This is a genomic window from Mesorhizobium sp. IMUNJ 23232, assembly GCF_044326205.1.
Lineage (GTDB): Bacteria > Pseudomonadota > Alphaproteobacteria > Rhizobiales > Rhizobiaceae > Kumtagia.
In genome coordinates this window covers 1-56420 of the sequence record NZ_JBIRCY010000032.1, presented here as the reverse complement: position 1 = coordinate 56420, position 56420 = coordinate 1, and the positions used below count along the sequence as shown (strand labels likewise).

The following is a 56420-nucleotide window of genomic DNA, read 5'->3' as shown; positions in this document are numbered from 1 at the left end:
CGTCACGCGATTCCAGCGCTGGAACTCGACCAAAAAATCTTGGAGAACAGAAAATGTTTCACGTGAAACAGGGCCAGCGATCTTGACAAGCTCGTCAAAAGTACCGTCGTTCACGCTGCAGGATTCCTCGCAAGCCGCTCATGCTCTCGGACACGAGCGACGATGATAGCCATCGCTGCCGGCGTCATCCCTTCCATCCGCTCGGCGGCAGCCACGGACGTGGGGCGGTGCCTTATCATTTTCTGCTTCAACTCGTTGGAAAGGCCAGGAAGGTCGGAATAGTCCAAATCCACTGGTAATGAGCGGTTTTCTTCCCGCCTCATCTGCTGGATGTCCGATGCCTGCCGATCAAGATAGACGGCATAGTTGGCTTCGATCTCCAGTCCTTCCGCAGCTCGCTCACTCAACCTTCCCAGCTCCGGCCAAATATCAACCAAAGCCGCTAACCCTTTATCGGGATAGGACAACAGCTCGTAAGCAGTCCTGCGCCGACCGTCCATGTTAACGTTAAGGCCATGCCTTTGGGCCTCATTGGGCGTTAACGACAGCGACTTGGCGAGTTCAACGGCGGCAGCCAACTCGCAAGACGCGCTTTCAAACGCTTTGACGCGAGCAGCAGAGGCTGCCCCGAGCTTGATCGCCAGGGGCGTCAATCGAATATCCGCATTGTCGGAACGCAACGAAAGCCTGAACTCGGCCCGAGACGTGAACATCCTGTATGGCTCGGTGACCCCCCTGCTTGTCAGGTCATCGACAAGGACACCGATGTAGGCATCGGAACGACCGATGGTGATACCGTCCATACCACCAGATAGTCGGGCCGCGTTCACACCTGCAAGCAAGCCTTGGGCTGCTGCTTCTTCATAGCCAGTGGTTCCGTTGATCTGGCCGGCTAGAAACAATCCCTCGACCTTGCGCGTCTCCAAAGTGGTCTTCAGTTCACGCGGATCGATATGGTCGTACTCGATGGCATAACCGGGCTGAAGCATCTTCGCATGCTCAAGCCCCGAGATCGTCTTCAAGATTTCGAGCTGAACGTCTTCCGGCAGAGAGGTCGAGATTCCATTCGGGTAGACGACAGGATCGTCCAAGCCTTCGGGCTCGAGAAAAATCTGGTGACCGTCACGGTCGCCGAACTTTACGATCTTATCTTCGATCGAAGGACAGTAGCGCGGGCCGACCCCCTCGATCGAGCCGGAATACATGGCGGACCGATGCAGGTTCTCCTTTATCACCGCATGAGTCTCCGGCGTCGTTCGAGTGATGCCACAGTCGATCTGGGGATTCTTGATATCACTGGTAAGCAATGAGAACGGCACAGGCTTTTCGTCGGCGACTTGCCGATCAAGCCCCGACCAGTCGATCGTAGCCGTATCCAGGCGTGGAGGCGTTCCGGTCTTCAGTCGCCTCAACTCGAAACCGGATTTCATGATGGAGTGCGATAGTTTTTCGGCGGCCTGCTCATTCATTCGACCTGCAGGAAATCGCCTTTCCCCGATATGGATAAGTCCCCGAAGAAACGTGCCGGTGGTAAGCACGACTGCCGCGCAGCGAATTTCCCTTCCAGCGACCAGACGAACGCCTTGAACACGTCCGCTCACCGCCAGAAGCTCCGCAATCTCGCCCTCAATCACCGTCAAGCCGGTTTGAGCGGCGATAAGCTCCTGCATTGCCTGCCGATACAATTTGCGATCCGCTTGAGTGCGCGGACCTCTGACAGCCGGACCCTTGCGCCTGTTGAGCAACCGGAACTGGATGCCTGCAGCGTCGGCGGCAACGCCCATCAGCCCGTCCAGCGCATCGATCTCGCGTACAAGCTGTCCTTTACCAATGCCGCCAATAGCCGGATTGCAGGACATAGTTCCAATCGCGTCGGCACGCATGGTCACGAGGGCAGTCTTCGCGCCGATGCGGGCAGAAGCTGCTGCGGCTTCGCAACCAGCATGCCCGCCGCCGACCACAACCACGTCATAGCCCATAGGAATCGTACTCATGATGGAACTGCATTAGGCGTCTGCCAAACCCTGTCAAGCATTGGAACGCTGTTTCACGTGAAACTGCCCTCACGACCATGTTTCACGTGAATCATTTGCCGATACAGAACTGTCCGAAAATCACATTCAGCAGATCTTCGACATCGACTGCTCCACCGATCCGGCCTAGCGCGTTTGACGCAAGCCGAAGCTCCTCAGAGCGCAATTCAAGCCCGGCGTCGGTGTTGTTCAACGCCGCGGTCAGATGCCTCCCGCACTGCGCCAGGAGTTCGACGTGGCGCAGCCGCCAGGGAATCAGTTCTCCCGTCCGCGGTGCAGCGGATTGTGCCTTGCCAGAAATGGTGTTGAGCAATTCCTGCAAGCCTTCACCCGAAACGCAGGAGATTGTGTGGTCATACCTTGAAGACACCGGCCGACCGTCCAGAAGGTCGGCCTTCGTTCCGATCAAAAGCTGCTGCTTCGCCACACCGCCGTCAATTGGAAGTGGTGCCGTCAAATCCTCCAGGACCAAAACCAGTCCAGCCTCGCGCGCGCGGTCAAGAGCTCTTTCGATACCCAGGCGCTCGACCAGTCCTTCCGTTGGACGAATTCCGGCGGTATCCGTCACACGAACTTTCAGGCCGTCGATATCCAGCAGAATTTCGATCAGATCCCGTGTCGTGCCCGGCTCGGGCGTGACAATAGCCGCCTCGCGCCGGGCCAATGCATTAAGAAGACTGGATTTTCCGGCATTCGGCGCTCCTAGCAGGACGACATCAAAGCCGTCCCGCAGTATCTCCGCCTTGCTGTAGCCGGATATATGCGCCTCGACTTCTTCCCGGAGCGACGCAACTTCTGCCCAGACCTGCTGTGAGACCGAACCCGGGACATCAGCCTCATCGGAAAAGTCCAGTTCGGCCTCGATAAACGCGCGTGCATGGATCAGCCTGCTTCGCCAGTCGGCATAGAGCGCAGCGTGTCCGCCGCCACTATTTTGAGCCGCAAAGCGCCTCTGTGCCTCAGTCTCGGCGGTGACGATATCGGCTGTCGCTTCCGCTGAAAGGAGATCCATTTTGCCGTTTTCAAATGCCCGGCGGGAGAACTCACCGGCTAGCGCCAGGCGGCATCCTTCGATCTTGCAGATGGCCCGCAACAATGCCTCAACGACGGCGCGACCACCATGAATATGAAATTCCGCACAATCTTCGCCCGTAAAGCTACGGGGCGCAGGAAAGAAAAGAGTCAGGCCTTCATCAAGCGGGGAGCCGTCCGCCAGCCGCAACACTCCGAAACGCGCCACCCTCGGCGCCGGAAGTGAACCAGCGAAAACAGCTATAACTTCTTGGACTCTCGGTCCACTGAGCCGGACGACAGCTATTCCGGAGGGTAGTTGCCCGCTTGAAAGCGCGACAATCGTATCCCTGGACACTCCCCTGTGCATTATCCCAAACCGTACCAGTGTGTGCCGTTCAACTGCGGTGGCCAGCCCTCACACCAAAGTGCCATCGGACGGTTCGATCATTTCGGAACCGAATCGAAAATCAAACTCATCGAATAAGCGCATCTGCTCACGACTCGTTACGGACCCGAATCGATTGCGGATAACCCGCCTAGCCTTGGCGCCGACCTACCAATCAATTGCCCAAACCTGACACGAGAGATCGATTGGACGTCCCAAACGGCGGATGCGCCAGTGCCTTATTAAGCGGCACTGGCCAATGGATCAGGTGTTCATCGAATCGAAGAAATCGGAGTTCGTCTTCGTCTGCTTCAATTTGTCGATAAGGAACTCGATCGCGTCGGTCGTTCCCATCGGCGCGAGGATACGGCGCAGAACGAATACCTTTTGCAAGTCCTGGCGCGACACCAGAAGGTCTTCCTTGCGTGTTCCCGACTTGAGGATATCCATCGCCGGGAAGATACGCTTGTCAGCGACCTTGCGATCAAGCACGATTTCCGAATTGCCCGTGCCCTTGAACTCCTCGAAGATCACTTCGTCCATGCGGCTGCCGGTATCGATGAGCGCAGTCGCAATAATGGTTAGTGACCCGCCTTCTTCGATGTTGCGTGCCGCGCCGAAGAACCGCTTCGGCCGCTGCAGGGCGTTGGCATCGACACCACCGGTCAGCACCTTGCCGGATGACGGCACGACGGTGTTGTAGGCGCGACCGAGGCGGGTGATCGAATCGAGCAGGATGACCACGTCACGGCCATGCTCGACGAGGCGCTTGGCCTTCTCGATGACCATCTCGGCCACCTGCACGTGGCGCACGGCAGGTTCGTCGAAGGTCGAGGATACAACCTCGCCCTTCACCGAGCGCTGCATGTCGGTGACTTCCTCGGGCCGCTCGTCGATCAGCAGGACGATCAGGTAGCATTCCGGATGATTGGTGGTGATCGAATGCGCTATGTTCTGCAGAAGCACCGTCTTGCCGGTGCGCGGCTGCGCCACGATCAGCGCGCGCTGGCCCTTGCCGATCGGCGCCACCAGATCGATGACGCGTGGAGAGATGTCCTTCGTGGTCGGATTCTCCACCTCCATCTTCAGCCGGGAGGTCGGATAGAGCGGCGTCAGATTGTCGAAATGGATCTTGTGCCGGATCTTCTCCGGATCATCGAAATTGATTGAGTTGACCTTGAGCAGCGCGAAATAACGCTCGCCTTCCTTGGGACTGCGGATCGGCCCTTCAACGGTATCGCCGGTCTTCAGCGAAAAGCGCCTGATCTGCGACGGCGAGATATAGATGTCGTCCGGACCGGGCAGATAGTTGGCATTGGCCGAGCGGAGGAAGCCGAAGCCGTCCTGAAGCACTTCCACCACGCCGTCCCCGATGATCTCGACATCCTGCGCCGCCAGCTTCTTCAGAATCGCGAACATCAGTTCCTGCTTGCGCATGACACTGGCATTCTCGACATCGAGCGATTCGGCGAAGGCGATCAGGTCGATCGGCTTCTTGTTCTTGAAATCCTGTAGTTTCATTTCCTGCATGAAGAGGCCTTGGCGGAGGTGGGAAAGCTATCGGCGAATGCGATGAGCGTGCATGGCGCGACCGACTGCAAAACGAAGAAGGGCTGGCGCGTAGCGGAGAGGAAGACCCTGCTTTTATCGCCAACCCAGGCAAAGAGCAAGGCGCGTTTTCTGATCGCTGGTCAGAACGGCTTCACGATGACGAGGATGACGATGACGATCATCAGGACGGTCGGGACTTCATTGATCATCCGCCAATGCTGGGCCGGCTTCTCGTTGCGGTCCTCGGCGAAGCGGCGAACCGCGCCGCCGAGATAGCCGTGCACGGCCGACAGCGCCAGCACGGCGGCGATCTTGGCGTGCAACCAGCCGCCCTGGAACGAAAAACCCTTCCAGGCAAGCCATAGCCCAAACACCCACGTTGCGATCATCGCCGGGTTGATGATCAGCCGGTAGAGCCTCCGTTCCATGACCTTGAACGTCTCCGACTGCACGGAGCCGCGTTCGGCTCCGGTATGATAGACGAAGAGCCGCGGCAGATAGAGCATGCCTGCCATCCACGAGATGACGGCGATAACATGCGCCGCCTTGATCCAGAGATAGAGGTTTTCGGGGTCGAGCATGAAGAGCAGGATCGCGGCAAGGGCGAAGACGGCCAACCCGATTGCCGCGCGTTTTGCCGCCTTGCGGCCGCTCGATGCATCGGCCCGGCTGTCGTTCATTTCAATTGCTCATCTCTCGGCCTGTCTGACATTTCATAAGCCTCTTGGAGTCCTACGCGACGGCTTGGACCTTCGCCCACAGGCTTCCTTAAATCTTAAACTTTTATAAATGAATCTCCTGATTCTATGACTCTGTTGGAATCGATGATTCCGATTTGTCCCCTCATTGGCCGCCAAAGCGACGTGGCTGCTTGTCGCACAACTGCGGTCCGGCGGAGGAAAACAATGGGGATAACTCAAAAATGATCTTTGTTTTCAGGCACTAGGCACGCAGCCGTTCTTCGAACGGTTGTGCCCCGGTGCGTTGCCATCCGACTTTCCCCAGAGTTCTGCAAACCACGGAAACCGTTTCGACAGCACCGCGAATTGTGGACAAGGTGGCATCTGATACAGTCGCCCGAAGGGCTGGTGGGAAAGCGACCTGGTTTTCCACACCTGCCCACAGGACGGGGCGCGATCCGTGAACAAACCGCAAAGCTTCTTTCATCTCCACCTGATCTCGGATGCCACCGGCGAGACGCTGCTCGCGGCCGGCCGTGCTGCGTCCGCGCAATACAAGGACGCGCGCGCCATCGAGCATATCTATCCGCTGATCCGTACCGAGAAGCAGCTCAGCAAGGTGTTCGAGGATATCGATGAAGAGCCCGGCATCGTGCTTTATACGATTGTCGACCAGCAGCTCGCGGGAATCATCGATTCGCGCTGCACCGAGATGGGGCTGCCTTGCGTCTCGGTGCTGGAGCCGGTGCTGGCCGTTTTCCAGTCCTACCTCGGAACGCCTGCCGGCCGTCGCGTCGGAGCCCAGCATGTACTCGATGCGGATTATTTCCGGCGCATCGATGCGCTGAACTTTACGATGGAGCATGACGACGGGCAGTTGCCGGACGATACCGATGCAGCCGACGTGGTGCTGATCGGCATTTCGCGGACGTCCAAGACGCCGACCAGCATCTATCTCGCCAATCGCGGCATCAAGACGGCCAACATTCCGATCGTGCTCGGCGTGCCGATACCTGACAGCCTGATCCAGGCAACGCGGCCGCTGATCGTCGGGCTGGTCGCCAGTGCCGAGCGGGTTTCCCAGGTCCGCCAGAACCGGATGCTCGGCGTTGCTGGCGGATTTGACGTCCAGTCCTATGTCGACCGCGCCACCATTTCCGAGGAACTGGCCTATGCCCGGCAGATCTGTACGCGCCACAACTGGCCGATGATCGACGTCAGCCGCCGCTCGATCGAGGAGACCGCAGCGGCGATCGTTGCCCTGCGCGGCAAGACGCGATAGGCGAGGGCCGACAGCAACAACGCCATCCCGATGACCAAGCCCTTTGTCCTCGCCTCCTCAAGCCCGTTTCGCAAAACCATGCTGGCGAATGCCGGCCTCGACTTCACTGCCATTGCCGCCGAAATTGACGAACGTGCGGTTGAGGCACCGTTGGCCGGTTCAGGAGCGACGCCGGAAGAGGTGGCGGAAATTCTGGCCGTGGCAAAGGCTACGGAGGTCAGCGAACGTCATCCCGGCGCGCTCGTATTGGGATGCGACCAGACGCTGTCGCTGGGCGACCGCCTTTTTCACAAGCCTAGGGATATGGAGGACGCCCGCCGCCATCTGCTGGCGCTTTCCGGCAAGACCCATCATCTCAACAGCGCAGCCGTGCTACTTCGTGACGGCGATGTTGTGTGGCGCACCGTTTCGGTGGCAAGACTGACCATGAGGACGCTTGACCCCGCTTACATCGGCCAGCATCTGGCGCGTGTGGGCCAGAAAGCGCTGCAGAGTGTCGGCGCCTACCAGATCGAGGGCGAAGGCATTCAACTGTTCGACAAGATCGAAGGCGATTATTTCACCATCGTGGGCTTGCCTCTGCTGCCCGTGCTGGCAGCGCTTCGCGACCTGGGCGCCATCGATGGCTGAGGCAGCACGGAAGGCGTTCGTCTGCGGGCACCCGATCGCGCATTCGCGTTCGCCAAAAATCCATGGCTATTGGCTGAAGCACTATGGTCTTGTCGGCAATTACGAGGCGATCGACGTCACGCCTGATGATTTTGGGGATTTCGCGGCATCGCTTCGGAAGGGTCGATATGTCGGCGGCAATGTCACTATTCCGCACAAGGAGGCGGCTTTCCGGGCTGTCGATCGCCGTGATGCGGCCGCCGAAGAGATCGGTGCAGTCAATACGCTATGGGTCGAGGATGGCAGGCTCTGCGGTTCGAACACGGACGCTTATGGCTTTGCGGCCAATCTGGACGACTTCGCTCCCGGCTGGGCCGCATCTTCCGGCGCGGCGGTGGTGCTGGGCGCCGGCGGCGCAGCGAGAGCGGTGCTTTGCGCGCTAAAGCAGCGCGGTTTTTCCGACATCCGTATCATCAACCGGACTCTTGCGCGCGCGCAGGCGCTAGCGGAGGAATTCGGTCCGGTCTTCTCGGCGCATGGAGTTGGCGCAGCCAACGCCCTGCTTGGCGACGCGGCGTTGCTGGTCAACACAACGTCGCTCGGTATGCATGGCGAACCGGAACTTCCGGTAGATCTCGACCGGCTGCCCGGCCATGCGCTGGTGACCGACATCGTCTATGTACCGCTGGAGACGCCGCTGCTGGCAGCCGCCCGCAAGCGTGGGCTGAAGGCGGTCGATGGTCTTGGTATGCTGCTCCACCAGGCAGTGCCCGGGTTCGAAAAATGGTTCGGCATCCGGCCGAAGGTGACGCCGGCACTGCGTGACTTGATCGTCGGCGATCTCGTGGCGAAGGCAGCGTGATTATCCTCGGCCTCACCGGGTCGATCGGCATGGGTAAGTCGACCACGGCCCAGATGTTTCGCGAAGCCGGCGTGCCGGTTCACGATTCCGACGAAGCGGTGCATCGACTTTATGCGGGGAAGGCCGCTCCGCTCGTGGAGGAAGCGTTTCCCGGCACGCTGAAGGATGGGACAATAGACCGCGCCGAACTCTCAAAACGCGTGCTGGGGAAGCCCGAAGCGTTGAAAAGACTCGAATCGATCGTCCATCCCCTGGTTCGCGCCGACGCCGATGCGTTTCTGGTGCGTCATCGCGCTGCCGGCGCGCCGCTGGTTGTCCTCGATATTCCTCTGCTGTTCGAGACCGGCGGGCGCAACCGGGTGGACAAGGTTGTGGTCGTTAGCGCCGATCCGGACATCCAGCGGCAACGCGTGCTTGCGCGGCCTGGAATGACCGAGGACAAGTTCGAGGCTATCCTGGCCAAGCAGGTTCCGGACGCCGAAAAACGGCGGCAGGCCGACTATGTCATCGACACGGGCCTTGGCATGGAAAGCGCGAGCCGCGCGGTTTCGGAGATTGTCGCCAAACTCGGTGGGAAACCCCTGGCCTGACCAACCCCGGTGCTTGCCTGTAAGATGCTCCTGCGCGAGAATCGCACCAGCTCTTTTCGAAAGACCTGACCTATGCGCGAAATCATCTTCGACACCGAAACCACCGGCCTCGATTCCCGCGAGGACCGTGTGATCGAGATCGGCGGTGTCGAACTGGACAACCGATTCCCGACAGGCCGAACGTTTCACGTCTATATCAACGCGCAGGGTCGGCCGGTCCACCCGGATGCGCTCGCGGTCCATGGCATCAGCGATGCCGAACTTGCCGACAAGCCGACCTTTCCGCAAATCGCCGAGCAGTTCTGCGCCTTCATAGAGGGCGCGCGCCTTGTCGCCCACAATGCCGGCTTCGACATGGGTTTCATCAACGCCGAGTTTGCCAGGCTCGGCCTGCCGCCGATCGGCCCGGAGCGGGTGACCGACACGCTGGCGTTGGCGCGCCGCAAGCATCCGATGGGGCCGAATTCGCTCGACGCGCTCTGCCGGCGTTACGGGATCGACAACAGCCGCCGCACCAAGCACGGCGCGCTTCTCGACTCCGAACTGCTCGCCGAGGTCTATATCGAACTCATCGGCGGCAAGCAGGCTGCGTTGGTTCTTGAGACTGTCGAAGTCACGACCGTCGAAGTTTCGGTCGAATTCGCCGAGCCGCAGCAGCGGGAACGGCCGCGTCCGCTTGCCGCAAGGCTGACTTCAGCCGAACGCGAGGCGCATGCGCGCCTCGCGGCTCAACTTGGTGAAAAAGCGATCTGGCTGGAAACCGCCAGCGCGTTGCAGCCGGCGGAAGCGCTTAGCTGACCTTGACCTTGGAAGCGGCCTGATCCTCGGCCAGCTTCTGCTGGAACATCTGCGCGAAATCGATCGGGTCGAGCATCAGCGGCGGGAAGCCGCCATTGCGTGTCGCCTCGGCTATGATCTGTCGCGCGAATGGGAACAGCAGCCGCGGACATTCGATGAACAGCAGCGGCAGCATATGCTCCTGCGGAAAACCCTCGATGCGGAACACGCCGCCATAGACCAGCTCGACATTGAACAGCACGTCCTTCTCGAAGGAAGCCTTGGCGTTCAGGGTCAGGTTGACGTCGAATTCCTTGTCCGAGAGAGGATTGGCGGCAACATTGACATTGATGTTGATGCCGGGAGCCTTCTCGCGGCCGCGCAGCGAATTCGGCGCGCCGGGGCTCTCGAAGGAGAGATCCTTCACATACTGGGCAAGCACATTGAGCGTAGCTTTGGTGGTCTGGGCGTTTCCGTTGGTCGCCGTCCCCGCCGGCGCATTCTCGTTGATGGCCATCGGCCGTAGTCCTTTCGCTTCAGCCGCGCTGCGGCCCGGTCAAAATCGCGGCTTCGCTAGCATGGCGGGCAAGGCAACACAAGTTTGCCTATTTTTCTCCGTCGATACGCCGCCAGGGCGAGTCCGCATTGGGCGTCGGCTTGTAGTCGTCTTCATCGAGATCGATAATTGGGCCGCGCGGCTTTCCGCGGCCCGCTTCAAAGCCGCCGCGGAACATGCCGAAATCGCCAACGACCTGCACCCGGTCACGCACAAAGCGCCAGCCAAGGTCACGAACCGGCGGCAGGAACAGCAGCAGCCCGACGATGTCGGTGATGAAGCCGGGGAGCATCAGCAGGATACCGGCGATCACGATCATCACGCCATGCGCCATCTGCCGGCTGGGATCGCGCCCCGCCGCGACGTCGTTCCGCAGCCGGGAAAGCGCGCCGAACCCCTGCCATTTCAGCAGGATCGCGCCGACGATGGCACTGGCAAGCACGAGGCCGATCGTAGCCAATGCGCCGATCTCGCGCCCGACGATGACGAAGCCGGCGATTTCGGCCAGCGGCAGCACGAAAAGGAGAAAAAGTGGAATCAAGCGATACACGACGTGTCCAGGCTGGTGTTTTTCCACGCAGACAATTGCTGCTGGCGCATTTCTTCTTACATAGGTATGCAGGCGTTTGATTTGAATGATCGCACCCTGCGGTCTATATGGATTGCTTGCAACCCATGCTGCTGTGCCCGGCAAGGGACCGGGAGCCGCTTCAGAGGATCGGTTGGCGGAAGAAATGGAATTTTTCGACTTCGGGACGATTTTTTTCTTGGTCGCGGCGGTCGTGATCTTCTTCCAGCTGCGCAATGTGCTCGGCCGGCGTACCGGCAATGAACGCCCGCCTTTCGATCCCTACACTGCCGGCCGTACCCGCGAAAAAGATCCGACCAAGACCGACAATGTCGTATCGCTGCCTAAAAAGCGTGTGCCCGGGGAGCCGGACGAAACTTATGCGGCGATCGACGCCGCTGCTCCCCCGCCGAGCGACCTCAACAAGGGCCTGCGCGCTATCCGCGATGCTGATCCGTCCTTTGAACCCAAGACCTTCGTCGATGGCGCCAAAATGGCCTACGAGATGATTGTCATGGCTTATGCCGATGGCGACCGCAAGACGCTGAAGAATCTCCTGTCTCGCGAAGTCTTTGACGGTTTCGTCGCCGCGATCGGCGAGCGTGAGACCCGTTCCGAAAAGATCCAGTCGTCCTTCGTCGGTATCGACAAGGCGGACATCGTGTCGGCCGAGATGAAGGGCGGTGAGGCGCATATCACGCTGCGCATCGTCAGCGAACTGATCTCCGCGACCCGCAACAAGGCCGGCGAGGTGATCGACGGCGATCCGGAGACAGTCGCCGAGGTCAAGGACGTCTGGACCTTCGCGCGCGATACGCGATCCAAGGACCCCAACTGGAAGCTGGTCGCCACCGAAGAAGAAGAGTGAGTTCTCACTCCAGGGCGCGCCGCCATGCCGCCGCTTTCCCCAGCCTTCGCGCCTGTCGACTTCGGTGATTTGCCCGGATGGGCCGAGGACGATCAAACCCTCGCCTTCGAAGCCTTCCGCCGGTCCGCCTTCCACATCCTGGCCAAACCCTATCGTACCGGCAGCCTGGGCGTGGATTTTGCCGCTTTTGCGCCCGCCTATGCGGAGGCCCGCTCGGCCGAGGGGCTGGACAGGTCGCAGGCGCGCGCCTTTTTCGAACGCCATTTTATTCCTGCCCGCGTGTCGCCGGGCGAGGGGACTGGCGGCCTGGTCACCGGCTTCTACGAGCCTGAAGTCCGGGCATCTCGTGTCCGGACCGATGATTTCACCGTGCCGCTGCTGGCGCGGCCAGCCGACCTTATCGACATCGACGACACCAACCGGCCCCAAAACTTCGATCCGTATTTGGCTTTCGGCCGGAATACGGCGGACGGCATCGTCGAGTATTTCGATCGCGGCCAGATCGAGCGTGGTGCGCTGGCCGGCAGGGGGCTGGAGATCGCCTGGCTGGCCGAAAAGGTCGACGCCTTCTTCATCCATGTACAAGGCGCGGCCCGTCTCGTCATGCCGGACGGCTCGATGCGCCGCGTCACCTATGCCGCCAAGACCGGACATCGTTTCAGCGGGCCGGGAAAGATTTTGGCCGACCTGGATGAGATCCCGCTGGCGCAGGTCACCATGCAGTCGATTCGCGCCTGGCTTGCCGCCAATCCGCGGCGCAGCGACGAGATTCTCTGGCGGAACCTATCCTACATCTTCTTCCGCGAGGCCGAGGTCGACGATCCGGCGCTTGGGCCCGTGGCGGCGGCGAAGGTGCCACTCACTGCCGGGCGATCGGTCGCCGTCGACCGGCTGCTGCACACATTCGGCACGCCGTTTTTCATCCATGCGCCCGCTTTGACGGCTTTCGACACAAAACCGTTCCGCAGGCTGATGATCGCGCAGGACACGGGTTCGGCGATCGTCGGTTCGGCGCGCGGCGATCTGTTCGCCGGGTCGGGCGATGCCGCGGGCGAGATCGCCGGCGTGGTGCGCAACGAGGCTGATTTCTTCGCGCTGCTGCCGCGTCCGCTCGTCGAGGGTGGCAGTCGGTGAGCCGGCGCACTGACAAGGCGCTCACGGACGAGGACCGGGTCCTGTGGAGCCTTGTCGCGCGCTCAGCAACGCCGCTGAAGGGCCGCAAGCACCCGGCAGCCCCGGAACAGAAGCCGCTGTCGATGGCGGAGGCGCTGTCGGAGACAGTGCCTGATCCGACGAAGTCGGCCCCGGCACCTGTGCCCGCCCGCCGAAACCCGCTGGGCCAGAGCGCGCTCGACCGCCCCACACACGACAAGATCGCAGCCGGCCGCCTGCCGATCGAAGGCCGCGTCGACCTGCACGGCCTGACCCAGGATCAGGCCTATGGCCTGCTGCTTTCCTTCCTGGGCCGTGCCTATTCGAATGGCGTGCGCTACGTCCTCGTCATCACCGGCAAGGGCTCGTCTTCCGGCGGCGACGGCGTATTACGCCGTGCCGTGCCGGGCTGGTTGGCGACCGCGCCCTTCCGACCCCTGGTCAGCAGCCACGACCATGCCGCGCGCCACCATGGCGGCGCCGGAGCGCTTTATGTCCGTTTGCGCCGAAAGGCCGGACGGTGACACCGTTTGGCGCGAAATTGCGGGCCTTGCGGGCGGAGCGCGGCATCAGCCAGAAGCAGATGGCCGCCGCGCTCGGCGTCAGCGCCGCTTATCTCTCGGCGCTGGAACATGGACGCCGTGGCGTGCCGGGCTGGCCGATGGTGCAGAAGATCATCGGCTACTTCAACGTTATCTGGGACGATGCCGAGGAGCTGGAAAAGCTTGCTTGGGAATCGCATCCACGCATTGTGGTCGATACGGCCGGTCTCAGCCCGGAAGCAACGCGGCTCGCGAACCTTCTCGCCGACAGGATCGGAAGCCTCGACAAGGCGACGATCGATTCGCTCATAGAAATCATCCGCTCTGCTGGTCCGTCCGTGTCGGAATAGGTCACGGTCGTTCGTCCTCGCCGTATTCTGGCAATTCGAGGGAATTGAAATGAGCGAACGTTCGATGACCATGACCGGCTGGGTGTTGACCGGCCTCTATGCGCTTTTCATGCTGGGCGCGTCGGTGACACCGAAGCTGGCCGGCATGGCGGTGGCCGACGAAACCATGGCGCAGCTTGGTTGGCCTGCGGGTTATGTGATGATGATCGGTGTGATCGAACTCGCTTGCGTGCTGCTTTATCTCTATCCGCGTACCAGTGTTTTCGGCGCGGTGCTGACCATGGGCTTGCTCGGTGGGGCGATGGCGACGCAGATCCGCGCCGGCAGCCCGTTGTTCAGCCACATATTGTTTTCGATCTATCTCGGCCTGTTCATGTGGGGCGGCCTTTGGTTGCGCGACCCGGCACTGCGCGCCATCTTCCCGTGGCGGCGCGGCTGATCAGAACAGCGCCTGCAATTCCGGCAGCTTGTCGTTGACCAGCCAGCCGTAATAATTGACTTCGGGCATGCGCGGCTCCTTGCCTTCGGCGGCGCGGGTCTTGTTCTCGGCGCGCAGCGCGTAGGCGCGGCCTTCGGGGTCGCCGACATTGTAGAGCGTGGCGGTGATGCCGGGGTTCTGGGAAATGTCGAAGCCGGCGATCTTGCGGTAGCTGTCGATCGACATTTTCAGCGTCGCCGCGACATAGGCGATCGTCAGGTCCGGGTCCATGATCGTCTCATAGACCTTGTTCGGATCGGACGTGTCGAGTGGCGGGAAGCCGGAGACGCGGCTGACGAGATCACTCATCTGTAAGGCGGTCAGCGGATTGAGCTGACCGATGCCAAAAGTCTGGCCGGCGTAGAAGGGCTGGAAGAACACGGCACTGAAGCGGTTGTTCGGGAAGGACTGGCTGCCGACCGTCTTGCCGCGGAACTCGCTGTTCCAGACACGCTCGCGGCAGGTCCACAGCGCATAGCTGCCGCTCTGGTCGGCGCAGACCTGGAACTGCGGCCGCTGGATGAAATCCGTCACGTCCTCGCCGTCATAGGCGAAATGCAGCTTGCTGGAGAGGTAGGAGACCGCCTTGACGTAGTAGGTCTGGAGCCGGTCGTAGGCGTCGACATTGTAGGTGTGCTCGCCGACGATGGCGCCAACGATATGCATCGGATCGATGCCGTAGGCGGCGGCCTGCTGCTTGATCTTGGCGCGCAGTTTCGCGTCGTTCTTCAGCAGGCCGTAGACCTTTCGATATTTGCGCTCAAAGGTCGTGCCACTCGATTTGGTGCGCTTGGTGGAAGCGCCCGGAATAGGCGGCTGTTCGGCCTGGCTGTTGCCGGGCGGGACGACGGTCTGGGCAGAGGCATGGCCGGGAGCAAGGACGGCGACTGCCATCATCGCCGTAAAGGCCGCAGCCAAAAATACCTTTGCTTTCATTGACCAACTCCCCGCCCGAGGTTTTAGCTGCTTACAGAATAAACCGCGACAAATCTGTGTTTTTCGACAGATCGCCGACGTGTTTCTGCACATAGGCCGCGTCGATCGTCACCTTTGTGCCGTTCTGGTCGGGCGCCGTATAGGAGATTTCATCCAGAACCCGCTCCATCACCGTCTGCAGCCGGCGCGCTCCGATGTTCTCGACGCTGGCGTTGAGATCGACAGCGATGCCGGCGAGGGAGTCGATGGCATCCTCGGTGAAGTCGAGTTCGACGCCTTCGGTCTTCATCAGCGCGATATACTGCTTGATCAGGCTGGCTTCCGTCTCGGTCAGGATGCGGACGAAGTCGTCCTTCTCCAGCGCACGAAGCTCGACTCGGATCGGCAGGCGGCCCTGCAATTCCGGCAGCAGGTCCGACGGCTTGGAGACGTGGAAGGCGCCCGAGGCGATGAACAATATGTGGTCGGTCTTGATCGGTCCGTATTTCGTCGCGACAGTCGTGCCCTCGACCAGCGGCAGCAGGTCGCGCTGCACGCCCTCGCGCGACGGTCCGCCCGAAAGGCCATCCTGGCGCGCCGCCACCTTGTCGATCTCGTCGAGGAAGACAATGCCGTCATTCTCCGCCGATTCCAGAGCGCGTCGCACCACCTCGTCCTGGTCGAGCAGCTTGTCGGACTCGTCGTTGATCAGCAGGTCGTAGGATTCCTTGACGGTGGTCTTGCGCGTCTTGGTGCGTTTGCCGCCCATCGCCTTCGACAGCATGTCGTTGATGTTCATCACGCCGATATTGGCGCCGGGCATGCCGGGGATCTCGAAGCTCGGCATACCGCCGCTGCCGGTGTCGGACACCTCGACCTCGATCTCCTTGTCATCCATCTCGCCATCGCGCAGCTTCTTGCGGAAACTATCGCGGGTTGCCGGCGAAGCCGTCTTGCCGACGAGGGCTTCCAGCACGCGTTCCTCGGCGTTGATGTGGGCGCGTGCCTTGACGTCCTCGCGCATCTTGTCGCGCGTCAGCCCGATGGCCGTCTCGACCAGGTCGCGCACGATCTGCTCGACATCGCGGCCGACATAGCCGACTTCGGTGAATTTGGTCGCCTCGACCTTGATGAAGGGCGCGCCGGCCAGCTTGGCGAGGCGGCGGGAAATCTCGGTCTTGCCGACGCCGGTTGGGCCGATCATCAGAATGTTCTTCGGCATCACCTCTTCGCGCATCTGGCCTTCCAGTTGCTGGCGCCGCCAGCGGTTGCGCAGCGCGATTGCCACAGCGCGCTTGGCGTCCTTCTGGCCGATGATGTAGCGGTCAAGTTCGGAGACGATTTCGCGGGGGGAGAAGGTGGTCATTACGGGTACTCGATTTCCTTCGATCTAATATCTTGGTGTCAGGTATGAATGGGAAAGCGCCGCGCCAAGCCATCCGGCAGGAAGCTGAGCAACGTATGGCGCAATGCATGCCAGCCGGCGCTGAGCATCAGCACCAGAGCACCGAGCGCCAGCATGGTAAGCGGAACGACGCTGTCTACCAGCCCTGCTCCGCCGGCGAGCGTGCCAAAGGCGATACCGGCATAAGTCAGCCCAGACACCAGAATGGCACGACGGTCGACCAGCACGGCGACAATGCTTAATAGGGCGAAAACGGCGAGGATGCTCCAAGCGGACGCCTCGTTCGGCCCGTTGCCGGAGTCCAGTACAAAACCGTTGATCAGTGGATGCACAATCAAGGGAGCGGCCAGCATATGTAACCAAAAGGCAATGTCGATGCGCCGGGTCTCGCGCCTCGGATCGCTTAGGTCGAAACGCATCGCCAGGGCGAAGACCGCCAAACCACAGACGAACAGGACCGCCGTAAGGCCAGTTTCCGAGAAATCTGGCGCTATCAGGATCAGGATGCCGACGACTGCAGCAACCAGGGCCGCGACACCAGCTGCGATGGTAATCGGTACGCGGAATCGCCAATAGTGTGCTACCGCTGCCAGTGCTGTCGCTAGGCCGGCACCAATCGTGGCCATCGAATACCTTTCCAGGCTCCAGGCCATCAGGTCTGGGTCAGGCCCGAAAAGGAACTCGGCAGCATAAAAGACCATGCTCGCGTAAACCAACAGCAGCACGATGCTGGGCAGCGCCATGCGCCTAACACGGGTAAAATATTCAGCCAGCAGCCAGCTCGCAGCGGCAACCAAAGTGGCGCCGCCCATGCCGAGACGCTCGATAGTGAAATAGCCCAGCGCCCCAAGAAACAGGCCGAGTCCGATGGTGACAAAGATATCGCCGAAACCGCTGATGAAGCGAAATTGCTCGTCGTCGCGAGATGCGGGGGCTGCCTGCACTGTCCGCTCGCCTTCCAGGTCGAACAGGGCTTGCGCTTGTTCGGCCGAGAGCACGCCGGTCCCGACGGCTGCGAGCAGCGTGTCTGCGGATATAGAGGATGTCTCCAACGGCGAAGGAAAGCTGCGCACTAGGTTACGTCCCTCCCGATTGCCACTGCTTGATCCCTTCCACCGGGTACAGCAGCATGATGATGTTGAGGGTAAGGTTGTCTCGGATGATGTAGCCGACGACCAGTTCGAACAGGACGGCCAGTGCTATCGTCATCCATATAGGGAGCCGGGCGGCCAACGCAAAACCGAGCACCATCCACAGCGTGTCGAACACGGAATTGATGACGCTGTCGCCGAAATAGTCGAGCGAGATCGTGGCTTCGCGGTAGCGGTTGATGATGAAGTCGGAGTTTTCGAGGATCTCCCAGCCGGCTTCGATGATCACTGCGCCGACGAGGCGCAAGCCGACATTGACGCGCGGCATCACCAGCCGGAACAGGCCGTAGAACAGGAAGCCATGGATGATGTGCGAGAAGGTATACCAGTCCGATAGATGCTGGCTGTTCTCGCTGCTCTGCACGATGCCGTGCCAGAGTTTCACCGTTCCGCATTTGCAGATGAGCGGCTGGCCCATCAGGTAGAGCGTGATGCCTTGCGCGGCGATCAGCCCGGCCGCGATCAGCAGCCCCGCCAGGAAGACGCGCCTGTGCGCCGCAATCTGCGGATCGGCCGCCGGAGCCATCGTCATTCCGACAATTCCTCGTTGTCGCGCGCCATCAAAAGCACGTCACCATAGATCGAGCTGCGCTCGTCGACCCGCGCGAAGCCGGCCTTCTCGTAGGCACGGATCGCGCGGGCGTTGGTGGGGTGCGGATCGATGACAACGCGCGGCGTGCCTTCGGCGAAGAGTTCGTCGATGAACTGGCTGAGCAGCGCCGAGCCGTGGCCGACGCCGACCAGCTCCGCCACGCCGATCGACAGGTCGAGGCCAAGCGTGCCGAACGGCTGGTCGTTGTACGGATGATCGTCCTCCAGATGCGGATCGTATGTCTGGAGATAGCCGATTGGCTTGCCGTCGAGCTCGACGATCAGCGGCTCGACCGAGACCGAGTCCATATGCTCGCGGATTCCTGCAAGCTCCTCATCTGGGTCGTCCCACCATTCCGCCACATGTGGTTCGCGCAGCCAGCGGCCGAGCAGGGGAAAATCCTTCTCGGTCACCGGCCGAAAGCCGTAGCGGGGTTTCGCCTCACGCGGCATCGAGCGTTTCGACGACAAAATTGTTGTTGGTGTAAACGCAGATGTCAGACGCGATCTGCATCGCCTTGCGGGCGATCTCTTCAGCGTCCTTGTCGGTGTCCATCAGCGCGCGGGCGGCGGCGAGCGCATAATTGCCGCCGGAGCCGATCGCCATCACGCCATGCTCCGGCTCCAGCACGTCGCCGGTACCTGTGAGCGCCAGCGACACATTCTTGTCGGCCACCAGCATCATCGCTTCAAGGCGGCGCAGATAGCGATCGGTGCGCCAGTCCTTGGCGAGCTCGACGCAAGCGCGGGTAAGCTGGTCGGGGTATTGCTCGAGCTTGGCCTCCAGCCGCTCCAGCAGGGTGAAGGCGTCGGCGGTCGCCCCGGCGAAACCGGCGATGACGCTGCCGCCCTTGCCGATGCGGCGGACCTTTTTGGCGTTGCCCTTCATGATCGTCTGGCCGAGGCTCACCTGGCCGTCACCAGCGATCACGACTTTTCCCCCCTTGCGCACCGTCACGATGGTGGTGGCGTGCATGGTCAGTTCATTCGACATCGATTGCTCCGATTGCGCGCGGTCCCAGAAGCGGCGATCCGCGCGATACGAGGGTATGAAGGGCCATATGTATGCAGGCGCAAATGGAATGCAAATTGCGGTCGAGAAGGAATGGGCGCCCGGGGACAGTTTACTTTTGTCCCCTCGCGCCAACCCATCCAAGGCTGAGCCTTTCCGGGGATAAAAGTAAACTGTCCCCTGCATGTCGTGTCAGAACCTGGCATCGCGAAGCTTTTTCTCGGCTTCGAGGATCGCTCCCCAGGACGGCCCGCGCTTCGCCCAGAAGTCGCTTGCGTACTTGATCATGAGCGCGGCCTCGCGGACCATCGGCTCGGTGATGCCGCCAAGGCAGATGCCGTCGCCGTGCTTGTCCAGCTTGAAGCTGCATCGATGCGTCTGCTTGCACTCCTTGCGCCGGCAGCGTGCCGGCGAGCCGCCCGCGGTGGCGGCCAGGCGTAGCGCATCCGCCATCGCATCGCGCATGGAAGGCGGCAGCGTGTCCCAGGTCCAGGGCAGGCGCTCGTACTTTGGACGGTCATTTTCGCTATCGTCGTGCATGGTAAATCCTTTCCTGTTCGGGACGTGTTTGATCGTTGCCACGCCCTGCTTTCGCGTCTGGCCATTGATGGAAGGTGGGAAGCGGGGCGCGAGGCCGAGCCTCTCAAAGTTAGATACGTGGCGCGAACCTTGCGCCCCGCCGGCGTGCTTGCCCGATCGCTGATACCGCCCCGGCTCAATCCGAGGCTTGTCGTCGCGGTCTGGGGCCCGGGTCTGAAGGCTCTTGCCAAGCCGCGCACCGTTACGCGGCCACCCCGGCGCCGATGCTCTCCCCTGATACCCGGTGCGCACCAGGTTTCCCGCGAGAGCGATCACGAGGATTATGAGGCAGGATCAGCCGGCGGGGATGAAATCCGGCAAAAACCCGGAAAAAACTTTTACCCCGGAGCCGGCCTGTCGGGGTAAGTGACGGAGACCGTTCACTTTTCCTGCCGGCGAAAGCCCCCGAAGCATCTCTGCCTTTTTGAAAAAATTCCATAAGTTGTCCCCCTGCGCCGTACCTGTGATATGGGCGGCTTTGATTCCCCCGGACCATGCTGTTACAAGGCTCGCGTTTTTGCCAAACACGGGACTTTCCATGGCCGCCCGCACCGCCGAAATAAGCCGTTCGACCAAGGAGACGCGTATCGCCGTGTCGATCGATGTCGATGGGACGGGCAAGGGTGAGATCGCCACCGGTGTCGGTTTCTTCGACCACATGCTGGACCAGCTCTGCCGCCATTCGCTGATCGATATGAAGGTGCGCGCCGAGGGCGACCTGCACATCGACGATCATCATACGGTCGAAGACACCGGCATCGCGCTCGGCCAGGCGCTGTCGAAGGCTCTGGGCGAGCGGCGTGGCATCATGCGTTATGCGTCGCTCGACCTCGCCATGGACGAGACTCTTACGCGCGCCGCCGTCGATGTCTCCGGCCGGCCGTATCTGGTCTGGGCCGTGCCGTTCTCGTCGCCGAAGATCGGTACTTTCGATACCGAACTGGTGCGCGAATTCTTTCATGCATTCGCCCAGAACGCCGGCATCACGCTGCATGTCACCAATCTCTACGGCGCCAACAACCACCATATTGCCGAGACCTGCTTCAAATCGGTGGCGCGCGTGTTGCGGGCGGCGCTGGAGCGCGACCCGCGCCAGCCGGACGCGGTGCCGTCCACCAAGGGCAGCCTGAAGGGGTAGAGGATGGCGCGCTTCGTCGTCATGGAACCGGAGACAGCGCTCGGGACCGACGCGGTCAGCCAGGCGCGGATCGTGCGCGACGGCTTTTCCTTGCTTGGATTTGTCTTTCCTCCGCTATGGCTGCTCTGGCACGGCCTCGTGATCGAGGCGGTGCTAACTTTCGCCGCTATGTTTGGCGTCGGGGCGATCGGCGAAGCGCTAGGCCTCGGCTTGGCGGGGTCGTTGCTGTCGCTGCTGCTTTCCTTCTATGTCGGCCTGGAGGGTTCGGCCTTGTGGCTCGCCGCGCTGCGCCGGCGCGGCTGGCGGGAGTGGGGCGTGCTCGATGCCGACAGTGTCGCGGACGCCGAGACCCGCTATGCGGCGGTCGTGCTTGGCGGCGATGAAATAGAGGACGACAAGGCCGTCCTTTCAGCCGCCGACGCACCATGGGCGGCGAGGCGGCAGCGTTTGTCCGCCGGCCCGGCGCTCGGCCTGTTCAATTATCCGGGACGAAGCTGATGCGCGTCGCCATCATCGACTACGGGTCGGGCAATTTGCGCTCGGCGACCAAGGCTTTCGAGCGTGCCGCGCGCGAGGCCGGCGTTGCCGCCGAGATCGACCTGACCGCCGATGCCGAACGGGTCCGCACCGCCGACCGTATCGTATTGCCGGGCGTCGGCGCCTATGCCGACTGCGCCGCCGGTTTGCGGGCGGTCGACGGAATGTGGGAGGCGGTAGAGGAGGTGGCGATTGCCAGGGCAAGACCGTTTCTCGGCATCTGCGTCGGCATGCAATTGATGTCCAAGCGCGGCCTGGAGAAGACGGTCACCCAAGGCTTCGGCTGGGTCGCGGGAGACGTCAAGGAGATCGAACCGGCTGACCCGTCGCTGAAGATTCCGCAGATCGGCTGGAATACGATTCACGTGAAACATTCGCATCCGCTGTTCGACGGAATCCGGACCGGCGACCACGGCCTGCACGCCTATTTCGTGCATTCCTACCATCTTGAATCTCTGCGTGAAGATGAGGTTCTGGCCGTAACCGACTATGGCGGGCCGGTGACCGCAGCCGTCGGCCGCGAAAATTTTGCCGGCACGCAGTTCCATCCGGAAAAGAGCCAGGCGCTCGGCCTGGCCCTTATCGCCAATTTTTTGAGGTGGAGACCATGAAGAAAGGCTATTGGATGGCCATGGTTTCGGTTCTCGACGAGGAGAACTATCCGCAATACATCGCCGCCAACAAGGCCGCGTTCGACAAATACGGCGCGAAGTTTCTGGTGCGCGGCGGGCAGGCGTCGAGCCCGGAAGGTTTCGCCGCCAACCGCCATGTCATCATCGAGTTCGATTCCTACGAGACGGCGCTCGCCTGCTACCACTCGCCCGAATACCAGGCGGCGCTGAAACTGCGCCGCGCCTTTTCGGCCTCGCATTTCGCCATCGTCGAAGGCGCGTGACAAAATGATCCTTTTCCCGGCCATCGACCTGAAGGGCGGCCAGTGCGTGCGCCTGAAGCTCGGTGACATGAACCAGGCCACCGTCTACAATCCCGATCCGGCGGCACAGGCTAAAGCCTTCGAGGATCAGGGATTCGAATGGCTGCACGTCGTCGACCTCGATGGCGCCTTTGCCGGCGAAAGCCGCAACGGCGCGGCGGTCGAGGCGATCCTCAAGGCGACCAGAAACCCGGTGCAACTCGGCGGTGGTATTCGCACGCACGCCCACATCGATGCCTGGCTGGCCAAGGGCCTGGCCCGCGTCATCCTCGGCACGGTCGCGGTGCGCGACCCCGCGCTGGTCAAGGAAGCCTGCCGGCTGCATCCCGGAAAAATCGCGGTCGGCATCGACGCCAAGGGCGGCAAGGTGGCGGTCGAGGGCTGGGCGGAAGCCTCGTCGCTCGGCGTCGTCGAGCTGGCGAAGAAATTCGAAGGCGCCGGCGTGGCGGCCATCATCTATACGGACATCGACCGCGACGGCGTGCTGGCCGGCATCAATTGGGATGCGACCATCGCGCTCGCGGAAGCGGTGTCCATCCCGGTGATTGCCTCGGGCGGCCTGGCCTCGCTGGCGGATATCAGGCGCATGACCATGCCCGACGCGCAGAAACTCGAAGGCGCGATTTCCGGCCGCGCGCTGTATGATGGCCGCATCGATCCGGCCGAAGCCCTGTCCCTGCTCAGGGCAGCTTAATTCGTCACGACGATTTCGGAGATCGCGATGAAACTATCGATCATCCTCGCGCCCTATGACAGCGGTCAATACCATGGCGGTTTCGGCCAGGGTCCGGAAGCGCTGATCAGCGGCGGCATCGTCGAGGCGCTGACCTTCAATGGCCACGACGTCGTCGTCGAGGATATCGGGGAGGTCGGCGAAACGCCGCGGCGCGAGATTGCGACCGGGTTCGCGGTGTGCAAGGCGGTCGCCGCGAAGGTCGACGCCAGCGTTTCCGAAGGAAGGTTCCCGATCGTGCTCGCCGGCAATTGCCTGTCGGCGCTCGGCGCCGTTGCCGGCGAGGCGGCGGATTCGGTCGTCTGGGTGGATCAGCACGGCGACCTCAACACGCCGGAAACCTCGATCCACGGTTTCCTCGATGGCATGGCACTCGGCACGATGCTCGGCCTGTGCTGGAAGCCGATGGCCGCAAGCATTTCGGGCTTTCGCGCCATCGACCCGTCGCGCTGCATGCTGGTCGACGCGCGCGACCTCGACCCCGACGAAAAGCGGCTGCTGGAAAGCCTGCCGATCGTCAGGGCCGCCGTCCGCGATGCGCCGGGCGAAGTTGCAAAACTCAAGGCGGCGGGCGTGGCCCGCACCCATTTGCATCTCGATCTCGACGTCCACGATCCGCGCACGCTGCGGGTCAACCGTTACACGGCGCCGGGAGGCCCGAACCCCGATGAACTCAGGCAGATGGCCTGTGGCATCGCGCGGTCCATTCCGGTCGTTGGCGTGACGCTGACCGCCTACGATCCGGCGTTCGACGCCGAGGCGGAGGTTCCGCCAGTCGTCGGCCGGCTGCTGATCGATTTTCTGGCGGCGCTGGAGCGGATTTGATAGATTGACGTCATGAACATCCAGTCGAGACATCCAACCACGGCGGACGAGTTCCTGCGCTGGAATGAGGGGCGTGAGGGCAAGCGCGAGTTCGTGCAGGGGAGGGTTGTCGAGATGATGATCAATGTCACGAGGCGCCATTGGCAACTGGCTTCCCGCCTGATGTTGCAACTCGCATCCCAGCTTGGGGTCGAGCAATACAACGTGGGTTCGGCCGAGTTCGGGGTCCGCGCCGGGGAGGGCGTCCGTTTTCCCGACGTTATGGTCGAGGCGTTTTCGGGAGACGGGAAAGCGCTCGCAACGAATTCGCCATTGCTTCTGGCCGAAGTGCTTTCACCATCCACAATGGCTGACGATTTCGGGCAGAAGGCGCGGGACTATCGGGCTCTGGAGACGTTGCAGCACTATTTGACTTTGTCGCAGGACGAAGTCCGCGTCTGGCTCTGGTCCCGCGATGACCGCAGGCAATGGATAGGCCCCGAGATTATCGAGAGCGGCCAGATCGCGCTACGTATCGACGCTAGGCACATTCTCATTGACGTCGATGGCCTGTATCGCGGAGTTGTCGGCAATTGAGATCGGCTTAGGATGGCATGCATCAGATGGCCGACCGAAATTGATCGCTGATGATATTTTCACGATCTGGACGAACACGATGAACATCCAGTCGAGACATCCAACCACGGCGGACGAGTTCCTGCGCTGGAATGAGGGGCGCGAAGGCAAGCGGGAATTTGTCCGGGGGAGGGTGATCGAGATGATGGTCGGCGTTTCTGAAAGCCACTGGTGGATTGTTTCCCGGCTTCAACTGATCATAGCTCGCCAGATTGGTTTGAAAGATTTCATCGTCGGTGCGTCGGATTTCGGCGCGAGAACGCCGGACGGCATCCGATATCCTGATCTGCTTGTTGTTCGCCCCTCTGGACAACCGCGAAATCTGGCCGCCAAGGAACCGCTATTCATCGCGGAAGTTCTTTCGCCATCTTCACTGGCACGTGATCTGGTCGAGAAGCAGGAAGATTACAGAAGTCTGCCCTCGCTTCGTGAGTATCTCGTTCTTTCTCAGGAAGAGGCCAGAGTATGGTTGTGGTCGCGCGATCAGGACCAGTGGACTGGCCCGAGGGAGGTTTCCGGCATGGAGGAGACGGTCGAACTGCCAGGCCTTGAAGTCACCATAGAACTCTCCGAACTCTATGAAGGCATAGGCCGCTAACCAACCATGACCCTCAAATCCCGTGTCATTCCCTGCCTCGACGTCAAGGACGGCCGCGTCGTCAAGGGCGTCAATTTTGTCGACCTGATCGACGCCGGAGACCCGGTCGAGGCGGCGCGCGCTTATGATGCGGCCGGGGCCGATGAACTCTGCTTCCTCGACATCACCGCTTCGTCCGACAATCGCGAGACGATCTTCGATGTCGTGGCCCGTACCGCGGAGCAGTGTTTCATGCCGCTGACCGTCGGTGGCGGAGTGCGACAGGTTGCCGACATACGAAGACTGCTGCTCGCCGGCGCCGACAAGGTGTCGATCAACACGGCGGCCGTGAACAATCCGGACTTTGTCGCCGATGCCGCCGACAAGTTCGGCAACCAGTGCATCGTCGTGGCCATCGATGCAAAGAAGGTGTCCAGTGCCGGGGAAACCGATCGTTGGGAGATTTTCACCCATGGTGGCCGCAAGCCGACGGGCATCGACGCTGTGGCGTTCGCCCGGAAAGTGGTCGATCTCGGCGCCGGCGAAATCCTGCTGACCTCGATGGACCGTGACGGCACCAAGGCCGGCTACGACATCGCGCTGACACGCGCGGTCGCCGACGCGGTGCGCGTGCCGGTCATCGCCTCGGGCGGCGTCGGTACGCTTGACCATCTGGTCGAGGGCATCCGCGACGGCCACGCGACGGCGGTGCTAGCGGCATCCATTTTCCATTTCGGCACCTATTCGATCTCGCAAGCCAAGGCGCATATGGCGGCGGCAGGGCTCGCCATGCGACTCGACTTCGCACCGCAACACGCTTAAACGGCGGCCAATGACCGCATTTTCCCTTTCCGATCTGGAAAAGATCGTCGCTGAGCGCGCGAAGTCGGGCGATGCGTCCTCGTCCTGGACGGCCAAGCTGTTTGCCGCCGGCATGGATCGGGCCGCCAAGAAAATGGGGGAGGAGGCGGTCGAGACCGTGATCGCGGCGGTGCGGGGCGAGCCGGCCGAGCTCGTCGCCGAAAGTGCCGATCTCCTCTACCATTTGATGGTCGTGCTGGCAGTTGCCGGCGTGCCGCTGGCCGATGTGCTGGCCGAACTGGAGCGCAGGACCGGGCAATCCGGACTCGCGGAAAAGGCGTCGCGTGCCGGCTGACGCATCGGTATCGAGAGGACAGATGGATCAGTTCGCCCCGACCGAGAAATATTCCCCGTACCGTTTCTTCACCGCCGAGCGCTGGGCCGAGTTTCGAGCCGACACGCCTCTGACGCTGTCAGCCGAGGAGGTAGAGCGCCTGCGCTCGCTGCAGGACCGCGTCGATCTCGATGAAGTGCGCCGCATCTATCTCTCGCTGTCGCGACTGCTCTCAGCGCATGTCGAGACCAGCCAGGCGCTGTTTCGCCAACGCAAGCTCTTTTTCAATGCCGCCAACGCCCGCAAGACGCCCTTCATCATCGGCATGGCGGGTTCGGTCGCCGTCGGCAAGTCGACGACCGCACGACTGCTCAAGGAACTGATGCGCCGCTGGCCGTCCAGCCCGAAGGTCGATCTCATTACCACGGACGGGTTCCTTCTGCCCAACGAGGCCTTGCGTCGCCAGGGGCTGATGGAGCGCAAGGGCTTTCCGGAAAGCTACGACGTTGGCGCGCTGCTGCGTTTCCTTTCGGCGATCAAGTCGGGCGAGGCCGACGTGCGTGCGCCCCTCTATTCGCACCTGACTTATGACGTTGTCCCAGGCGAATTCGTCACCATCGACCGGCCGGACATATTGATCTTCGAAGGGCTCAACGTTCTGCAGCCGCGCGATCTGCCGAAGGACGGCAAATACGTGCCGTTCCTGTCGGATTTCTTCGACTTCTCGATCTTCATCGATGCCGACGAAGACCTGATCCACCAATGGTACATTTCACGGTTCATGCGGCTGCGCGAGACGGCGTTCCGCAATCCCGACTCCTTCTTCCACCGCTATTCGCAACTGTCCGAGGATGCGGCGCGCGCCATCGGCGAGGGTCTCTGGCAAAACATCAATCTGAAAAACCTGCGCGAGAACATCCTGCCGACCCGCCCGCGCGCCGACCTGATCCTGCGCAAGGGTGAGGACCATTTCGTCGAGGAAGTGGCGCTCAGGAAGTTGTAAGTGCCGACGCTATAATGGGACGGCTCGGTAGTCTCCTGGCCACCGTTGTTCCGGTATCAGGCAGCCATTTCTTCAAGGCTAAGAAGATCAGTCCTGCGGCCGCTGCCGCCACATATCCGTCGATTGCGTAGTGCCAGGCGAGATAAACCGAACTCAGCTCCACGAAGGCGACGTACACAAAGGCGAGCACGCCGAATTTACGGCTGAACGCGTACAGGAAAAACGCATTGAGGCTGATCAACCCGACATGGACGCTGGGGAATGCGGATATTCCGGTGGCCAAACCTGCCGTGCCGTTGATGTAAGTGTGCCACAGATATTTCTGATAGCTGACGGAGTTGCCGGATATTTCGCCTCCCTGCGCCAGAAACTGGAGTTGTTCGGCAAATCGTTGGCTATCGCCGGTGACCAGGCCGTAGAAAGCGGGTCCGGCTGAAAGAAACAGGCCGGCTAGCACATTGCCGACGATGATCCACACAAGCATGAAGGCGAACAGGTAGCGGGTTCTCAGCTTCCGGGCGAGCGGCGATGTTGCCGCAAAGAACAACGCCCCGTAGCAGATCGTCGCCCAACCCAGATGGTAGTTCCATTCCACCAGGCGCCGGACGGAGTCGGTCCCCCATGCGACCTGGATCAGCCGCCACGGATCGACGCCGCCATGCAATGCGGCGTCGATGTCGGCGTGCAGGGGATCATAGGGAAATCCGTCATGAAGCAGAGGCAGGACGTTCTTGATCGAGGTGAATGTCCCGAAGAAGACCGTCATGGCCTGCATGAGAACAAGGCCTGAGACGAGGTACGCAAGGCGCTGCGGAGAAAGCATTCGACTGAATGCCAGGTTGCGGTGCCGGCCATACCGAAGAAAACACCAGCAAAGATCGAAAACAAGCACGATGGCCGGCATGACGAGGCCGTACATGAACAGGCCGCTGCCGACATAAATCCCATAGGCGGCGCGCCCGCTCGCCTGGAACATGTTGAGCAGCAAGATCCCGGCCAGCGCATAGATCGCGATGAAAAGGTAGATTCCAGCGTCGGCGCGTATCTGCGCCGCAGTTTCGCGAAGAAAGATTTCGAACTTGCCGTCCGACGCCATCGAAGCCGCCTTGATACCGCAGGCGCATACCTTGCGCCTGGGCAAATGCTCGACCCAAAAACCCGAGCGCAGACTGCCGTAGACAAAATAACTGTAGATTCCGTTACGGCGCAGGCCCAGTTCACTCGTCGCGAGACGAGATTGATGCGTCCGCTTTCCGGCAGCAGGGTTCGGCTTTCCGGATAGGTCCGGCCGGTCGTGGAAACACTGCCGGCCAGCGCCGCGAAACGATCGCGCGTTAGGCCGAGGATCATTTTGTCGAGGAAATGGCGCTCAGGAAGCTCTTATGGGAAGTCTGTCGGGGAGCAGGCGGCGCATCAGCAGATACAACGCGATCACCACGACGATCGCGGCATAACCGTCTATCGCATAGTGCCAGGCGAGATAAACCGAACTCGCGGTGACGAAAGCGACATAACAGAAGACCAGCGTACCCCAGCGGCGACTTCTTTCCCACACGAACAGCGCGTTCAACGTTATCAGCCCGACATGCACGCTGGGGAAGGCGGCGATTCCCGAGCCGAATCCGGGCTGCCCGGAGCTGTGCAGCAGCCACAGATAGTTCTGATAGGAGGCGGCAGAGTTTGGCGAGGCAGCACTTCGGGCGAGAAAGGCGATCTGCTCGGCAAAGCGCCCCGTGTCGCCGGTCACGCTGCCGTAAAAGGCCGGGCCGGCTGACAGGAACAGGCCGGCCAGCACGTTGCCGAGCACGATCCAGACCGCGATGAAGGTGACGAGGTAGCGAGCCCGGATCGCGTCGGTCTTCGGTGATGTGAGCACGAAGAACAGCGCGCCGAAGCAGATGACGAACCACAGGACGTTGTAGTTGAATTCGATCACGGTGCGGGCAAAGTCGCTGCCGGCGACAGCCTGGAGAAGGCGCCAGGGATCGATGCCGAAATGCAGGGCGGCGTCGATGTCGGCTTGTGCGCGGTCGTAGGGAAAGGAGCCCTGCCAGACGAAGACTGCGTTCTTCACCGAGGTGATGGTTCCCTGGAAGAACACCATGGCCATGACCAGAACCAGGCCTGCCGCGAAATGGCCGAGCCTGTGCGGCGAGAAGGCGCGGCGGAGCGCCAACCCTCGCCGGCGGTCGAAGCGGTGGAGCACCAGCCCCAACTCGATGAGAAGCGACACCGCCGGAAGCGTGAAGCCGAAGAGCAGCAGCCAGCGCAGGAAATAGGGTTCGTAGGCTGCCCGGTCCGTCGCCCCGACGAGACGGAGGAACAGCAGGCCAAGGACCGTGTAAAGCGCTATGATAGCGTAAAGCCACCGGTCGGCGCTCATGCGTGCGGCCGTCTCCGTCACAAAGCGGGGAACGCCGCGCGACGGAGCCGCAGTGTCGATGCCGGAGGCGAGGCTCATGCCGAGCCCATAGCCCGAAAAGCTGTAGACTGGGTTAAGAGGGCGACGTCACCCGCCGCAGCGTCAGATTGATCCGTCCGCCCTTCGGCAGCAGCACGGAGGTCGCGGGATAGATCCGGTCGACGCCGTGGAAACACAGTCGGCCCGCTCCGCCCAGCACGACGACGTCGCCGCTTTCGAGCCGGAAGGAAACAGTCGGTCCATCGCGAAAAGTCTGGCCGACGCGGAACAGGCAGGCGTCGCCGAGCGATATGGAGACGACCGGGGCTTGGAGATCGGCCTCGTCGCGATCCTGGTGCAGGCCCATCCTCGCCATTTCCGAATAGAAATTGACCAGGCAGGCTTCCGGCGGATGCGGATAGCCCGACACTTCGCGCCACAGTGAAAGCAGCAGGTCGGGGATCGGTGGCCAGGGCTCGCCGTTCACCGGATGGGTGGATTGATAGCGGTAGCCGCGCTCCTTGTCGGTGACCCAGCCGAGCGAACCGCAATTGGTCATGCGTACGCTCATCTCCTTGCCGCTCTTCGGCATGGCCGGCGTGTACAAAGGTGCGGCGCGCACCACATTGCGGATCGCTTCGACGATCTCTTTCTGCGCCGCGTGGCTGAGATAGCCCGGCATATGCCGGACGCCTTTCGGCAGCACGAGCATGGTTAATTCCCGTTACGGACGTCGCCTCGAAATATGCGGTTTGCAAACGACATCATGCAAATGACAACGGCCGCGCTCTTCGCACGGCCGTCAATCGTAGCAGACCCGCATTTGGAAACGACCCGAAACCTGCTTCGGGAGGGAACGGCCTTCTGCCGGATCAGGCCGTCTCGATGTCTGGAATGCGCAGCACCTGGCCGGGATAGATTTTGTCCGGATGCGTCAGCATCGGCTTGTTGGCCTCGAAGATCACGGTGTTCCTGGCACCCTTGCCCTTGCCATACTTCGCCTCGGCGATCTTCCAGAGATTGTCGCCCTTCTTGACGGTGTAGAAGACCGGCGCCTTGGCCGGTGTCGAAGCCCTCACTAGATCGGTCAGGTCCGTGGTTTCGAGCTTCAGGCCCGATTCGGGTGCCACGACCTTCAGCTCTTCCGCCTCGACCGAGGAAACGCCCAGCGTGTTGCCGACGGCGATGACGGCCTTCTCGAAGATCGACTGGTCCTTGACCACGCCCTTCAGCACGACCGTGTCACCCTTGACCGAGACGTCGACCTTTTCGGTGCCGAGCTTGTGCGAATCGAGTTCCTTCTTCAGCGCCTCTGCCTTTGCCGCCGCATCGTCGTCGTCGCCGAAGCCCAGCTTCTTGCCGACACTTTTCACGAAGTCGAACATTCCCATCGTGGTGGCACTCCATGGCTATTACGTCGCGCCGACCTTTGCACCGAAAAGGCAGGATGAAAAGCGTTGCGCGCGCCGACACCCCGTGAAGCGTCCGGAGACGGTTTACCCGGTCCTCCAGAAATCTGCCCGCCGCTCAGTCGTCCCCGACCTTGCCGCGCAGTTTTTTCACGGTCGAGCGGCCGGCCTTTGACTTCAGCCGGCGTTCCACCGCGCCCTTCGACGGTTTTGTCTTCTTGCGCGGCGGCGGTGGTGGTTCGGCCGCCTTGGCGACCAGCGCGGCGAGCCGCTGGCGGGCGTCCGCGCGGTTGCGCTCCTGGGTGCGAAAACGGTCCGCCTCGATGACGATCACGCCGTCCTTGGTGGCGCGCTGGCCGGCCAAAAGAATCACCCGGTCGCGCACACGCTCCGGCAGGCCGCGCGCGTTCGCCGCGTCGAAACGCAATTGCACGGCGGTGGCCACCTTGTTGACGTTCTGTCCGCCGGGGCCGGAGGAGCGGATAAAACTCTCCTGCAGGTCGTCGGGATGGATGGCCACGCCATCGGCTATGCTGATGATCTCGTCCGGGTTCATGCGCCCAGACATGGCGCGCCTGCGCCAAAAAGAAAAGGCCCGGCGCGGCGGCCGGGCCAAATGTGTCGACGTAAGAGTGCTTATTCCGCCGCCTCACGATAACGCGGCGCCGCGTCAGCCACATGGGCGTCGACATGCGCCTCGAACTTTTCGAAATTGCCGATGAACATCCCGACCATGCGTCTCGCCTGCCGGTCGTAGGCGGCGGTGTCGGCCCAGGTCGAGCGCGGATCGAGGATCTGCGGATCGACGCCCGGCACGGCCACCGGCACGGCGAAGCCGAAATTCGGATCGGTACGGAATTCGGCCTTGTTCAGGCTGCCGTCGAGCGCGGCGGCGAGCAGGGCGCGCGTCGCCTTGATCGGCATGCGTTTTCCCGTGCCGAAGGCGCCGCCCGTCCATCCGGTGTTGACCAGCCAGCAATGGGCGCCGTGCCGGGCGATGAGCTCGCGCAGCAGATTGCCGTATTCGGAGGGATGGCGCGGCATGAAGGGGGCGCCGAAGCAAGTGGAGAACGTCGCTTCAGGCTCCTTCACGCCTTTTTCCGTGCCGGCGACCTTGGCGGTGTAGCCGGAGAGGAAGTGGTACATTGCCTGTTCCGGCGTCAGCTTTGCGATCGGCGGCATCACGCCGAAGGCGTCGGCCGTCAGCATCACGATGTTTTTGGGGTGGCCGGCGCGCCCGGTGGGGCTGGCGTTCGGGATGAAATCGAGCGGATAGGCGCAGCGCGTGTTTTCGGTCAGCGAGCCATCATCGAAGTTGGGCACGCGGTTGCCGCCCAGCACGACGTTTTCCAGTACGGTGCCGAAGCGGCTTGTGGTGGCGAAGATTTCCGGCTCGGCCTCGGCCGACAGCCTGATCGTCTTGGCGTAGCAGCCGCCCTCGAAGTTGAAGATACCGTCCGGCCCCCAGCCGTGTTCGTCATCGCCGATCAGCGTGCGCGAGGCGTCGGCCGAAAGCGTCGTCTTGCCGGTGCCGGACAGGCCGAAGAACACCGCTGCGTCGCCCGCCGGGCCTTCATTGGCAGAGCAGTGCATCGGCATGACGCCGCGCGCGGGCAGCAGGTAGTTCAATGCTGTAAACACCGACTTCTTCATCTCGCCGGCATAGGACGTGCCGCCGATCAGCACGATCATGCGCGTCAGGTCGACCGCGATCACCGTCTCGGAGCGCGTGCCGTGGCGCGCCGGATCGGCGCGGAACGACGGCAGGTCGATGATCGTCATCTTCGGCAGGAAATCCGCCAGCGCCTCTGCTTCGGGTCGGATCAAAAGGTTGCGGATGAACAGCGAGTGCCAGGCATATTCGGTGATCACCCGCGTCGGCAGCTTTTGATGCTCGTCAGCGCCGCCGACGAGATCCTGCACGAACAGGTCCTTTGCCCCGGCATGCGCCTGGAAATCGGTGAGCAGGGTTTCGAACTGCGCAGGCTGCATCGCGCCGTTGTTGTCCCACCAGACATACGGCTCCGTCGCCGCGTCCCGGACGACGAACTTGTCCTTCGGCGAACGCCCGGTGTGCTGGCCGGTATAGGCGACCAGCGCCCCATCGGCTGACAGCGTCGCCTCGCCACGGCGGATTGCCTCTTCGTAGAGGGCGGCGGCCCGCAGATTGTAATGAACGGTGCCGGTCATCTCTATGCCGAAAGTCTCGATCCCGCAGGCGGGATTGCGCATGCCTGTTTCGCCCATCTTTCCCTCGAACTGGTGGGTGTGCGCCGTCCCGGCAAATCGCCGGGATATGAGATTGCTGCCGCTCGATCCTGTCGAGCCGACGGTTCTCGAAATCAGAAAAGCATAGTCATATCAAATGATTAATCGATTTAAAGATTTTGAAATCGTTTAAATCGTTTAAAAAATCCTTGCGCCTGCCACGGCTGCACAAGCCGTGGGCACGTCGTTTGGGCAGATGCCGATGAAAGCGCCAGGGTGCCGGTAGACAGGTTTACATGACGCGGCGCAGCGCATCGATGACGATGTCGACTTCTGCGGCCGTGTTGTAGTGCGCCAAGCCGAGCCGCAGCACGCCGCCTTTTTCCGCCAATCCCAGCCGGCCGATCGCTTCAACGGCATAATTGTGGCCGCTCCAGGCAAACACGTTCTCTGCGGCAAGTGCCTCGGCCAGTGCGCGGGGCGCATGGCGCGGCGTGGTGAAGGATATGGTCGGCACGCGGCGGCCCATCGCCTCCGGCGCGGTGATGCCCTGTATGGTCACGTCGGGCAGGGCAGTCAGGCCATCGATCAGCCGTTCCGCAAGCGTCTTCTCATAGGCGAAAAGCACGTCCATTGCCGCCCGCACATCGCGCCGACGCCCGGAGAAGCCAGCATGGCGGGCGTGCTGGTCCGCCCCCATCGTTGCACCGATGCCGGCGAAATAATCGACCGCCGCGGTCACGCCGGCCAGCCCCTCATGGCTCTGCGTGCCGGTTTCGAATTTTTCCGGGCCGGTGCTGGCAGCCGGCCGCACCTTGTAGGCTTCCAGTTCCGCCAGCAGCTCGGCACGGCCCCACAAGATGCTCTGGTGCGGGCCAAAGAACTTGTAGGCGGAGCACACCAGGAAATCGCAGCCGATGTCCTGCACGTCGTTGCTGCCATGCGGCGCGTATTGGACGGAATCGACATAGACCAGCGCGCCGGCCTCCTTGGCCATCCGGCTGATCGCCTTGACATCGTTGATCGTGCCGGTGGCGTTGCTGGCGTGGTTGACGGCGACCAGCCGCGTCCTGGGACCGAGCACCGCTGCGAAATCCGCAAGGTCGAACTCGAACGTCTCGGGATTGAAATCAAGCCACTTCACCGTCAACCCGAGATCGCGCGCCAGCAGAAGCCAGGGCGATACGTTGCCGTCATGGTCCATGCGGGTCAGCACGATCTCGTCGCCGGCCGTGAACCGACGGCCGAGCGAGCGCGACATGGAAAAAGTCAGCGTCGTCATGTTCTGGCCGAACACGATTTCGTCCGGCGAGGTGGCATTGACGAAATCGGCCATCGCCGCGCGTGCGCCGTCGATGATTGCCCCGGCGCCGATAGAGCTGGCGAAGGCGCCGCCCAGATTGGCGTTGTTGCGGATCAGGCAGTCGGTCATGCGGTCGATGACGATCCGCGGCACCTGGGTGCCGCCGGGATTATCGAAATAGATTCGCGCCCGGTTGTCGTCGGTCACCGCAAGCGACGGGAATTGCGAGCGTATTTTCTCGATGTCGATGGGCATGATCGTCTCTCGTTGACCGGTCAGGCTGCGTCGCGCAGTGCGGCGGAGATCGCGGCGAGGCCGCCGCGCAACTCCGCTTCGGTCGGCCAGCCAAATCCGATGCGGAAAAAACACTTCGGCATGTCGAACCAGTGGCCGGGGCCGACATAGGTGCCGTGGCGCTCAAGCAGCCGGACATAAAAGGCGTCGAGATCGAAATCCGGGCCGACATTCAGCCGTGGAAAACCGACCACGCCGCCTTCCGGCCTGATCCAGTCGACCAGCGTCTCGCCGTCGATCCAGTCCTGCACGATGTCGCGGCGGCGGGCCATTTCAGGCATGACCGCAGCCAGGAACTGGCCTCGCTGCTCCAGCATGGAGCGCGCGATACATTCGTCGATGACGCTGCCGCAAATGCCGATCTGCTCCTTGGCGGCGAGGAAGCGTTCGTAGAGTTCGGCGTCGCGAGTGACTAGCCAGCCGATGCGGATACCGGGGATGCCAAAGGCTTTCGACAGCGACGAAACGCTAATCGCATTGCGGCTGAGCGAGGCGGCGGCGGGCAGGTGGCGACCATAGCTCAGGTCGCGATAGGTTTCGTCGACCAGCAGCCGGCAGCCATAGCTCTCCGCCAGCGCCACCAGTGCCGTCAGGTCCGCCTCGCCCATCATCGTGCCGGTCGGATTGTGCGGGCAGGTGACGCTGATCAGCTTTGTCTTCGGCTTCAGCGCCGCCTCGATCCGCTTCAGGTCGACGGCGAAACCGTCGTCGAAGGAGAGGTCGATATAGCTGATCTCGCAGCCGATCGCCTTGGGCGTCTCGATGTTGGTGGCGTAGTTGGGCCGCACCACGACGAGATGGTCGTTGGCCGAAAGCAGCGTGGTTGCGATGATGAACAGCGCTCCGGCTGCCCCGGCAGTCACCAGCACGTCGTTGGGCGAGATTCCTTCGTCCTGAGTGGCGATCAGCTTTCGAAGCTCGGGCTCTCCGCGATGCTCGCCATAGAAGAGCGTCAGGTCGGGGAGGGAAAAACCGAAATCCGAGAGCTTGCGGTCGGCGATTGAGCTTTCCGACAGATTGAAGCGGATGCGGTCATAGCCGTATTCCTCCGGCGCTTCCTTCTCGATCACCATTCTGGCGTAGTTCATGATCGTCCCCTCGCTTGCACGAAGCCCCCTAGCATATCGACTGGCTGCAAAAACCCGGATTTGATAGGTGCAGACGATTCGAGGGAGGGCAGGGATGGCTGTTGAACTCAGGAAAGTGGCGTTGCCGGATTTTGGTCCACTCGGCAGCCAGCCGCAGGTGCCGGCGTCGACCTATGAGGCGCGGGCCAAGACAGCCTACGAACGCGCCGGCTGCGACTGGCTCGCCGTCTATGCCGACCGCGAGCATTTCGGAAACATCGTCTTCCTGACCGGTTTCGAGCCGCGTTTCGAGGAAGCGTTCCTGCTGCTCGGCCCGAAGGGCGAGCGCATTCTGCTCACGGGCAACGAGTCGGAAAGTTATGCATCGCTCGCCGGCCTCCCGGGCCTGACCGTGCTGATGGCCCAGTCGCTCAGTCTGATGGGGCAGGACCGGACGCGCCATCCTCGCCTCGCCGACAGGCTGCGCGATGCGGGCCTGCGCACAGGCGACAGCGTCGGGTTGGTCGGCTGGAAGTATCTGGAGCCGCAGGAGGATGACGAGCCGCAAGGCGCCTTCTTCGTGCCGGCCGTCCATGTCCGCATGTTCGAACGCCTGGTCGGCCCGGCCGGCACGCTCCGCGACGTCACCTCGATCCTGATGCATCCCGAGACCGGCCTGCGCGCTGTCATCGATGCCGACCAGATCGCCGCCTTCGAATGGGCCTCGACCCGCGTCTCGCTGGCGCTGTGGCGCATCGTTTCCGGCGTGCGCGAAGGAGACGACGAATTTTCGGCGGCCGCACGCATGAACTATGCCGGCGATCCGCTCAACGTCCACACAATGCTGGCGTCGGCCGGCCCCGGCGAGACAGTCATCGGCCTGCGCGGCCCGATCGGCCGAAAGTTTTCACGCGGCGACGGTGTTACCTCAGCCATCGGCTACTGGGGCGCCCTTTCGTCGCGCGCCGGCCTGTTCGATACCGGCAACGAAGCCTTCCAGAAAACCGCTTCCGCCTATTTCGAGGGATTGCTGGCCTGGTACGAGACCGCCGACATCGGCGTCACAGGCGGCTCGCTGTACGAGGCGGTCGTCGGCAAGCTTGAGGAAGGCGGGCTCCGCTCCGCGCTCAATCCCGGCCATCTGACCGGCCACGAGGAATGGATGCACAGCCCGGTGCGGCTCGGCTCGGCGGAAAAACTTGCCTCCGGCATGCCGTTCCAGGTCGACGTCATCCCGGTGCCGATGCCCGCTGGCTGGACGCTCAATTGCGAGGATCCCGTCACCTTCGCCGACCAGGGTTTGCGGGACGAGCTGAAATCGCGCCATCCGGAGTGCTTTGCGCGTATAAAAGCCCGCCGCGCCTTCATGCGCGATGAACTTGGCGTGGAGGTGCGCGAAAACATCCTGCCGCTGTCCTCGACGCCGCTCTGCCTGCCGCCCTTCTGGCTGAAGCCGGACCATCTTCTCGCGCGTACTTAGGGCACCGTCCCGCCGGTTCGAACCAGGCAAACGGTGCTATTCCGGGCTGCTCACGGGATCGTGACGCTGGCGTTCAGCCACCGTTTTCCGCGATGGAGACGACAGCAAATTCAGCGGCGAAACCCAGTTGTCGCCTGATATTCGCGCAGTATTCGCGCGACCGGTGCAGACGAAACCGTTGCGCCGTCAATGCGTTGTCAGGCTAGCCGGCGCATCTTTCTGGGGTTGTGCCGCATGGCGTGCCGTGACATGGAAAGAAAGCCGTGCCACAATTTGTACTCAATTTGTCCGCCAATAGCCTCTTCTTGATGCTGGAAGGGACGCCCGCACATGAGGGAGCCGCTTGAAATGGCAACGATCGCGCTTGTCGACGACGACCGTAACATCCTGACCTCTGTGTCGATCGCACTGGAGTCGGAAGGCTACCGCGTCGAGACCTATACCGATGGAGCCTCCGCGCTCGAGGGATTTGCGGCGCGACCGCCGAACCTCGCCATCCTCGACATCAAGATGCCGCGCATGGACGGCATGGAACTGCTGCGCCGGCTGCGCCAGAAGACCGACCTGCCGGTCATCTTCCTGACCTCCAAGGACGACGAGATCGACGAGCTTTTCGGCCTCAAGATGGGCGCCGACGACTTCATCAGAAAGCCCTTCTCGCAGCGGCTGCTGGTCGAGCGCGTGCGGGCCGTGCTGCGCCGCGCCAGCGCCCGCGAGGCGGCCGCCAAGACGCCCAGCCAGCAGGCGAAATCGCTGGAGCGCGGCCAACTCGTCATGGACCAGGAGCGCCACACCTGCACCTGGAAGGGCGAGCCGGTGACGCTCACCGTCACGGAGTTCCTGATCCTGCATTCGCTTGCCCAGCGCCCCGGCGTCGTCAAGAGTCGTGACGCGCTGATGGATTCGGCCTATGATGAGCAGGTTTATGTCGACGATCGCACCATCGACAGCCACATCAAGCGGCTTCGCAAGAAGTTCAAGGCTGTCGACGACGACTTCGAGATGATCGAGACGCTCTACGGCGTGGGCTACCGCTTCCGCGAGGCCTGAGCTGGCAGGACCGGTACGGGATGGCGATAGACTTGCAGCTAGAGAAACCGGCGGTCGCTGTGAAGCGGCCGCGCGGTTTTTTGGCGCGGGCGCTGGGCATGGTCACCGTGCCGATGCGCCGCTTCCTCGGCCATCACGTCTTCTCCAGCCTGACGCGCCGCATCCTCTTCCTCAACCTCGCCGGCCTTGCGGTTCTGGTCGCCGGCATCCTCTACCTCAACACCTTTCGCGACGGGCTAATCGACGCCCGCGTCGAGAGCTTGATGACGCAGGGCGAGATCATCGCCGGCGCCGTCGCTTCTTCCGCCACGGTCGAGACCGATTCGATCTCGATCGATCCGGAAAAGCTGCTGGAGTTGCAGGCCGGCGAGAGTCTCGGGCCGGGCAGCGACCAGCTCGACAATCTGGATTTCCCGATCAATCCGGAGCGGGTCGCGCCGCTGCTCAAGCGGCTGATCTCGCCGACCCGGACGCGCGCCCGCATCTACGACCGCGACGCCAACCTGCTGCTCGATTCGCGCCATCTCTATTCGCGCGGCCAGATCCTGCGCTATGACCTGCCGCCCGTCGACGATGAGCAACCCAGCTTCGCCGACCGGATCGAAAAATTCGTCTTCGACCTCTTTCGCGATTCCGAGCTTCCGATCTACCGCGAGCAGCCGGGCGGTAACGGCGCCGCCTATCCGGAAGTCATGAACGCGCTGAGCGGCAGTCCGTCGACCGTTGTGCGCGTCAGCGAGAAGGGCGAGGAGATTGTCTCGGTCGCCGTGCCGATCCAGCGGTTCCGTGCGGTGCTAGGCGTGCTGATGCTTTCGACCGAGGGCGGCGACATCGACAAGATCGTCGCGGCCGAGCGCAAGGCGATCCTGCGCGTCTTTGGCGTGGCGGCGCTGGTCATGGCGATCCTGTCCATGCTGCTCGCCTCCACCATCGCCAATCCGCTGCGGCGGCTGTCGGCGGCGGCGGTGCGGGTGCGGCGTGGCGTCAAGAGCCGCGAGGAGATCCCGGATTTCTCCGACCGCCAGGACGAGATCGGCAATCTGTCGGTCGCGGTGCGCGGCATGACCAACGCGCTCTACGCCCGCATCGAGGCCATCGAAAGTTTCGCAGCAGACGTCGCGCATGAACTGAAGAACCCCCTCACATCGTTGCGCAGCGCCGTGGAAACCTTGCCGATCGCCAAGAACGAGACCTCGCGCGGCCGGCTGATGGAAATCATCCAGCACGACGTGCGCCGCCTCGACCGGCTGATCACCGACATTTCCGACGCCTCGCGCCTCGACGCCGAGCTTGCCCGCGAGGATGCGGAGCCGGTGGATCTGAAGAAGCTGGTTTCGGATCTCGTGTCGGTGGCGCAGGAGGGGACAAGGCACAAGCGCAAGGTGGCGATCGAGTTCAAGGCGGCAAAACTGCCGCAGGGCGTGAAGAGCTATCATGTCATGGGCCACGATCTTCGGCTCGGACAGGTCATTACCAATCTCGTCGAGAATGCCCGTTCCTTCGTGCCTGAGGAGCGCGGCCACATCACGGTCACGCTGTCGCGCGCCGGGAAATTCAATGTGGTCACCGTCGACGACAACGGGCCTGGCATCCGCCCGGACGCCATCGATCGCATCTTCGAGCGGTTCTACACGGACCGTCCCTCCGCCGAGGCCTTCGGCCAGAATTCCGGTCTCGGCCTGTCGATCAGCCGCCAGATCGCCGAGGCGCATGGCGGCCGCCTGACGGCGGAAAACATCCCCGGCACCAAGCCCGGCGAGGTCCGGGGCGCGCGTTTTGTCATGACGCTGCCGGCGGAAGGTTAGGATCGCTGTTCCGTCGATGACGGCGTCCCTCCCGAACCTCCACGCCACCGCGATCGTCATCGGCGACAGGGGCGTCCTCATCCGCGGCGCTTCCGGTTCGGGCAAGACGACGCTGGCGCTGGCGGTGATCGCCGCCGCCAGAACGGCGGGGCGCCACGCCGCCCTGCTGGCCGATGACCAAGTGCTGCTATCTCCGCGCCAGGGCCGTCTCGCCTGCCTGGCTCCACCGGCGATCACCGGCCTCATCGAGGTGCGAGGACTGACGCCTCGGTTAGTTTCTCACGAACCATCGGCTGTCATCGATTTGCTGGTCACGCTGGTCGAGCAGGCGGACGCGCCGCGCTATTCGGAGGACCGCTGGAGCGAGATCGCCGGCTGCATGTTGCCGGAACTCTTGCTCGCCGCTCGCCGCGTCTCAAGCGCTCTGCCGGCGCTTCTTGCCCGGCTTTCGCTTCCTCCTTTCGGCTAAAACGTTGCAGTTGCCGCAAGGGACTGCGGCAAAATGGCATACCGCACTGCACTTTTGGGCTTGTCAACGCACGCCGGCTGGACAAGATGGCGCTCCCGCCCGGCGGTAGCCAGTGTATGGGAAACGCATGAAAGGGCGATGACGGGAGCCATGACGGAATGATCGGACTCGTGCTGGTGACGCACGGTCGGTTGGCGGAGGAATTCCGCAACGCCGTCGAACACGTCGTCGGAGCCCAGGAGAGCTTCGCCACGGTTTCGATCGGCGCCGACGACGACATGGAGCAGCGCCGCCAGGATATCGTCGACGCTGTGGCGCGCACCGATACCGGCGCCGGCGTCATCCTTTTGACCGATATGTTCGGCGGCACGCCCTCCAACCTTGCCATCTCGGTCATGGAACCGGGGCGCATCGAGGTCATCGCCGGCGTCAACCTGCCGATGCTGATAAAACTCTCCAGCGCCCGCAAGGCCGACGACATGACCAAGGCGCTGGAGCTGGCGCAACTCGCCGGCCGCAAATACATCAACGTCGCAAGCCAGATGCTGAGTGGCAAATGAGCATAGGAGCGGTTGTGACCGGAGGACCGATCAGCCGCGAACTTCTCATCGTCAACCAGCGAGGCCTTCACGCCCGCGCCTCGGCGAAATTCGTGCAGCTCGCTGCCGGCTTTCAGTCGTCCATCGAGGTCGAGAGGGACGGGGTGACGGTCGGCGGCACCTCGATCATGGGCCTGATGATGCTTGCCGCCAGCCCCGGCTGCTGCATCACGGTGACCGCCAGCGGGCCCGACGCCGCCGAGGCGGTGGATGCGCTCGCCAAGCTCGTTTCGGAGAAGTTCGGCGAGGAGGCTTAGCCGAATGGCTCTTATCGCCAAGGCGCTATGGTTTTTGTGCGGCTGCTTGATTTTTTTTATCGGTGTGCTGCTTATTACTGTTGCCGAGATCGAATATCCGTTGCTGGTTCTACCTGTTTGTTTCCTTTATATCGCGATCGTTTCCATTATCTGGCGTCGAATAGGCCCTCCGCGACGGCGCCGTAGGGCGAAAGGTCCCCGACCTTAACGTTCACAGAAGACATATCCGTATAAAGATTTCTTTATATCCCGTTGCCGCCCTGCCGGCTTTCTGCTAGTCAGGCGCCCATCAGGCCCGTTTCGGCACCGTGCCCGGGCCATTTCTGACCGGAGCGCTGACTATGGCGGACAAAAAGGACTACAAGGTCGCCGACCTTGCCCTCGCGGACTGGGGCCGCAAGGAAATCGAGATCGCGGAAACCGAGATGCCCGGCCTGATGGCCGCGCGCGAGGAATTCGGCGAGAGCAAGCCGCTCAAGGGCGCGCGCATCACCGGCTCGCTGCACATGACCATCCAGACGGCGGTGCTGATCGAGACGCTGAAGGCGCTCGGCGCCGAAATCCGCTGGGCCTCCTGCAACATTTTTTCCACTCAGGACCATGCCGCCGCTGCGATCGCTGCTGCCGGCATCCCGGTCTTCGCCGTCAAGGGCGAGACCCTGGAGGATTACTGGGACTATACCGACAAGATTTTCCAGTGGGCCGATGGCGGCCTTTCCAACATGATCCTCGACGATGGCGGCGATGCCACCATGTACATCCTCGTCGGTGCCCGCGCCGAGGCGGGAGAAGATGTGCTCTCCAACCCGCAGAGCGAGGAAGAGGAATATTTCGTCGCGCAGATCAAGAAGCGGCTCAAGGCTTCTCCGGGCTTCTTCACCAAGCAGCGCGAGGCGATCCGCGGCGTCACCGAGGAGACCACGACGGGCGTCAATCGCCTTTACCAGTTGCAGAAGAAGGGCCTGCTGCCTTTCCCGGCGATCAACGTCAACGACAGCGTCACCAAGTCGAAATTCGACAACAAATACGGCTGCAAGGAATCGCTGGTCGACGGCATCCGCCGCGGCACCGACGTGATGATGGCGGGTAAGGTGGCGATCGTCGCCGGCTACGGCGACGTCGGCAAGGGTTCGGCCGCTTCGCTGAAGGGCGCCGGCGCGCGGGTGAAAGTCACCGAGGCCGATCCGATCTGCGCGCTGCAGGCGGCCATGGACGGCTACGAGGTCGTCACGATGGACGACGCTGTCTCGACCGCCGACATCGTGATTACCGCGACCGGCAACAAGGACGTGCTGACGCTCGACCACATGCGGAAGCTGAAGGACATGGCGATCGTCGGCAACATCGGTCACTTCGACAATGAGATCCAGGTCGCGTCCTTGCGCAACCTGAGATGGACCAATGTCAAGCCGCAGGTCGACATGATCTCCTTCCCCGATGGCAAGCGGATGATCCTGCTTTCCGAGGGCCGCCTGCTCAATCTCGGCAACGCCACCGGCCATCCGAGCTTCGTCATGTCGGCGTCCTTCACCAACCAGGTGCTGGCGCAGATGGAGTTGTTCACCAAGCCCGGCAAGTACGAGAACAAGGTCTATGTGCTGCCGAAACACCTCGACGAAAAGGTCGCCCGGCTGCATCTCGACAAGCTCGGTGCGAGGCTCACGGAACTCAGCGGCGAGCAGGCCTCCTATATCGGCGTCACCCCGCAGGGACCGTTCAAGCCTGAACACTACAGGTACTGATTTCCGTTAACCAACATACAATATATGGAGCCGGACGATTGACTTTTCGCCCGGCTTTGTTTTTGCGCGGCAGGCTTCTTCACGTCGATTCGCCGACCCTGTATGTTGATCATGATTCGCGACGCTTACGGTCATTCTGACCGTCGAACCGAGAGGCGGGTTGGGGGCGGCGGGCGGCGGAGAGGACAGGAAATGCAGGGGGATAACCCGCTTCTCGCGGGCAAGGCCGGAACGGGCCTGTCGAGGGATTCGGAGGATGGCGGCGCTATCAGGCGGCGCGGCCGGTTCCGTCTCGACCGGACGCTTGCCGTCCTTCTGGGTGCCACGGCGATGTCGGCATCGCTCCCGCTGATGCCGGCGCTTGCGCAATCCAAGGGCATGGCGTTTTCCGTCAACACGGTCGAGGTCATCCAGCTTGCGGTCTTCGTCGGCGTCATGGGCGCAGCGCTGATCTCGGCGATCGTGATGATCCGGGAACGCGCCCGCACTGCCGCCGAAAACACCGAATTGCGCGCCCGCGTCGCCGACCTCAATGCCTCGGTGCAGCGCTCGGATGCACTGCTCAATCTGCGGGACCAGCGCCTCGTCGTGTGGGCGAGCGACCGCCAGAAGACGGATCTCGTCGGCGCCCTGCCGGCCGAGACCGGCGCTCCAGACGACCGGGCGGCGTTCCTCGCCTTCGGCCGCTGGCTGATGCCGCGCTCCGCCGCGGCACTCGACCATGCGATCATTGCGCTGCGCGAGAAGGCGGTGCCCTTCGACCTCACCGCCGAGACCAACACCGGCGTGCCCTTGGAGGTGCAGGGCCGCAAAACCGCCTCGCATGTCATCGTCCGCTTCACAAGCCTGTCGGAAAACCTGCGCGTGCAGGCGCGGCTGCGGCTGGAGAACCAGCGCCTCGCCGCCGACTACGACATCATGATCGGCCTGCTCGACGCCCTGAAGATGCCGTTCTGGCTGCGCTCCGCCGACGGGCGGCTGAAATGGGTCAACCGCGCTTATGCCGAGGCGGTCGAAAGTCCGAGCGGCGGCGACGCGGCGCGCGACAACAAGGAGTTTCTGGGCACGATCACCCGCGAATCCATCGCAGCGCATCACGAGAAGAACCGCGTCTTTGACCAGACGGTCTCCACCGTCGTGGCCGGCGACCGCCGTGTCTTCGCGGTCACCGACTTTTCCGCCGGAGAGGGTTCGGCCGGTCTAGCCTCCGATGTCAGCGCGGTGCAGACCGTTCGCGAGGAATTCGAGCGCATGGTGCGCAGCCACGCCGACACGCTCGACCAGTTGACCACTGCCGTCGCCATCTTCGACACCAAGGAAAAGCTGCGTTTCTTCAACCAGGCGTTCCAGAAGCTCTGGGGCCTCGAAGCCAATTTCCTCGAAAGCGCGCCCGACAATGCGCTGCTGCTCGACCGGCTGCGCAGCGACGGCAAGATCGCCGAGCAGCCGGAATGGCGGCGCTGGAAGGAAAACCTGCTTGACGCCTATCGCGCCGTCGATTCGCAGGAGCACTGGTGGCACCTTCCGGACGGCCGTACCATCCGCGTCGTCGCCAATCCGCAGCGCAATGGCGGGGTCACCTGGATTTTCGAGAACCTGACCGAGCGCATGAACCTCGAAAGCCGCTACAACACGGCGGTCCGCGTGCAGGGCGAGACGCTCGACAATCTGGCGGAGGGCGTCGCCGTGTTCGGGCCCGACGGCCGCATCCGGCTCGCCAACCCGGCCTTTGCCACGCTGTGGAAGCTGCCGGCCGACATCGTCGCGCAGAAGATGCATATTTCGGCCATCCAGGTCTGGTGCGACGCGCTGGCCGTCGCCAGCCCGTGGCGCGAATTCTCCGCCGCTGTCACCGGTTTCGACGACGAGCGCCGCGACCGCCACGGCCAGGCCGAGTTGAAGAGCGGCGTCGTCCTGCGCTACGCCATCATCCACCTGCCCAACGGCCAGGTGATGATGACCTTCGTCGATGTCACCGACAGTGTGAATGTCGAGCGCGCGCTGCTCGACAAGAACGATGCGCTGCAAAAGGCCGACCAACTCAAGAATGACTTTGTCCAGCACGTCTCCTACGAGCTGCGCTCGCCGCTCACCAACATCATCGGCTTCACCGAACTGCTGTCGCTGCCGGCCACCGGCCCGCTCTCGCCGCGCCAGCGCGAATATGTCGAGCACATCGGCTCCTCCTCCGCCGTGCTGCTGACGGTCGTCAACGACATCCTCGACCTTGCTACCGTCGATGCCGGCATCATGGAGCTCGAGATCTCCGAGGTGCGGGTCGACCGCACCGTTGCCGCCGCCGCAGAACTGATCGCCGACAGGCTGGAGGAACATTCCATCAAGCTGGCGATCGACACAGCGCGCGCGCCGGCAAGCTTCCACGGCGACGAGACGCGCATCCGCCAGATCCTCTACAACCTGCTCAGCAACGCCGTGAACTACGCCCCGGAGGCGAGCACCATCATGCTCGCCTGCCGCCGCACCGACTCCGGCGTGGAGTTTTCCGTTCATGACGATGGGCCGGGCATGGCGCCCGAAATCCTCGACACTGTCTTCCGCCGCTTCGAGCCGCGCATCAATGGCGGCCGCCGGCGCGGGGCGGGCCTGGGCCTTTCCATCGTCAAGAGTTTTGTCGAACTGCATGGCGGCACCGTGCGCATCGAGACAGGGACGGGGGCCGGCACCACGGTCGTCTGCCTCTTCCCTTTCGTCCCTTCGGGCGTCCGCGCCGCGGCTGAATAGGCTCCATGGCGCACGGCTCCCTCGAACGGTTCCTGCCGGACGATGCCGCGACGGCACGGCTCGGCGAGGATTTGGCGCTGGCCTTGCGCCCCGGCGATGTGTTGGCGCTCTCCGGCGATCTCGGCGCCGGCAAGACGGCGTTGGGCCGCGCGCTGATCCGCGTCAATGCCGGCGCACCCGACCTCGAAGTGCCGAGCCCGACCTTCACCCTCGTGCAGACCTATGATGGCCGCGTGCCGGTCGTCCATTTCGACCTGTACCGTCTCGGTTCGCCGTCCGAACTCGACGAGCTTGGCCTCGACGAGGCGCTGGCCGAGGGGGCTGCGGTCATCGAATGGCCAGACCGCGCGGGCGACCGGCTGCCGGCTGAGTCTGTTTCGGTCGCGCTTTCACACGAGGGCGAAGGCCGCCTTGCTGTGATCTCGGGCACCGGCCCCGCCTTCGACCGCGTGGTACGCTCCCTTGCGATCCGCGATTTTCTGGGACAGGCCGGCGCCGGCGAGGCAAAGCGCGTGCCGTTCCCAGGTGACGCCTCGGCGCGCGCCTATGAGACCATCCACGCCGAAAACCAGCCGCCGCGCGTGCTGATGAATTCGCCGCGCCTGGTCCTCGGACCGCCGGTCAAGGACGGAAAACCCTACGCCATCATCGCCCATACAGCGCAGACGGTCGCCGCTTTTGTCGCCATGGCCCGCGCGATACGCGAGCGGGGGATCGCTGCGCCCGAAGTGTTGGCCTCCGATCTCGACCGGGGTTTCCTGCTGCTAGAGCATCTTGGCGAGGGGGCGGTCCTCGATGCTACCGGCAGGCCGATTGCCGAACGCTATGCCGCCGCCAGCGAGTTGCTGGCGACGCTGCATGGCGATCCGTGGCCCGAAAAGCTCGAAGTCGCGTCGGGCATATTCCACAACGTGCCGCCCTTCGACCACGACGCGCTGATGATCGAGGTCGAGTTGCTGCTGGACTGGTATGTTCCCTGGAAAACGGGAGGTCCGGCGGACGCCAGCCTCCGCACTCGATTCGCCGACGCCTGGAATGAGGTCTTCGATCGCCTCGACCGTACCGAGCGGGGCATCGTGCTGCGGGACTATCACTCGCCGAACATCATCTGGCGCGCCGGCCGTTCAGGGTCGGACCGGCTGGGCATCCTCGATTTCCAGGACGCCATGATCGGGCCTTCGGCCTATGATATCGCTTCGCTCGCGATGGACGCGCGGGTTACCATATCGGAGGAAATCGAGCGCTCGACAGTTGCCGCGTATGTCGCGGCGCGCCATGCGAAGGGTGGTTTCGACGAGCAAAATTTTCGTGAGGCCTATGCCATCACCGCTGTGCAGCGGAACACCAAAATCCTCGGAATCTTCGTGCGCCTCGACAAGCGCGACGGTAAGCCGGCCTATCTGAGGCACCTGTCGCGCATCCGCGCCTATCTGCGCCGCGCGCTTGTGCATCCGGCGCTGGCGCCGGTCGCGGCCCTGTATGAAGAGCACGGCCTGCTCTCGGAGGATGAATGAGCGCCGCGCCGAAGACAGCCATGGTGCTTGCTGCCGGGCACGGCGTGCGCATGCGGCCGATTACCGACAATTTGCCGAAGCCTTTGGTGCGGATTGCAGGAAAAACCCTGCTCGACTGGGGACTGGACAGCCTCGCCGCCGCTGGGGTCGAGACGGCCGTCGTCAATGTTCACTATCTCCCCGACCAGATCGTCGCCCATGTCGCGTCGCGGAAAATGCCGAAGGTCGTGATTTCCGACGAACGTGCCGGCCTTCTCGATTCGGCAGGCGGTATCGTCAAGGCGCTGAAGACGCTCGGGCCGGAGCCGTTCTTCATCCTCAACGCCGATACGTTCTGGATCGACCGGGGTGCATCGAATCTCGCGCGGCTGGCCGCTGAATGGGATGCGGCACGGATGGATATTTTACTGATGCTTGCCGATCTCGAATCGGCCACCGGCCACAGCGGTGGGGTCGATTTCCTGCGCGACGCGGATGGGAGGCTCACCCGCGCGGCCGGCGCCACCTCCGGCTTCATCTATGCCGGCGCGGCCCTCATTCATCCGCGACTCTTTGCCGGCAAACCTATCGAAAAATCCTCACTCAATCGCTATTTCGATGAAGCGATTGCCAGGGGGCGGTTGTTCGGCCTGCCGCTGGCGGGAAGCTGGATTACGGTCGGCACACCGGATGCGATTGCGCCGGCCGAGGCGGCGGTAGCCAGGGCCAAGGCCGGAAAAGAATAGCGGCGAGGTCCTTACGCAAGCGAAGTGCTTTGAGGCTGCCCCAGGGTGCGGCTAAGCTGCGACTCGCCATGATCGGATCGTTTCTCGCTGCATGACCCCCCGCGCAAACCCCTGTGTGCTCTCCATTACGCCTGGCGTGCCGTTCCTGCCGGCGCTTGCCGAAGCGCTGGTCGAGGGCCGCCTCGTCCCCGATTTCCGCCCGGGCGCCGATCCGCTGGCGCTTGCCGACGTTACGATCTACGTTCCAACCCGCCGCGCCGCGCGTGAACTTCGTACCGTCTTCGTGGAGCGCGCTGGCGGCCAATCGGCCATCCTGCCCACCGTCCGTCCGCTCGGCGAGTTCGACGAGGATGGCGCGTCCTTCTTCGCCGCGGAATCCGCCGCGCTCGACCTTGCACCGCCGATCTCCGCGGTCGACCGCCTATTGCTGCTGGCCCCTTTGGTGCAGCGCTGGAAGAAGAACCTCCCGGCCCATGTCGCGGCAAAATTCGAGGAGGAGGTCGTCGTGCCGGCCTCCGCCGCCGACTCGATCTGGCTGGCCCGCGATCTGGCAGCGCTCATCGACGAGGTCGAGACCGAGCACGCAGAATGGTCGAAGCTTGGCGGGCTGGTCGATGGCGAGCTTGCCGGCTGGTGGCAGGTGACGCTGGATTTCCTCGCCATCGTCACCGCGCATTGGCCGGATATTCTGGCCGGCCGCCAGCGCTCCAATCCGGCCGCGCATCGCAATGCGCTCATCCTCGCCGAAGCGGCGCGGCTGAAGGCGCATCCGCCGGCCGGTCCGGTGATCGCCGCTGGCTCCACTGGCTCCATCCCCGCCACCGCCGAACTGCTTGCCGCCGTCGCCCGGCTGCCGCGCGGTGCCGTCGTTCTGCCGGGGCTGGATAGTGCGATGGATGAACAGTCCTGGAACGTGCTGGCTGACCTTGCGCCCGAACCTGCCGTGCTTGGTCACCCGCAATTCGGTCTGGCAAAACTGTTGCGGCGCATTGGAGTTTTGCGCGCCGATGTCGAGGAGATCGCTGCGGCGCCGTCCGCTCTTGCCCGACGCGGCCTGATCGTCGGCGAGGCGTTTCGCCCGGCGAACACGACGGACGCCTGGTCGCGGCGCCGCGCCGATTTTGCCGATGCGGACATCGCAGACGCCTTTTCCGACGTGGCGCTGGTCGAGGCTGCCAACGAGCGCGACGAGGCCGTGGCCATCGCCATAGCCTTGCGTCGTGCGGTGGAGATACCGGAGCGCACCGCAGCCCTTGTCACCGGCGACCGCGATCTCGCGCGCCGCGTCTCGGCCGAACTCTTGCGTTTCGGTATCCGCGCCGACGATTCCGGCGGCACGCCTCTGTCCGGCACGCCGCCGGCCGCCTTGCTGGTGCTGATGCTGCGTGCCGTCTTCCAGCCTGGCGATCCGGTGCCCGCGTTGGCGCTGCTTAAGCATCCACTGCTGTCGCTTGGCCTGGGTCGCGCCAAGGTGCGGCGTGCTGCCGAAGTAATTGAACTTGTCGCGCTGCGCGGCGGTTACGGCCGTCCGGACATTTCCGGGCTTTCCGAACTGTTCGATGAACGCCTGGCCGAACTCGCAGGCGACCGCCGCGCGCCCTTCTGGTTCACGCGGATTTCGGCCGGCGACATCGAGGGTGCGCGGGCCGTTGCCGCCGCGCTGAAGCTGGCGCTGGCGCCGCTCGCCGGGAAAATGGAGGGCGATGAGGTCCCGCTATCCGAGATTGTGCTTGCATCCGTCACGGCGCTGGAAAACCTCGGGCGCGGGGCCGATGGCGGGCTGGACACGCTTTATGCCGGCGATGCCGGCGAGAAACTGGCGGAGTTTCTGCGCGGACTGGTGTCGGCGGACGCCGCCTTTCCGTTTGCGCCGCGCGAGTGGCCGGATGTTTTCGACGCGCTGATCGGCCCGGAAGCGGTCAAGCCGGCCTTGGGATCGGACAGCCGTGTCTCGATCTGGGGAGCACTCGAGGCGCGGCTGCTGTCTCCTGATACGCTGGTGGTTGGAGGGTTGAACGAGGGCGTCTGGCCGCGCAAGGCTGTGTCCGACCGCTTCATGTCGCGGGTCATGAAGGCCGGCCTCGACCTCGAACCGCCGGAACGGCGCATCGGCCAATCGGCGCATGATTTCCAGATGGCGCTCGGTGTCGAAAAGCTCATCCTCACGCGCTCCGCCCGGTCGGGCGACGCGCCGGCCGTCGCCTCGCGCTGGCTGCAGCGGATCCTGACCTTCGCGGGCGAGGGCGAGGCGGCGCGCCTGCGGGCTCGCGGCGCCGAGCTTCTTGCCTGGGCGCGAACACTGGATACGCGGCAGGAAGACGATCTGGCAGCGCGGCCCAATCCCAAGCCTCCGATCGAGGTCCGGCCAAAGCATTTTTCGGTCACCGAGATCGAGACGCTACGCCGCGACCCCTACGCGATCTACGCCCGCCGCATCCTCGACCTTTTCGCCATCGATCCGCTGGTGCGCGATCCCGGCGCGGCCGAGCGCGGCACGCTGTTCCACGAAATCCTGCACCGTTTCTCCGCCTCCGGTGTCGACCCGGCATCGGCGCAGGCGTTCGACACGCTTCTCACCGCCGGTCGTGAATGCTTCGCCGAATTCGACCTGCCCGAAGATGTCGCCGCGGTCTGGTGGCCGCGCTTCGAGCGGCTGGCGATGAACATCATCGAATGGGAGGCCGGCCGTGCCAACAGTGTCCAGTCGCGCCTGCCCGAGGCCCGTGCCGCGCGCACGCCGATCGGACGGACAGGGGTGACGCTCTCCGGTTATGCTGACCGGATCGATCTTTTGCCGGCAAACATGGTCGACATTCTCGACTACAAGACCGGCTCCTCGCCGTCCAAAATCCAGGCGCACCGGCTGATCGCGCCGCAACTGTCGCTGGAGGCGGCGCTTCTGAGGCGCGGCGCCTTCGCCGATATCGGACAGCGCGAGCCGGCCGACCTCGCCTATATCCGCCTGAAGGCCAATGGCGAGGTGGTTCCGGAATCGATCCTGAGCATCAGGGGCAGCGACCGCTCCGCCGCCGATCTCGCTGAAGATTCGTGGGCGCGGCTGGAACGCCTGCTCGACCACTATGCGCTTGCCTCGACCGGTTATTTGTCGCGGGCGCTGCCATTCCGCGAGGGCGATATGGACGGCGACTACGACCACCTCGCCCGCGTGCTCGAATGGTCGGCCGGCGGCGAGGATGCGGCGGAGGCTGGCGACCCATGAAACGCCACTATCCCGTCCCCGAGGCCACCAAGCGCTTCCAAGCCACAGCCTCCGACCCGCGCCATTCCGCCTGGGTGTCGGCCAATGCCGGCTCGGGCAAGACGCATGTGCTGTCGCAGCGCGTCATCCGCCTGCTGCTGGAGGACACCGATCCCTCGCGCATCCTCTGCCTGACCTATACGCGCGCGGCCGCCGCCAACATGTCGAATCGCGTTTTTTCCACCCTGTCCGAATGGGCCATGCTCGGCGACGATGCGCTGGCGGAAAAAATCGAGGCGATGGAGGGCGAAAAACCCGGCCGCGAAAAGCTTGCGCGTGCCCGCAAACTGTTTGCCCGCGCGCTGGAGACGCCGGGCGGGCTGAAGATCCAGACCATCCATGCCTTCTGCGAATCGGTGCTGCACCAGTTTCCGCTGGAGGCAAACATTGCTGCGCATTTCGAGATGCTCGACCCGCTTGAGGAGGAGGCGCTGTTCGGAGCGGCCAGGCGCGAGCTTTTGACCGGCGCGATGGGCGCCGACAAGCCGCAGCTCAGGGAGGCCTTCGCCTGGGTGCTGGAACGCGGCGGCGAGGCGGGGCTCGACGCGCTGCTGTCGGAAATCCTGCGCAACCGCGACGGGCTGCGCCGCTTCATCGATGCGGTCGCCGTCGACGATCCGCCCTATGCCGGCCTCTATGCCGAGTTCGGCTTCGAGCCAAGCGAAACCGCGGCTTCGGTCGCTGAAAAAGTTTGGCCGCTACATGGTTTTCCGCCTGCCTATATTGAAGCCTTTGCGCAGACAGCCGAGGCGCTGGACGCACGCCGAGCGCTGGAGCGCATCGTTCCTGCCACGCGCATGGCGATGGCCGAGGCCGATCCGGAGCGGCGGCTATCGATGCTCGCCGAAGGGTTTCTGAACAACAAGGGCGAGCCCTATAGCCTTGGCTGGCTGTTCAACAAGGCGCTGCTGTCCGGCCTGCCGCGCCTGCCGGAGCGCTACGAGGCGGCCTGCGCGGCGATCCTTGCTGCAGGAGACCGTCTGGCGCACCTGCGCATGGTGGAAAACACCCGAGCCGCGCTGACCATCGCCGACTGGCTGATCGGCCGTTACGAGCAGTTGAAGACCGGCCGCGGGTTCCTCGATTTCAACGACCTGATCACCCGCACCGTGCGCCTGCTCGCCCGCCAGGATGCCGGTCCCTGGGTGCTCTACAAGCTCGACAAGGGCATCGACCATATTCTGATCGACGAGGCGCAGGATACCAGCCCCGACCAGTGGAGCGTGGTGCGCCGCCTGGCGGAAGAATTCTTCGCCGGCGCCGGTGCCCGCGACAATGTCCGACGCACGGTGTTCGCCGTCGGTGACGAAAAGCAGTCGATCTATTCCTTCCAGGGCGCCGCTCCGGAAGCTTTCGCCGAAAGCGGCCGCGTCTTCTCGGAAAGGGTACGCGACGCCGAGGGTAGTTTCGAGCACGTGCGGCTCAACCTGTCCTTCCGCTCCACCGACGATGTGCTGGGCGCGGTCGACCGCGTATTCGCCGCTGACCAGGCGCGGCGAGGTCTTACCTTCGCCGACGATCCGGTCGAGCACGCCGCCATCCGCACCGGTGCACCGGGCTATGTCGAGGTGTGGCCGTCTCTCGGCGCCGACACGGTCGAGGAACCTGACGACTGGACAACAGCCATCGACCACGCCACCGCGCCGGCCGTGCGACTGGCCGAGACCATCGCCAAGACAATCAACCACTGGCTGAAGTCCGGCGAAGTCATCGAGGGCAGTGGCAAGCGGCTTGGTCCCGGTGATGTGCTGGTGCTGGTGCGCAAGCGCGGCAGTTTTGTCAACGCGCTGGCCAAGAGCCTGAAGGACCGCCACATCCCGGTCGCCGGCGCCGACCGGCTCAGCCTGCCGGCCCACATCGCCATCAAGGACATGATCGCGCTCGGCCGCTTCGTGCTCCAGCCGGAGGACGACCTGTCGCTCGCCGCCGTTCTGAAGAGCCCCGTCTTCGGCCTCTCGGAGGACGCACTGTTCTCGCTGGCTGCCGGGCGGCCAGAAGGCACGTCGCTTTTTGAAATCGTAAAGAATCGTTCCGCATCCGATTCGATGCTTGCCGGCATTGCGACAAGCCTCGACAACTGGGCCAACGAAGCGGCCTTCCGCCGGCCCTTCGAGTTCTATTCCGGCGTGTTCGGCCGCGACGGCGTACGGGCAAAGATGGTTGCGAGGCTCGGCCAGGAAGCGGGGGACATCCTCGACGAATTCCTGAATTTCGCGCTGGCCCAGGAAAAGACCGGCCTGCCCGGCCTGGAAACCTTCCTCGCCACGCTGCAGTCGGCCGCTCCCGAGATCAAGCGCGAGATGGACCAGACGCGCGACGAGGTGCGCATCATGACCGTTCACGCCGCTAAGGGCCTCGAGGCGCCGGTGGTGTTCCTGGTCGACGGCGGCTCGCAGCCCTTCAGCCCGCAGCACCTGCCGCGGCTGATCCCGTTTGCGCCGAAGGGCGAGCTCGCGGGAATGCGTGGCTACCTCTGGCGCGCGCCGGGCGAGACGCCGGCCGGTTTTGCTCGCCAGATCGAAGCCGACATTGGCGGCCGCGCCGATGATGAATACCGCCGCTTGCTTTATGTCGGCATGACGCGGGCCGAGGACCGGTTGATCGTCTGTGGCTTCCATGGCCACCGTCCGCCGCCACCGACCACCTGGCATTCGCTGGTCAGCGCAGCGCTCACCGGTGCGCCCGAAACCACCGAAATCGATCATCCCGGCGCGGGAAAAGTCTTCCGCTTCCGTCTGAACAGCGGCGCCGGTTTTGCGCCCGAGGTGCCGGAAGCGTCGGACGCCCCGCAAGCCTCGCCCTTCCCACAAAGCCTGCTCACCCCCCTGCCGCCGGCGAAAACCTTGCCGCGTCCGCTGGCGCCGTCCGGGGCGTCGTCGCTGCTGATCGAGACGGAGCCAGCGGTCGTGTCCGGCCGCTCGCCGGTGCTCGACGCCGAGGACGAGCCCGGCTTCGCGGTGGCGCGCGGCATCGTCCTTCACAAGCTTCTCCAGGTTTTGCCCGACCTCGCCGAGGCCGAGCGTGAGCCGGCGGCCCGCCGCTACCTCGCCCGTGCCGCTGCCGACTGGCCCGATATCGAGCGCGATAGGGCGCTGGCCTCTGTGCTCGCCATCCTTGATGCGGAAAAATTCCGACCGCTATTTTTGCCCGGCTCGCGGGGCGAGGTGGCGCTGATGGGTCACGTCGAGATGCGCGGCGAGAAGCGGGCCGTCTCCGGCAAGATCGACCGCCTTGCGGTGACGGAGCGAGAGGTGCTGATCGTCGACTACAAGACCAATCGGCCCGCTCCGCACGGGCTGGACGCCGTTCCACCGGCCTATGTCGCGCAGCTCGCGCTCTACCGCGCCCTGCTCCAGCCGGTCTATCCGGAAAAAACCGTGTCCGCCGCACTACTGTTCACCGAGGCGCCGCGCCTCGTCGTGCTGCCGGCTGCGGCCATGGACGAAGCCCTTGTCCGACTCACCAAGGCGTGAAACAACCGGTGCTTGACTGGCGGCGCGCCAGACACCACATCTGGTGCGACTTCGAACCCGAAAGGATTTTTCAGGATGGCCACCGTCAAGGTCGACAACAACAATTTCAAGGCCGATGTCCTCGACGCGGCGTCGCCGGTCGTGGTGGATTTCTGGGCGGAATGGTGCGGCCCCTGCAAGATGATCGGCCCGTCGCTGGAAGAGATTGCGACCGAGCTCGCCGGCAAGGTGAAGATCGCAAAACTCAACATCGACGAGAATCCCGAGCTCGCCGCCCAGTTCGGCGTCCGCTCGATCCCGACGCTGATGATCTTCAAGGGCGGCGAAGTGGCCGACATGAAGGTCGGCGCCCTGCCGAAGACCGCGCTGTCTCACTGGATCAACGGCGCCGTCGCCTGATTCGGCCGATCCTTTCTCCACGTAAATCAGCCCGGCCACGCGCCGGGCTTTTTTTACGCCTGATATCAACGGCGTTTGAGATTGAACGATTGATAGCGCGTCCTTCGAGGCTCACCCGCCGAGCGTCGAGTCCGACCTGTCGGCGTCGGCGAAGAGTCTCCGGCCTTGGAAGGCTTGCCAGGGAATCGGGTGGCTCGGCGTCGAGGGGCGCCAAGTATCAGTCATCGTCGGGGGTCAGTTGCAGGATACGGGGTGCGCCGCTGCGATTCTGCGCGTTCACTCTCCGCCACATTCATGCCGCAATTCGCTTTTTTGGAGCACGCGAATTTATGGCGCCCGGCGCCATTTCCCGCAGGAACCTGCTTCTTCGCCGCGACGGATCCGGGCAGGATCGGGCATTTTCGGGCAGGTCCAACACAACCGCCGCGACGGCCGGAACGGTTTGTGCCTGGGACCGGTAAGCAGACTTAGTGTCCGTCCGGGGACTTTGTGAGCGGGCAGAATCGGTTGTCGGATTTTGAGTTTCTGGTTTTGGATCGGTTGTGATTCCTTGTTCGGCATGATTCGAGAAGGAATGGTGCGCCGATGTGGACCGCCGAGAACCGGGCTCGCTACAACCGTGATCATCTGCGTTATCCGAGCGATCTGACCGATGAGGAATGGGCGCTGATCGAACCGCTGATCCCGCCCGGCAGGCCAGGCGGCGGCAAGCGGAGCGTGAAGCTGCGCGAGGTGGTCAATGGGCTGATGTATGTGTTGTCGACCGGTTGCCAGTGG

The 56420-nt window shown here is 63.1% G+C and carries 58 protein-coding genes (1 of these 58 running past the window's edge); 35 read left to right on the top strand and 23 right to left on the bottom strand.

What is annotated here, in order from left to right:
• The 5 genes from rsmG to hemJ form a co-directional block, all read right to left on the bottom strand.
• Positions 1-114, bottom strand: the 5' end (the start) of a protein-coding gene (gene rsmG, locus ACH196_RS22165; protein WP_396649104.1) for a 16S rRNA (guanine(527)-N(7))-methyltransferase RsmG. Its footprint begins 528 nt before the window's first position; 114 of the gene's 642 nt are visible here — the first part of the coding sequence; it begins with the start codon at positions 112-114; its stop codon lies off the left edge, out of view.
• Positions 111-1979 carry a tRNA uridine-5-carboxymethylaminomethyl(34) synthesis enzyme MnmG gene (gene mnmG, locus ACH196_RS22160; protein ID WP_396649103.1) on the bottom strand — a complete coding sequence of 623 codons (1869 nt, stop codon included), beginning with the start codon at positions 1977-1979 and terminating at the stop codon, positions 111-113. The genes rsmG and mnmG overlap by 4 nt, the downstream gene beginning before the upstream one ends.
• Before the next feature lie 106 nt (positions 1980-2085).
• Positions 2086-3414, bottom strand: coding sequence for a tRNA uridine-5-carboxymethylaminomethyl(34) synthesis GTPase MnmE (gene mnmE, locus ACH196_RS22155; protein ID WP_396649102.1), 1329 nt, complete (start codon positions 3412-3414; stop codon positions 2086-2088).
• A 282-nt stretch (positions 3415-3696) separates the two neighbouring features.
• On the bottom strand, positions 3697-4962 hold the full coding sequence (rho, locus tag ACH196_RS22150; protein WP_396649101.1) for a transcription termination factor Rho: 1266 nt from the start codon (positions 4960-4962) through the stop codon (positions 3697-3699).
• Between the two features lie 161 nt (positions 4963-5123).
• Positions 5124-5663 (bottom strand): protoporphyrinogen oxidase HemJ, encoded by a 540-nt coding sequence (gene hemJ / locus ACH196_RS22145; RefSeq protein ID WP_396649100.1) that lies wholly within the window; start codon positions 5661-5663, stop codon positions 5124-5126.
• Positions 5664-6123: 460 nt separating this feature from the next.
• On the opposite strand from hemJ, the gene ACH196_RS22140 reads away from it, so the two are divergent.
• From ACH196_RS22140 to dnaQ, 5 genes are all read left to right on the top strand, one after another.
• Positions 6124-6945, top strand: coding sequence for a pyruvate, water dikinase regulatory protein (locus tag ACH196_RS22140; protein ID WP_396649099.1), 822 nt, complete (start codon positions 6124-6126; stop codon positions 6943-6945).
• Between the two features lie 30 nt (positions 6946-6975).
• The gene (locus ACH196_RS22135) at positions 6976-7575 is read left to right on the top strand and encodes a Maf-like protein (protein WP_396649098.1); all 600 of its coding nucleotides are present in this window, start codon (positions 6976-6978) and stop codon (positions 7573-7575) included.
• Positions 7568-8416, top strand: coding sequence for a shikimate dehydrogenase (locus tag ACH196_RS22130; protein WP_396649097.1), 849 nt, complete (start codon positions 7568-7570; stop codon positions 8414-8416). Before ACH196_RS22135 ends, ACH196_RS22130 begins: the two co-directional genes overlap by 8 nt.
• Positions 8413-9006 (top strand): dephospho-CoA kinase, encoded by a 594-nt coding sequence (gene coaE / locus ACH196_RS22125; RefSeq protein WP_396649096.1) that lies wholly within the window; start codon positions 8413-8415, stop codon positions 9004-9006. The genes ACH196_RS22130 and coaE overlap by 4 nt, the downstream gene beginning before the upstream one ends.
• Before the next feature lie 72 nt (positions 9007-9078).
• Entirely contained in the window at positions 9079-9804 is a 726-nt protein-coding gene (gene dnaQ / locus ACH196_RS22120; RefSeq protein WP_396649095.1) for a DNA polymerase III subunit epsilon, read from the top strand.
• Here the strand turns inward: dnaQ and secB are convergent.
• Together secB and ACH196_RS22110 are read right to left on the bottom strand one after the other, a co-directional pair.
• Positions 9797-10300 carry a protein-export chaperone SecB gene (gene secB, locus ACH196_RS22115; RefSeq protein WP_349005036.1) on the bottom strand — a complete coding sequence of 168 codons (504 nt, stop codon included), beginning with the start codon at positions 10298-10300 and terminating at the stop codon, positions 9797-9799. The genes dnaQ and secB overlap by 8 nt on opposite strands.
• An 88-nt stretch (positions 10301-10388) precedes the next feature.
• Entirely contained in the window at positions 10389-11144 is a 756-nt protein-coding gene (locus ACH196_RS22110) for an FxsA family protein (RefSeq protein WP_396649094.1), read from the bottom strand.
• Between ACH196_RS22110 and ACH196_RS22105 the strand changes: the two genes are divergently transcribed.
• From ACH196_RS22105 to ACH196_RS22085, 5 genes are read left to right on the top strand one after another with little or no spacing between them, the layout of a single operon-like run.
• Positions 11074-11775, top strand: coding sequence for a Tim44/TimA family putative adaptor protein (locus tag ACH196_RS22105; RefSeq protein WP_396649093.1), 702 nt, complete (start codon positions 11074-11076; stop codon positions 11773-11775). The genes ACH196_RS22110 and ACH196_RS22105 overlap by 71 nt on opposite strands.
• 24 nt (positions 11776-11799) lie before the next feature.
• A complete protein-coding gene (locus ACH196_RS22100; RefSeq protein ID WP_396649092.1) occupies positions 11800-12909 on the top strand; it encodes a murein transglycosylase A in 1110 nt (369 codons plus the stop codon).
• The gene (locus tag ACH196_RS22095; RefSeq protein WP_396649091.1) at positions 12906-13451 is read left to right on the top strand and encodes a Smr/MutS family protein; all 546 of its coding nucleotides are present in this window, start codon (positions 12906-12908) and stop codon (positions 13449-13451) included. Before ACH196_RS22100 ends, ACH196_RS22095 begins: the two co-directional genes overlap by 4 nt.
• A complete protein-coding gene (locus tag ACH196_RS22090; protein ID WP_396649090.1) occupies positions 13448-13819 on the top strand; it encodes a helix-turn-helix domain-containing protein in 372 nt (123 codons plus the stop codon). The genes ACH196_RS22095 and ACH196_RS22090 overlap by 4 nt, the downstream gene beginning before the upstream one ends.
• Positions 13820-13868: 49 nt before the next feature.
• Positions 13869-14258, top strand: coding sequence for a DoxX family protein (locus tag ACH196_RS22085; RefSeq protein WP_396649089.1), 390 nt, complete (start codon positions 13869-13871; stop codon positions 14256-14258).
• Here the strand turns inward: ACH196_RS22085 and ACH196_RS22080 are convergent, their stop codons facing one another.
• The 8 genes from ACH196_RS22080 to ACH196_RS22045 form a co-directional block, all read right to left on the bottom strand.
• The gene (locus ACH196_RS22080) at positions 14259-15194 is read right to left on the bottom strand and encodes a DUF1402 family protein (protein WP_396649130.1); all 936 of its coding nucleotides are present in this window, start codon (positions 15192-15194) and stop codon (positions 14259-14261) included.
• Positions 15195-15264: 70 nt separating this feature from the next.
• Positions 15265-16578, bottom strand: coding sequence for an ATP-dependent protease ATPase subunit HslU (gene hslU, locus ACH196_RS22075; protein WP_396649088.1), 1314 nt, complete (start codon positions 16576-16578; stop codon positions 15265-15267).
• Positions 16579-16616: 38 nt separating this feature from the next.
• Entirely contained in the window at positions 16617-17690 is a 1074-nt protein-coding gene (locus ACH196_RS22070; protein ID WP_396649087.1) for a hypothetical protein, read from the bottom strand.
• Between the two features lie 4 nt (positions 17691-17694).
• Positions 17695-18300 carry a DUF2585 domain-containing protein gene (locus ACH196_RS22065; protein ID WP_396649086.1) on the bottom strand — a complete coding sequence of 202 codons (606 nt, stop codon included), beginning with the start codon at positions 18298-18300 and terminating at the stop codon, positions 17695-17697.
• Positions 18297-18812: a GNAT family N-acetyltransferase gene (locus ACH196_RS22060; RefSeq protein WP_396649085.1), complete on the bottom strand. Its 516-nt coding sequence runs from the start codon at positions 18810-18812 to the stop codon at positions 18297-18299. The genes ACH196_RS22065 and ACH196_RS22060 overlap by 4 nt, the downstream gene beginning before the upstream one ends.
• A complete protein-coding gene (gene hslV, locus ACH196_RS22055) occupies positions 18802-19353 on the bottom strand; it encodes an ATP-dependent protease subunit HslV (RefSeq protein ID WP_396649084.1) in 552 nt (183 codons plus the stop codon). Before hslV ends, ACH196_RS22060 begins: the two co-directional genes overlap by 11 nt.
• Before the next feature lie 210 nt (positions 19354-19563).
• Positions 19564-19911, bottom strand: coding sequence for a hypothetical protein (locus tag ACH196_RS22050; protein ID WP_396649083.1), 348 nt, complete (start codon positions 19909-19911; stop codon positions 19564-19566).
• Between the two features lie 333 nt (positions 19912-20244).
• The gene (locus ACH196_RS22045; protein WP_396649082.1) at positions 20245-20478 is read right to left on the bottom strand and encodes a hypothetical protein; all 234 of its coding nucleotides are present in this window, start codon (positions 20476-20478) and stop codon (positions 20245-20247) included.
• A gap of 10 nt (positions 20479-20488) precedes the next feature.
• On the opposite strand from ACH196_RS22045, the gene hisB reads away from it, so the two are divergent.
• From hisB to coaA, 11 genes are read left to right on the top strand one after another with little or no spacing between them, the layout of a single operon-like run.
• Complete coding sequence (gene hisB, locus ACH196_RS22040) at positions 20489-21088, top strand: imidazoleglycerol-phosphate dehydratase HisB (RefSeq protein WP_396649081.1); 600 nt, start codon at positions 20489-20491, stop codon at positions 21086-21088.
• Between the two features lie 3 nt (positions 21089-21091).
• Complete coding sequence (locus ACH196_RS22035) at positions 21092-21586, top strand: DUF2628 domain-containing protein (RefSeq protein ID WP_396649080.1); 495 nt, start codon at positions 21092-21094, stop codon at positions 21584-21586.
• On the top strand, positions 21586-22236 hold the full coding sequence (gene hisH / locus ACH196_RS22030) for an imidazole glycerol phosphate synthase subunit HisH (RefSeq protein ID WP_396649079.1): 651 nt from the start codon (positions 21586-21588) through the stop codon (positions 22234-22236). Before ACH196_RS22035 ends, hisH begins: the two co-directional genes overlap by 1 nt.
• Positions 22233-22520, top strand: a complete 288-nt coding sequence (locus ACH196_RS22025) for a DUF1330 domain-containing protein (protein ID WP_396649078.1) — start codon at positions 22233-22235, stop codon at positions 22518-22520. Before hisH ends, ACH196_RS22025 begins: the two co-directional genes overlap by 4 nt.
• A gap of 4 nt (positions 22521-22524) precedes the next feature.
• Positions 22525-23253 (top strand): 1-(5-phosphoribosyl)-5-[(5-phosphoribosylamino)methylideneamino]imidazole-4-carboxamide isomerase, encoded by a 729-nt coding sequence (hisA, locus tag ACH196_RS22020; protein ID WP_396649077.1) that lies wholly within the window; start codon positions 22525-22527, stop codon positions 23251-23253.
• Positions 23254-23280: 27 nt separating this feature from the next.
• Positions 23281-24117: an arginase family protein gene (locus tag ACH196_RS22015; protein ID WP_396649076.1), complete on the top strand. Its 837-nt coding sequence runs from the start codon at positions 23281-23283 to the stop codon at positions 24115-24117.
• A 12-nt stretch (positions 24118-24129) separates the two neighbouring features.
• A complete protein-coding gene (locus tag ACH196_RS22010; protein ID WP_396649075.1) occupies positions 24130-24693 on the top strand; it encodes a Uma2 family endonuclease in 564 nt (187 codons plus the stop codon).
• Positions 24662-25330 (top strand): Uma2 family endonuclease, encoded by a 669-nt coding sequence (locus tag ACH196_RS22005; RefSeq protein ID WP_396649129.1) that lies wholly within the window; start codon positions 24662-24664, stop codon positions 25328-25330. Before ACH196_RS22010 ends, ACH196_RS22005 begins: the two co-directional genes overlap by 32 nt.
• Before the next feature lie 6 nt (positions 25331-25336).
• Positions 25337-26131, top strand: coding sequence for an imidazole glycerol phosphate synthase subunit HisF (gene hisF, locus ACH196_RS22000; protein ID WP_396649074.1), 795 nt, complete (start codon positions 25337-25339; stop codon positions 26129-26131).
• Between the two features lie 10 nt (positions 26132-26141).
• On the top strand, positions 26142-26465 hold the full coding sequence (locus ACH196_RS21995; protein WP_396649073.1) for a phosphoribosyl-ATP diphosphatase: 324 nt from the start codon (positions 26142-26144) through the stop codon (positions 26463-26465).
• A 22-nt stretch (positions 26466-26487) separates the two neighbouring features.
• Complete coding sequence (coaA, locus tag ACH196_RS21990; RefSeq protein WP_396649072.1) at positions 26488-27447, top strand: type I pantothenate kinase; 960 nt, start codon at positions 26488-26490, stop codon at positions 27445-27447.
• Here coaA and ACH196_RS21985 read toward each other — a convergent pair.
• The 8 genes from ACH196_RS21985 to ACH196_RS21950 all read right to left on the bottom strand — a co-directional run bounded on the left by ACH196_RS21985 (position 27434) and on the right by ACH196_RS21950 (position 36150).
• Positions 27434-28543 carry a phosphatase PAP2 family protein gene (locus ACH196_RS21985; protein WP_396649071.1) on the bottom strand — a complete coding sequence of 370 codons (1110 nt, stop codon included), beginning with the start codon at positions 28541-28543 and terminating at the stop codon, positions 27434-27436. The two genes, coaA and ACH196_RS21985, sit on opposite strands and share 14 nt — an antisense overlap.
• Positions 28544-28816: 273 nt before the next feature.
• Complete coding sequence (locus tag ACH196_RS21980; RefSeq protein WP_396649070.1) at positions 28817-29908, bottom strand: phosphatase PAP2 family protein; 1092 nt, start codon at positions 29906-29908, stop codon at positions 28817-28819.
• Positions 29909-29942: 34 nt separating this feature from the next.
• On the bottom strand, positions 29943-30560 hold the full coding sequence (locus ACH196_RS21975; protein WP_396649069.1) for an alpha-ketoglutarate-dependent dioxygenase AlkB family protein: 618 nt from the start codon (positions 30558-30560) through the stop codon (positions 29943-29945).
• Between the two features lie 160 nt (positions 30561-30720).
• Complete coding sequence (gene lysM / locus ACH196_RS21970; RefSeq protein WP_396649068.1) at positions 30721-31239, bottom strand: peptidoglycan-binding protein LysM; 519 nt, start codon at positions 31237-31239, stop codon at positions 30721-30723.
• Positions 31240-31375: 136 nt separating this feature from the next.
• Positions 31376-31813 carry an alternative ribosome rescue aminoacyl-tRNA hydrolase ArfB gene (gene arfB, locus ACH196_RS21965; RefSeq protein ID WP_396649128.1) on the bottom strand — a complete coding sequence of 146 codons (438 nt, stop codon included), beginning with the start codon at positions 31811-31813 and terminating at the stop codon, positions 31376-31378.
• 80 nt (positions 31814-31893) lie between these two features.
• Entirely contained in the window at positions 31894-33504 is a 1611-nt protein-coding gene (locus tag ACH196_RS21960; RefSeq protein ID WP_396649067.1) for a phosphoenolpyruvate carboxykinase, read from the bottom strand.
• Positions 33505-33757: 253 nt separating this feature from the next.
• Positions 33758-35023 carry a cysteine desulfurase-like protein gene (locus ACH196_RS21955; RefSeq protein ID WP_396649066.1) on the bottom strand — a complete coding sequence of 422 codons (1266 nt, stop codon included), beginning with the start codon at positions 35021-35023 and terminating at the stop codon, positions 33758-33760.
• A gap of 20 nt (positions 35024-35043) precedes the next feature.
• Positions 35044-36150 (bottom strand): aminotransferase class I/II-fold pyridoxal phosphate-dependent enzyme, encoded by a 1107-nt coding sequence (locus ACH196_RS21950; protein ID WP_396649065.1) that lies wholly within the window; start codon positions 36148-36150, stop codon positions 35044-35046.
• Positions 36151-36244: 94 nt separating this feature from the next.
• On the opposite strand from ACH196_RS21950, the gene ACH196_RS21945 reads away from it, so the two are divergent.
• The 14 genes from ACH196_RS21945 to ACH196_RS21880 form a co-directional block, all read left to right on the top strand.
• A complete protein-coding gene (locus tag ACH196_RS21945; protein WP_396649064.1) occupies positions 36245-37609 on the top strand; it encodes a Xaa-Pro aminopeptidase in 1365 nt (454 codons plus the stop codon).
• 348 nt (positions 37610-37957) lie between these two features.
• Positions 37958-38659: a response regulator transcription factor gene (locus tag ACH196_RS21940; protein WP_396649063.1), complete on the top strand. Its 702-nt coding sequence runs from the start codon at positions 37958-37960 to the stop codon at positions 38657-38659.
• Positions 38660-38679: 20 nt separating this feature from the next.
• On the top strand, positions 38680-40464 hold the full coding sequence (locus ACH196_RS21935; RefSeq protein ID WP_396649062.1) for a stimulus-sensing domain-containing protein: 1785 nt from the start codon (positions 38680-38682) through the stop codon (positions 40462-40464).
• Between the two features lie 16 nt (positions 40465-40480).
• Positions 40481-40933: an HPr kinase/phosphorylase gene (locus ACH196_RS21930; RefSeq protein ID WP_396649061.1), complete on the top strand. Its 453-nt coding sequence runs from the start codon at positions 40481-40483 to the stop codon at positions 40931-40933.
• A 158-nt stretch (positions 40934-41091) separates the two neighbouring features.
• Positions 41092-41493 (top strand): PTS sugar transporter subunit IIA, encoded by a 402-nt coding sequence (locus ACH196_RS21925; protein WP_396649060.1) that lies wholly within the window; start codon positions 41092-41094, stop codon positions 41491-41493.
• A complete protein-coding gene (locus ACH196_RS21920; protein WP_396649059.1) occupies positions 41490-41789 on the top strand; it encodes an HPr family phosphocarrier protein in 300 nt (99 codons plus the stop codon). The genes ACH196_RS21925 and ACH196_RS21920 overlap by 4 nt, the downstream gene beginning before the upstream one ends.
• Before the next feature lie 341 nt (positions 41790-42130).
• A complete protein-coding gene (ahcY, locus tag ACH196_RS21915; protein ID WP_396649058.1) occupies positions 42131-43531 on the top strand; it encodes an adenosylhomocysteinase in 1401 nt (466 codons plus the stop codon).
• 192 nt (positions 43532-43723) lie between these two features.
• On the top strand, positions 43724-46273 hold the full coding sequence (locus ACH196_RS21910; RefSeq protein ID WP_396649057.1) for an ATP-binding protein: 2550 nt from the start codon (positions 43724-43726) through the stop codon (positions 46271-46273).
• A gap of 5 nt (positions 46274-46278) precedes the next feature.
• Positions 46279-47787, top strand: a complete 1509-nt coding sequence (gene tsaE, locus ACH196_RS21905) for a tRNA (adenosine(37)-N6)-threonylcarbamoyltransferase complex ATPase subunit type 1 TsaE (protein WP_396649056.1) — start codon at positions 46279-46281, stop codon at positions 47785-47787.
• Positions 47784-48512: a nucleotidyltransferase family protein gene (locus tag ACH196_RS21900; RefSeq protein WP_396649055.1), complete on the top strand. Its 729-nt coding sequence runs from the start codon at positions 47784-47786 to the stop codon at positions 48510-48512. The genes tsaE and ACH196_RS21900 overlap by 4 nt, the downstream gene beginning before the upstream one ends.
• Before the next feature lie 91 nt (positions 48513-48603).
• Complete coding sequence (addB, locus tag ACH196_RS21895; RefSeq protein WP_396649054.1) at positions 48604-51732, top strand: double-strand break repair protein AddB; 3129 nt, start codon at positions 48604-48606, stop codon at positions 51730-51732.
• Positions 51729-55244 (top strand): double-strand break repair helicase AddA, encoded by a 3516-nt coding sequence (gene addA / locus ACH196_RS21890; RefSeq protein WP_396649053.1) that lies wholly within the window; start codon positions 51729-51731, stop codon positions 55242-55244. The genes addB and addA overlap by 4 nt, the downstream gene beginning before the upstream one ends.
• Before the next feature lie 75 nt (positions 55245-55319).
• Positions 55320-55643 (top strand): thioredoxin, encoded by a 324-nt coding sequence (trxA, locus tag ACH196_RS21885; RefSeq protein WP_396649052.1) that lies wholly within the window; start codon positions 55320-55322, stop codon positions 55641-55643.
• Positions 55644-56228: 585 nt separating this feature from the next.
• A partial coding sequence (locus tag ACH196_RS21880; RefSeq protein WP_396647233.1) for a transposase occupies positions 56229-56420 on the top strand: 192 nt, incomplete at its 3' end.

Bases quoted from the DNA above. Each gene is read 5' to 3' on its own strand.
- mnmG (WP_396649103.1), bottom strand. From the start codon at position 1,979: ATGGGCTATGACGTGGTTGTGGTCGGCGGCGGGCATGCTGGTTGCGAA.
- mnmE (WP_396649102.1), bottom strand. From the start codon at position 3,414: ATGCACAGGGGAGTGTCCAGGGATACGATTGTCGCGCTTTCAAGCGGG.
- rho (WP_396649101.1), bottom strand. From the start codon at position 4,962: ATGCAGGAAATGAAACTACAGGATTTCAAGAACAAGAAGCCGATCGAC.
- hemJ (WP_396649100.1), bottom strand. From the start codon at position 5,663: ATGAACGACAGCCGGGCCGATGCATCGAGCGGCCGCAAGGCGGCAAAA.
- ACH196_RS22135 (WP_396649098.1), top strand. From the start codon at position 6,976: ATGACCAAGCCCTTTGTCCTCGCCTCCTCAAGCCCGTTTCGCAAAACC.
- ACH196_RS22130 (WP_396649097.1), top strand. From the start codon at position 7,568: ATGGCTGAGGCAGCACGGAAGGCGTTCGTCTGCGGGCACCCGATCGCG.
- dnaQ (WP_396649095.1), top strand. From the start codon at position 9,079: ATGCGCGAAATCATCTTCGACACCGAAACCACCGGCCTCGATTCCCGC.
- secB (WP_349005036.1), bottom strand. From the start codon at position 10,300: ATGGCCATCAACGAGAATGCGCCGGCGGGGACGGCGACCAACGGAAAC.
- ACH196_RS22105 (WP_396649093.1), top strand. From the start codon at position 11,074: ATGGAATTTTTCGACTTCGGGACGATTTTTTTCTTGGTCGCGGCGGTC.
- ACH196_RS22100 (WP_396649092.1), top strand. From the start codon at position 11,800: ATGCCGCCGCTTTCCCCAGCCTTCGCGCCTGTCGACTTCGGTGATTTG.
- ACH196_RS22085 (WP_396649089.1), top strand. From the start codon at position 13,869: ATGAGCGAACGTTCGATGACCATGACCGGCTGGGTGTTGACCGGCCTC.
- ACH196_RS22080 (WP_396649130.1), bottom strand. From the start codon at position 15,194: ATGATGGCAGTCGCCGTCCTTGCTCCCGGCCATGCCTCTGCCCAGACC.
- hslU (WP_396649088.1), bottom strand. From the start codon at position 16,578: ATGACCACCTTCTCCCCCCGCGAAATCGTCTCCGAACTTGACCGCTAC.
- ACH196_RS22065 (WP_396649086.1), bottom strand. From the start codon at position 18,300: ATGACGATGGCTCCGGCGGCCGATCCGCAGATTGCGGCGCACAGGCGC.
- ACH196_RS22060 (WP_396649085.1), bottom strand. From the start codon at position 18,812: ATGCCGCGTGAGGCGAAACCCCGCTACGGCTTTCGGCCGGTGACCGAG.
- hslV (WP_396649084.1), bottom strand. From the start codon at position 19,353: ATGTCGAATGAACTGACCATGCACGCCACCACCATCGTGACGGTGCGC.
- ACH196_RS22050 (WP_396649083.1), bottom strand. From the start codon at position 19,911: ATGCACGACGATAGCGAAAATGACCGTCCAAAGTACGAGCGCCTGCCC.
- hisB (WP_396649081.1), top strand. From the start codon at position 20,489: ATGGCCGCCCGCACCGCCGAAATAAGCCGTTCGACCAAGGAGACGCGT.
- ACH196_RS22035 (WP_396649080.1), top strand. From the start codon at position 21,092: ATGGCGCGCTTCGTCGTCATGGAACCGGAGACAGCGCTCGGGACCGAC.
- hisH (WP_396649079.1), top strand. From the start codon at position 21,586: ATGCGCGTCGCCATCATCGACTACGGGTCGGGCAATTTGCGCTCGGCG.
- ACH196_RS22025 (WP_396649078.1), top strand. From the start codon at position 22,233: ATGAAGAAAGGCTATTGGATGGCCATGGTTTCGGTTCTCGACGAGGAG.
- hisA (WP_396649077.1), top strand. From the start codon at position 22,525: ATGATCCTTTTCCCGGCCATCGACCTGAAGGGCGGCCAGTGCGTGCGC.
- ACH196_RS22015 (WP_396649076.1), top strand. From the start codon at position 23,281: ATGAAACTATCGATCATCCTCGCGCCCTATGACAGCGGTCAATACCAT.
- ACH196_RS22010 (WP_396649075.1), top strand. From the start codon at position 24,130: ATGAACATCCAGTCGAGACATCCAACCACGGCGGACGAGTTCCTGCGC.
- ACH196_RS22005 (WP_396649129.1), top strand. From the start codon at position 24,662: ATGGCCTGTATCGCGGAGTTGTCGGCAATTGAGATCGGCTTAGGATGG.
- hisF (WP_396649074.1), top strand. From the start codon at position 25,337: ATGACCCTCAAATCCCGTGTCATTCCCTGCCTCGACGTCAAGGACGGC.
- ACH196_RS21995 (WP_396649073.1), top strand. From the start codon at position 26,142: ATGACCGCATTTTCCCTTTCCGATCTGGAAAAGATCGTCGCTGAGCGC.
- coaA (WP_396649072.1), top strand. From the start codon at position 26,488: ATGGATCAGTTCGCCCCGACCGAGAAATATTCCCCGTACCGTTTCTTC.
- ACH196_RS21985 (WP_396649071.1), bottom strand. From the start codon at position 28,543: ATGGCGTCGGACGGCAAGTTCGAAATCTTTCTTCGCGAAACTGCGGCG.
- ACH196_RS21980 (WP_396649070.1), bottom strand. From the start codon at position 29,908: ATGAGCCTCGCCTCCGGCATCGACACTGCGGCTCCGTCGCGCGGCGTT.
- ACH196_RS21975 (WP_396649069.1), bottom strand. From the start codon at position 30,560: ATGCTCGTGCTGCCGAAAGGCGTCCGGCATATGCCGGGCTATCTCAGC.
- lysM (WP_396649068.1), bottom strand. From the start codon at position 31,239: ATGGGAATGTTCGACTTCGTGAAAAGTGTCGGCAAGAAGCTGGGCTTC.
- arfB (WP_396649128.1), bottom strand. From the start codon at position 31,813: ATGAACCCGGACGAGATCATCAGCATAGCCGATGGCGTGGCCATCCAT.
- ACH196_RS21960 (WP_396649067.1), bottom strand. From the start codon at position 33,504: ATGGGCGAAACAGGCATGCGCAATCCCGCCTGCGGGATCGAGACTTTC.
- ACH196_RS21955 (WP_396649066.1), bottom strand. From the start codon at position 35,023: ATGCCCATCGACATCGAGAAAATACGCTCGCAATTCCCGTCGCTTGCG.
- ACH196_RS21950 (WP_396649065.1), bottom strand. From the start codon at position 36,150: ATGAACTACGCCAGAATGGTGATCGAGAAGGAAGCGCCGGAGGAATAC.
- ACH196_RS21945 (WP_396649064.1), top strand. From the start codon at position 36,245: ATGGCTGTTGAACTCAGGAAAGTGGCGTTGCCGGATTTTGGTCCACTC.
- ACH196_RS21940 (WP_396649063.1), top strand. From the start codon at position 37,958: ATGGCAACGATCGCGCTTGTCGACGACGACCGTAACATCCTGACCTCT.
- ACH196_RS21935 (WP_396649062.1), top strand. From the start codon at position 38,680: ATGGCGATAGACTTGCAGCTAGAGAAACCGGCGGTCGCTGTGAAGCGG.
- ACH196_RS21930 (WP_396649061.1), top strand. From the start codon at position 40,481: ATGACGGCGTCCCTCCCGAACCTCCACGCCACCGCGATCGTCATCGGC.
- ACH196_RS21925 (WP_396649060.1), top strand. From the start codon at position 41,092: ATGATCGGACTCGTGCTGGTGACGCACGGTCGGTTGGCGGAGGAATTC.
- ACH196_RS21920 (WP_396649059.1), top strand. From the start codon at position 41,490: ATGAGCATAGGAGCGGTTGTGACCGGAGGACCGATCAGCCGCGAACTT.
- ahcY (WP_396649058.1), top strand. From the start codon at position 42,131: ATGGCGGACAAAAAGGACTACAAGGTCGCCGACCTTGCCCTCGCGGAC.
- ACH196_RS21910 (WP_396649057.1), top strand. From the start codon at position 43,724: ATGCAGGGGGATAACCCGCTTCTCGCGGGCAAGGCCGGAACGGGCCTG.
- tsaE (WP_396649056.1), top strand. From the start codon at position 46,279: ATGGCGCACGGCTCCCTCGAACGGTTCCTGCCGGACGATGCCGCGACG.
- ACH196_RS21900 (WP_396649055.1), top strand. From the start codon at position 47,784: ATGAGCGCCGCGCCGAAGACAGCCATGGTGCTTGCTGCCGGGCACGGC.
- addB (WP_396649054.1), top strand. From the start codon at position 48,604: ATGACCCCCCGCGCAAACCCCTGTGTGCTCTCCATTACGCCTGGCGTG.
- addA (WP_396649053.1), top strand. From the start codon at position 51,729: ATGAAACGCCACTATCCCGTCCCCGAGGCCACCAAGCGCTTCCAAGCC.
- trxA (WP_396649052.1), top strand. From the start codon at position 55,320: ATGGCCACCGTCAAGGTCGACAACAACAATTTCAAGGCCGATGTCCTC.